This window comes from Imhoffiella purpurea (assembly GCF_000585215.1).
In the GTDB taxonomy this organism is placed as follows: domain Bacteria; phylum Pseudomonadota; class Gammaproteobacteria; order Chromatiales; family Chromatiaceae; genus Imhoffiella; species Imhoffiella purpurea.
In genome coordinates, this window is the sequence record NZ_AONC01000021.1 from 57,672 (window position 1) to 114,813 (window position 57,142).

Consider the following 57,142-nt stretch of genomic DNA (forward strand, 5'->3'; position numbering starts at 1 on the left):
TCGGCCGGCCCTCGCCCTTCAGACGCCGCACCGAGTCGTCGTCGTTGACCGCGACGATGAGGCGGTCACCCAGCCGTCTGGCCTGCTGGAGATAGGCGACGTGCCCCTCGTGCAGGATATCGAAACAGCCGTTGGTCATGACCAGACGCTCGCCGCGCGCCTGTGCTTCGACCGCCGCCGCGACCAGGGCCTCCTGATCGAGAATGGCGTGCCACTCGGCACCCATATAAGCGCGCTCCAACTCTCGCGCCCCAACGGTCGCCGTGCCCAGTTTGCCGACCGCGAGCCCGGCGGCGCAATTGGCCAGTGCGCAGGATTCCTCGATCCCGACTCCGGCCGCCAGTGCTGCGGCCAAGGTCGCGATCACCGTATCGCCCGCGCCGGTCACGTCGAACACCTCGCGCGCCTGGGTCGGCAGATGCAGCGCCTCGACATCGGCGCGCACCAGCAGCATCCCACGCTCGCCGAGCGTCACCAGCATGGCGTCCAGATCCAGTTCGTCGCGCAGATTGTGCACGCGCTCGACCAGAACGGCGTCGTCGCCACAGACACCCACGACCTCCTCTAGTTCCCCCCGGTTCGGCGTCAACAGGGTCGCACCCCGATAACGGACGAAATCGCGCCCCTTTGGATCGACCAGGACCGGCTTGTCCAGCGCGCGCGCCAGCCGGATCAGCGGCTGGGGATCGGCCAGGGTGCCCTTGGCATAGTCGGATAGGAGCAGCAGATCCGCATCCGCCAGCGCCGCCTCGATCATCGATGGCAGGGGATCCTCGCCGAGCGGGGTCAGAGACCGCTCGAAGTCGAGCCGAATCAGCTGCTGATGATGGCTGAGCACCCTCAGCTTGGTGATGGTCGGCAGATCGGCGCGCCTGTGCAGCCGGGCCCGGATCCCCCGCCCGGCGAGCCGTTCGGCGAGGATGTCGGCCGCCTCGTCCGCCCCGGTGACCCCGGCGAGCGAGGTTCTCACGCCAAGCGCCGCCAGGTTGAGCGCCACGTTGGCCGCGCCGCCCGGCCGGTCCTCGACCCGATCCACGTGCACCACGGGCACGGGCGCCTCGGGCGAGATGCGCCGGGTCGCCCCGGTCCAATAGCGGTCGAGCATCAGATCGCCCGCCACCAGCACGCGGGCGCGGGAGAAATCGGGAAAGACAGGGACGGAAATGGCGTTCAAGACCGCAGGATCTCAGCGAAACGATGGAGCCAGTCTAGCTTGAGGCCGAGCATTCTGGCCAGGACGGGCTAATCGCGGGGGAGACTCGCGCGCCATTCGGCCAGCGCCGGCTTGGGCGCGTTCTTGAAGGCGAGCTTCCACCAGTAGCCGATCAGATTGTCGCCGTAGGAGATGGCCTTGCGCGGCAGGACCAGCGGATGATCGAGCCCCGTTGCGGCACCGCGCAGGCAGGTGGTGGCGCTGCGATAGCCAGCCTCGGCGGCCAGCTCTACCGTCTCGCGGTCGAAGCTGCCGAAGGGATAGCAGAGATGCTCGACCGGCTCGCCGAGCACGTCCTCCAGCACCGACCGGCTCTCGGCCAGCTCGCGCACCTTGGTCGCACGGTCGACCTCGGCGAGTTTCACATGGTCGAGCGTATGGGAGCCGACGGTGATGCCGGCCTTGCGCATGGCCCGCAACCGCTCCCCGCTCATCAGGGTCGGGATGGGCCGGCCCGGATCCTTGCCGAACCATTCGGCCGAGCGTCCGAGCCAGCCGCCGATGGCATAGAGCACGGCAGGGAAACCATGACGCTGCAGCACCGGCAATGCATGGTCGGCGAAGTTGTCGTAGGCGTCGTCGAAGGTGAGCACCACCGCCCTGGGCGGCGTGGGACGCTCGCCGCTCAGACAGGCCAGCGCCTCCTCCAGCCCCAGCACCGAGTAGCCGAGCAGGTCAAGGAATCCCATCTGATGCGCGAACTGGCGATGATCGCAGTAATTCGCACGATGCGCCTTCATCGGCGCGAACGCGCCGACCTGGTGATACATCAATATGGAGATGCCCGGCGATTCGCTCATGCCGACCCTTCTCGCAGTGCCGCCAGCAACCCCTGTAGCAGATCCACCGGCGTCGGCGGACAGCCCGGGATCTTCACGTCCACCGGGACGACGTTCTCCACCGCCCCGCAGCTCGCGTAGGAGACGCCGAACTCGCCACCGGTGCAGGCGCATTCTCCGGCCGCGATCACGAACTTGGGAGAGGGCGTCGCGCGCCAAGTCCGGCGTAGCGCGGTCTCCATGTGACGCGAGACCGGTCCTGTCACCAGCAGGGCATCGGCATGACGCGGCGAGGCGACGAAGTGGACGCCGAACCGCTCGACGTCGTGATAGGGGTTGTTGAGCGCATGGATCTCCAGCTCGCAGCCGTTGCAGGAGCCGGCATCCACCTGGCGAATCGCCAGACTGCGCCCGAACCGGGCATCGATGCGCCGGCGCAGCTCGATACCGATGCGCTCGAGCTCGGCGTCCGTGGGATCCGAAACCGGCTCGGTGACGACGCCGGGGGTGAGCGATTGTTTGAGGATGCGGAACATGGTTAGAGGACCGGAAGATTCATGTCAGGGTTTGGCCGATGCGGAATGCCTTGGACCTGTTGACGCCCATGATGCCCACTCCTAGAATCCCTGTACGTTTTTCTGTACAAATTATGGCCCGGAGACTTCAGTGGACGCCATCAGCTATACCGCCGCGCGCGCCAATCTCGCGAAAACCATGGAAAAGGTCTGCGCGGACCACGCACCGGTCATCATCACCCGCAAGAGCGAGACCCCGGTGGTCATGATCTCACTCGAAGACTATCAGGCCATGGAAGAAACCACCTATCTGCTTCGCTCGCCAGCCAATGCCAGACGTTTGCTCGAATCCATTTCGGAGCTCGAAAACGGCAATGGAACCGAGCGAGACCTCATGGAATGAGGCTGACATTCTCCAGCAAGGCATGGGACGATTATCTGCATTGGCAGAAAACCGACAAGAACCTGCTCAGGCGAATCAACGCGCTCATCAAGGAGATTCAGCGTACCCCGTTCGAGGGAATCGGGAAACCCGAGGCATTGAGACACGGCCTGTCAGGCTACTGGTCCCGGCGAATCAACGAGGAGCACCGAATCGTATACAGGGTTGCCGACGACACGCTGTTCATCGCCCAACTCAGATATCATTATTGCGATTGAAGCACCGATCCCGCGAAGGTCAATGTCGTTAAGTGTTTCGAGGTCGTGCGTACCCTGCGCTGGCCTGAAGGTCCGCGTCGCGTGCACTGCGACTCGGCGGTGATCAGCAAGCAAGATCGGGACACGACGCAACCCCAGCGGCAGAAATACCGTTGCAGCGACTGCGGGCGCTGGTTCGACGATCTGACCGGGACCGTCTTCGCAGGTCACCATCAACCACTGCGCACCTGGGTGGTATGCTTGTATTTCATGGGCTTGAATCTATCCAATCGCCAAGTGAGCCACGAACTGGGCCTGCACAAGGATGACGCTCAACGCATGACCGAGCAACTGCGCGCGGGCATCGACAGCCAGCAGGTTCTCCCCGAACTCACCGGCGAGGTCGAGGCCGACGAGGTGTACGTGGTCGCCGGGCACAAGGGGCATCCCAAGGCGGTGAGACAGCAAGGGCGCCAAGGCCGTCGTCGCCGCCTGAAGGGTGCTCGCGACCAGGGCACCCTGGCCAAGGAAAAACCACCGATTCTCGGCCTGATCCAACGGGGCGGCGAGGTTGTGTTTCACATGCTCGAGAATGTCCAGCAGAAGACCATCGAACCGTTGATTCGCACCATCGTGACCAAGGGGACACGCTTCTACGCCGATGAGTACGACATCTACGCCCGCTTGCCCGCCTGGGGCTACGATCACCACAGCGTTTGCCACAGCCGCGGCGAATAGGCCCGAGACGAGGACGGCGACGGTTTCCACGAGATCCACGTCAACACGACCGGTGGCGGGGACCTGAATAGTTACGACGTGCGTTGCGGGCGCCGAGCGGGAACCTCAGGAGACGGACAGGACGGCGCTTCCGCGCCGCGCGGACGGTGCCGCTTGCACCGATTCCGTCATGCGCTGGGACATCTCGCCCCCCATCGCCTTCGCCAGCCAAGGCGGCGGATTGTCGCGCAGCATCTGGCGCACGGCATAGAGCGCGACCGGCGCCGTCATCGTCTTGAGATAGGTGACCGGATAGATCCCCTGGTGGACCAGGGGCGCCATCGCCCGGTTGCCGACCGACCGCGCCAGCAGAAGCTGACAGTCGCCGATCCGTTCGGCACGCCACACGGGCCGGTTGCCGGCCGCCTTCTCGCCGCCGGTACCGCGCACCTCGATCAGCCGGATCTCCTCGCTCGAGACCTGGTAGACGAGATAGCGCAGACAGGTGCCGAAATCGCCGTCCAGCATCAGCCCCTCGTTCGAGGCGACGGCGACCCGGACGGAGCCGGGCAGATCGCCGTCCCGATAGAACTCGACCGTGGAAATCGCGGTATCGAGGATGTCGACGCCCGCGCGGTCGCCGAGAAAGGCGAGCGCCTCCTCCAGGACGCGTCGGCGAACCCTGCCGAGCTCCCCGCGCCTGGCGCTGCGCAGCTGCCGGAGCGTCAGCGCCTTCAGCTTCTGGTCCGTCAGCGGCATCTTGAGGACGTCGATGAGCAGGGGCACGAGCCGCGCGGGCGGGATCTGCAGCGCACGGGCGGCCAGACCGATGCGCAGCGCCAGGGCATGAGAGAGTTTGGCCATGATGTTCTGTCCTCCTCAGTCGGAAATGGGTGGAACGTCGGCGGAAAGGGTTGCGGGACGGCCCGATCAGAAGGGATCGACCCAGCCGTGCTCGAGCCGCCGCTCCGGTTCGAGCGGGTTGTCCGCCACCGGACCGCTCCGGGCGCGCCCCAGTGCCTGCTCGACCCAGGCCACTCCGCCATGATGGATCGCGGCATTGACCCGGTTGAGCAGATCCTCGATGGAGTGACCCTTCTCGACGATGATGGGCTGAACGCCCGCCGCCATCAGACGCTTGACCGACGAGGAGCCGATGGAGACGGCATAGACCGCCGCCACCCCGTAGTGCTGCAGCAGCTCGAGCTTGGCGACCACCTTGTCCTCGGGCGGATTGTCCGAGGGCGGTCCGACCTCGTCCGGGCTGGGGGCATAGGGCTCGGCGCTCTCCCGGGCCTTCTGGGTGAAGAAGGTCGGGCGATTGCGGTAGAGGTACCAGTAGAGCTTGCGGAAGCCCGGGATCTTGCGCAGCCAGTCGCTCAGCTCGCGCTGCCGCATCTCCTCGGGCAGACCGATGAAGCGGTTGGCCCCCTTCATCTCGACCTTGACGAAATCGCCGACGCCGAGGAAATCGGCGCGGTTGCGGGCGATTTCGAACACCAGTAGGCGCTCGGCGGCACCGAAGTGCATATCGACGTGCTCGTTGTCAGTGGAGGCGAAGGCGACACGGATCATGGCTGACGTTCCTCGGGGGCGTGGCTGGAATCGAAGACCTCGAGCGCGCGCGGGGTGCCCTCCCAGAAACGGGAGCGATAGGGCGGGATCATCCGATACTGGGCCGTCAGTCGGTTGTTCAGCTCGAAGAGCGTCTGTCGGCTGCCGCGGTAGCCGACCCATTGGCGCAGGTGCGCCCCGGCCTCGTCATGGATGGGGAAGCCGGCGCGCAGCAGCTGCACGCCCATCCGGGCGGCGATCTCGGTCCCGTGCGAATTGGCGATCAGGAGCTGGGCATCGCCCTCCCCGGCCTGGCGCTCCAGGTCCTCCAGGTCGCCGATGGTGATCCGCTCGAGCGGCAGCCGCTCGAGCAGCGGGGACCTGGTCGTGGTCACGGCCGCGACCGTCTCCATCCCCTGGTCGGCGAGGAGCCGGCTGAGGGCGCCGAGCAGGTCGGGATCGGCGGCGACGGCGACCTTGGCCCCGCCGAGCTGGAACTGGCAGTCGACCATGGCATCCAGCAGCTGGCTGCGCTGGCGCTCCAGAGTCGCCGGCACCTGGGTATTGGCGATGTTGGCGAGCACCTGGGTGAAGGCATCGCAGGCATCGAGCCCCATGAGTCCCTCGAAGCGGTAGTCCGGCACCCCGGTGCGGGCCTTGAGCAGATCCGCCGCGCGGTCGAGCGAGGCACCGATCACCAGGGTCGCGGCGGATTCGCCGAGCCGCGCGATCTGGTGGCGGCCGACGCCACCGTAGGTCAGGGTCGAATAGCCCTGCTCGATCAAATGTCCGTCGAGCGAGTCGCCGATGTCGGGCACCACCACGGCCTGCAGACCGAAGGCGCCGATCCATTCCTTGATGGCCTCGATGTCGCCGGGCGTGAGCATGGCGCTGGCCAGTACCGTGACCTGACGCAGGCTCCGGACCTTGCCGTGCGGTGCATCCGGGACCAGATGGCGGACGATGGCCTCCACGGCGGCGGCGAAGCCGGTCTCCAGACAGCCCAGGGCATCGCTCGCGCTGACCGGCACCACGGCGGTCGCCAGGTACTGCGGACAGGTCTCGCGGAACAGCCTGAGGGTGCGCTGGATGTCGGCGCCCTGGGTCTCGGACAGCCCGGTTGTGATGAGCCCGATCAGCTCCGGGCGGTTGATCTCGCAGATGGTGCGCAGGGCCTCGACCAGGTTGTCGTCGGCCCCCATCACGGTCACCACCTGGTCCATGGCCGTGGTCTGGAGCGGGATGGGCTCGCGGAAATGGCGCATGAAGAAGAGCTTGTTGAAAGAGGTGCAGCCGCGCCCGCCGTGCTCGAGCGGCATGGCGCGGGCGATCCCCAGGAAGGGCAGCGAGGCGCCGACCGGCTGGCTGACCTTGAGCGGATTGACCGAGAGCGGCTTGTTCGATCTGACGATGGCGGGCGCGGCCGGCTTGGGCATGGGAATGGGTCCGGTGGGGCGCTGCGGAGCCTGCCAGCGCGGGATCTCGCGCACCTGACGCCAGACCGGGTTGTGGATGGCGGCGACCAGGTTGCGCGCCAGTTCGAGCATGCCGCGGTAGCCGGCGTAACCGACGCAGCGCACGTGGTCCAGATCCAGGAAGGGCAGCCGAGCCTTGAGGGTCGGGTAGATGTAGCGGTCCCCGGCGATCATGATGTCGGCGCGGCACTCGTGGAAGGCCTCGAGCAGCGCCACCTGGTCGTTGTCCGCGATCATGCGGGCCTCGGGCCCCATGAGCGCGAGGATGCGGGCCTTGTCCTCCTCGGTGGACTTCTCGGTGCCGGTGGCGACCACGGTCATCCCCAGGTCCTGCATGGCCGAGACGATCGACCAGGACTTGTAGCCGCCGGTGAAGACGAAGGCGCGCTTGCCGGCGAGCCGGCGGCGCAGCGGGGCGAGCCGGGCGTGGATGGCGGCCTCCTCGCGGGCGATCAGGGCCTCGGTGCGGGCGCTCAGATCGGAATCGCCGAGCGCCCGGGCGAAGCCGCGCAGGGCGGCCGAGGTCTCCTCGACCCCGTAGAAGCTGCCCTCGAAGAAGGGGATGCCGTTTTCCTCCTGCAGACGCCTGGCGACGGGAAGCATGGCCTTGGAGCAGACCACCATGCTAGCCTCGGCGCGGTGCATGGTCTGGACCTCGCGGAAGCGCGCGTCGCCCGAGAGTGTGCAGAGGATGCGCAGACCCAGCGCGTCGAACAGCGGCGCGACGTTCCAGAATTCCCCGCCGACGTTCCATTCGCCGATGAGATTGACGTCGTGGCGCCGGATGCCGGGGTGCTCGGCGCCGGCCGGGGCCGGATCCGGCTCGCGGGTGCCGATGACGTGCCTGAGAAGCACATCCCCGGCGATGCGGTTGCCCAGGTTCTTGTTGCCGTAGAAGCCGGCGCAGTCGACCGGGATCACCGGCACGCCCCAGCGCGCGCTCGCCGCCTTCGCCACGGCCGGCACGTCGTCGCCGTTCAGGGCCGGGACGCAGGTGGTGTAGACGAAGACGGCGGCCGGGTGGTGGGTCTCGATCGCCTGGCGGATGGCGAAGAAGAGACGCTTCTCGCCGCGTCCCATGATGACGTCCATCTCCGAGAGATCGGTCGTCATGCCGATCCGGTACAGCCCCGCCCCGCTGGAGCGCGAGCCCCGGTTGTCCCAGGACGAGCCCGCGCAGCCGATGGGACCGTGCACCACATGGGCCGCGTCGGCGATCGGCACCAGCGCGTTGCGCGCCCCGTCGAAGGCACAGCCGCCCTGAGTCGCGCCCGGCTTGGCGCGGACGCATCCGGATTTGCTCTTGCGATTGTGCGCGCAGGCCGGCTCGTCTTGCAGGGCCTTCAGCTCGCTGGCATTCATCAGTCGCTCTCCCGATGAGCTGTCATTGTTCGGGAGGTCTAATGCAAAGGGGCTGCCAAATGCGTGGCGCGGAGCTCGTTCGAACGTCACGAAACGGACCTAATTAATTGATTGGAATAAAATATAAGACGTGTGACGACACATGAGGCCAAGCCCGGCACGCGCCTTTTCAATAGGTCTCGATCAGTTCGAAAACGGCAAGCCGTACCTGAGAGAACGGGCGACGGCCATGGCGAACATTTCCGAGCGAATCGCCTCTATCCGCCCCGCTCGAATCAGACCTCGTCTCGGATTGTGCAGATCCGGAAACTCCTGCTTAATATTGGCGATATCGATCTCAACATCGAAGGACCTTTCAATGCCCCTGCAAATCGCCAATCCGGCCCTTGTCGGCAAGGTGGAGCGCCTCGCCAGAGCGACGGGCTTGAACAAGACGGCTGCCGTCGAACGCGCGGTCGATCGCCTGCTTTCCGAACTGGAAGGCCCACCGCAGAATGCGGTCAGCATGAACGCCCTGCTGGCACAGCTCGACCGTATCCCCGATCGAGACGACGCCCTCGATCCCCTGGCGTGGGACGACATGGGACTCCCCAAGTGATCGTCGTCGATACCTCGGCGCTCGTAGCGATCGCCTTCGGGGAGGCCGAGCGGGAGGTCTTTGTCGACATCATCCAGCAAGCGCCGCGGGTGCTGATCAGCACCCCCACCGCCCTGGAGACCAGAATGGTGGTGCACGGACGCAAGGGTGAACGGGCGGTAGCGCTGGTCGAGGATCTGCTGCGCTTGCCGATGTTCGAACTGGTCGCACCCGGCAACACTGAATTGCAGGCCGCATTCGCGGCCTTCGTCACCTACGGCAAGGGTAGCGGACACCCTGCCAGCCTGAACTTCGGGGATGTCTTCAGCTATGCGCTGGCGAAGGTGCGCGGTCTGCCGCTGCTGTTCAAAGGCGAGGATTTTTCGCAGACGGACATCGTCGCCGCCTGGCGACCAACGTCCCGAGGCTGACTGACTGCGCAGACACTGCTCACTGGAAGCGGCGGCCGTCGCCTCCGCCAGCCATGTTCGACGCCGCGCTTCAACGAAGCGAGAGTCAGTCGCCTACCCCTTCGCCCGCCGATACCAATCGGAAATCGACTCTTCGATCGATCCAAACGGATAATCATCCACAGGTTCGATACCGGCCTTTTCGAGCCTCGCCCTCGGCCCCTCCCCCACCCGCGCGACGAAGAGCGCGCAGCAGTCCGCGAGCGCGCGCAGGATGATCTCGCGCTTGTCCTCGTCGCCGTAGCCGCCCTGGCAGTAGTGCTCCACCTCGCGAACGGCCACGAAGCGCACGCCCTCGGGACCGACCGCGTAGACGGAGAAGGAATCGGCATGGCCGAAATGCTGGTCGATCCGACCGTTGCCGGTGGTTGCGACGGCGACGAGGCGCTCGTCGGCGCCGAGCGCGACGGGCTCGGGCTGGGTGACGGAGGAGTGCGGCATCTGTGTCTCCTGGTCGGGATGGGGTTTCAGCGGAAGACCTTGCGGTCCAGATCGTACTTGGCCATGCGCAGACCGAGCACGCGCCGGGTCAGTCCGAGCTGCCTGGCGGCCTCGGTGGTATTGCCGTGGGCCGCCTTGAGGGCATCCACGATCATCTCGTACTCGACCGCGTTGAGCTTGGCGTCCAGCGAGCCGACGTCCGAGTTCTCGGCCACCACGGGCGTCTGCAGCGAGGGCGGCAGGTTGTAGGCGTGGATGACGCCGTCCTCGGCCAGGATGATGGCGCGCTCGATGACGTTCTCCAGCTCGCGCACGTTGCCCGGCCAGTCGTAGCAGAGCAGCATATTGATCGCTGGGGTCGAGATGCGCGTGACCTCGACCCCCATCTCCCTGGAGAACTTGGTCACGAAGTGGTCCGCCAGGGCGATGATGTCGTTGCCCCGGTCGCGCAGCGGCGGAATGGTGATGGGAAAAACGTTCAGCCGGTAGTAGAGATCCTCGCGGAAGGTCCCCTGCTCGACCATCGCGGCCAGGTCGCGATTAGTGGCGGCCAGGATGCGGATGTCGACATGGATCGAGGTGTTGCCGCCCACCCGCTCGAAGGTGCGCTCCTGCAGCACGCGCAGCAGCTTGGCCTGCATGGCGAGCGAGAGTTCGCCCACCTCGTCGATGAAGAGGGTGCCGCCGTCGGCCTCCTCGAAACGTCCCTTGCGCTGCGCGGCGGCGCCGGTAAATGAGCCTTTCTCGTGGCCGAAGAGCTCGCTCTCGATCACGGTCTCCGGCAGGGCGGCGCAGTTGAACTTGATGAAGGGGCCGGCCGCGTTGGGGCTGTGGTAGTGGATGGCGCTCGCCACCAGCTCCTTGCCCACGCCGCTCTCGCCCAGGATGAGCACCGTGGTCTTGGAGCGGGTGACCTTCTTGATCAGGTTGTAGGCCTCCTGCATCGGCTTGGAGCTGCCGATGATGTTGGAGGGCTTGAACTTCTCCTTCAGCTGACCGCGCAGGCGGCGGTTCTCCGCCTCGAGCGCGACGGTCTGGAGGTTCTCGATCAGATAGAGCTCGACCGCCTGGGCCAGGGTGGCCGCCAGAATGGTGAGGATACGCGCGTCCAGATCCAGCAGCCGGCGGTTCCCGTAGACGCGCTCGGCGCTGATGGCCCCCATGATCTTGCGGCCGCGACGAATGGGGACGCAGAGGAACGACAGCCGCGTCTCGGCGATGTCTCCCCGGCTCTCCGTGCGGTTGAGGAATTTCGGCTCGTCGCTGATGCGCGGCACCACCATGGGCTGCCCGGTCTCGACCACCCGCCCGGTGATGCCCTCCCCGAGCAGATAGACCCCGCGCGCATGCTCCTCCTCGCTCAGACCGAAGCTCTCGTGGATGAAGATCTTGCCCGAGTCCTGGTCGTGCAGCGTCACCGCCCCGCGGATGAGCTTCATGTGCCGCTTCATCAGCTGAAGCAGGATGCGCAGCGTGGTCGGAAGATCGCCGGCCTCGGTCACCGCGCGGCTCATGTCGTGGAGCAGGGGCAGCAGCTCCGTGCGGCACTCGCCGAAATCGCACTCGCACAACTGAGGCGTCGTCATCGCAAGAGGCTCGGCATTCGAGAGGGCATCGGCCGAACGCCTCGCCCCGGCCCCCGTGGAGATGCGAAGTGCCTCGTGATCCCCTGCAGCGATCGGTGGGTTGTGAATCGTCATACCAGAATCGTCAACTCGCGTGAAGAGACCGCCGAGCCGGATCCCCAGCGTTCCATGGAAGGGTTCGGCGGCAAGGAGGGGCGGGCGCCAGTCGCAACCCATGCGCATGGATCGGGTGTCCGTCCGTCGCTGTATATGATTGCATATAACGGTGGGGAAGTGGGACATCGGCCGATGTCCGAAGCTGGGCTCCATCCGTACCCCCGCGAACACCGCGAACATCGCGCGGTACGGATGCGAACGCATCGGCGCTCGGCACCGAGCCACCTGGTTCACGCCCTCCGAACCCCTGGGAACACACCGCCCCTTTCGTACCGGAGTGTTCGCCTTTTCGGCCGATGCAGGTCGCGGGCCGAACGCTGGCAAACCCCTTGCTCTGAGGACATGGATAAGAACGCTCGGCCTCGCCGATGCCGCTGGCAGCTCCGCCGCGCGTCCGCCTGATCCATTTGGAGACACCGACATGCTCACCCGCCTGCTCGTCTTGCGCTGCGTCCCCGCGCCGCTCCGGACCTGGACGCTCTCCGCGCGCCTGGCGGGACTCGCGCTGCTGGTCCTGCTGCTCGCGCTCGGCTCGCTCGCCATCGGGCGCTACCCCGTCCCGCTCGCGAGCCTGCTCGGCATCCTGACCTCCCACCTCATTCCGCTCGCACCCCACTGGACGCCCGAGGCCGAGACCGTGGTGACCCAGATCCGGCTGCCGCGCATCCTCGCCGCCATCCTGGTCGGCGCCGCGCTCGCGGTCTCGGGCAGCGCCTACCAGGGACTGTTCCGCAACCCCATGGTCTCGCCCGGCATCCTCGGCGTCTCGGCGGGCGCGAGCCTGGGCGCCGCCCTCGCCATTCTGCTGGGACTCGGCATGCTCGGCATCCAGGCGCTGGCCTTCGGCTTCGGACTGCTCGCGGTCGCCATGACCTGGGCGATCGGCGCGAGTCTCGGCAAGCGCGGCGATCCGGTGCTGGTCACGGTGCTGGCCGGCATCATCATCGGCACCCTCTTCACCGCCTTCGTCTCGCTGGTGAAATTCGTCGCCGATCCCTACAACACCCTGCCGACCATCACCTTCTGGCTGATGGGCAGCCTCGCCTCGGTCGACATGCCGGACCTGGCGCTCGCCGCCCTGCCCATCCTCGGCGGCATGGCGCTGCTCAACGCCCTGGGCTGGACGCTCAACGTGCTCTGCTTCGGCGACGAGGAGGCGCGGGCGCTGGGGCTGGAGACCGGACGGCTGCGCCTGCTGGTCATCCTCGCCGCCACCCTGGTGACGGCCGCGGCGGTCGCCATCAGCGGCATCATCGGACTGGTGGGCCTCATCGTCCCGCATCTGGCGCGCATGCTGGTGGGGCCGGACCACAAACGGCTGATCCCGGTCTCGGCGCTCATGGGCGGCGGTTTCCTGCTGCTGGTCGACGACCTGGCGCGCTCACTGTTCGAGGTCGAGATCCCGCTCGGCATCGTCACCTCCGTCATCGGCGCGCCCTTCTTCCTGCTGCTGCTCAAGCGCAGCCAGCGCGGCTGGTCCTGAGATGGGGAATCCAGACATGCTCGAGATCCGAGACCTGAGCTGCGGCTACGGCCGGCGCACCGTGCTGAGCGGTATCTCCTTCAGCCTGGCGGCGGGCGAGCTGCTCTGTCTGCTGGGCCCGAACGGGGTCGGCAAGACCACCCTCTTCAAGACCCTGCTCGGCCTGCTGCCGGCGCACGGCGGCGAGGTCCGCCTGGACGGACAGCCGATCGGCCGCTGGTCGCGCCGGCGCTTCGCCCGCCGGGTCGGCTACGTCCCACAGGCCCACACCCCGCCCTTCCCCTTCAAGGTCCGGCAGGTCGTCGCCATGGGCCGCACGGCACATCTGGCCGCCTTCGCCGCCCCCGGCCGCGCCGATCTGGACATCGCCGAGGCCGCCCTGGAGACCTTGGGCATCGCCGCCCTGGCCGAGGCCACCTACACCGAGATCAGCGGCGGCGAGCGCCAGCTCGTGCTCATCGCCCGGGCGCTGGCCCAGCAGCCGCGGCTCCTCGTCATGGACGAGCCGACGGCCAATCTCGACTATGGCAACCAGCTGCGGGTGATGGCGCACGTACGGCGCATCGTCGGCACGCAGGGGCTTGGCGTCATCCTCACCACCCACGATCCCAACCAGGCCCTGCTGCACGCCACCCGCGCACTGGTCCTGGAGCGCGACCGACGCTACGGGCTCGGCACGCCCGCCGAGGTCGTCGACGACGGGTATCTGCGCCGCACCTACGGCGTCGAGACCGAGATCATCGACCTCGCCCGTCCGTGCGGAACGCCGCGCCGCATCTGCGTTCCCGCCGAGATCGGTGTTCGGCCATGACGCCTATCCAGGATCCCCGCGATTCGAGCCGATCACGCAGGCGTCGAGCCCCCGAAAATTGGGTATCCGCTTTTTGAATATCTCGGGGCGTTTCTCGGCCCAATCGTTGAGCGTTTCAAAACGTGGAGCCATCCTTGGCCCTCAACGGGATCGCTTCAATAGGTCCACAGCAAACTTTCCCGAGCGGATCACGAGCGGCACCCCATTCCCCGGCTGAACGGTCGCACCGGCGTAGTAGAGGTTCCGCAGCCGCTTGTCCGCGTTGTATTCCCTGAACCCCACGAAGGGATTGTGCAGACCGGAGAGCCCGAAGACGGAGCCGCCGGTATTGTTGAAGCAAGACTCGAAGTCGTCGGGCGCGAGGATCTTCTTCGCGGCCGGACGGATCGTCTCGCCCGTCATCCGCTCGATCTGCCTCAGTGCGTTCTCGAACACCTGTTCCTTGTCGGCCCAGTCATGCTCCTGCGTGCTGGGCAGCACCCCGACGATGAAGAGACTCTCGCATCCCTCGGGGGCACATTCGCCGTCGGTCTTCGAGGCCGTGCACAGATAGAGCGGATACTCGCGAGGAACGCCGCCCGCGTCGATCAGGCGGTGCGCCGCCGGATAGTCCCTGGGGATGAGGAAGGTGTGGTGCGTGAAGGGCAGCCTTCGGTCCACGGCGACGGCGGCGGCGAAATAGGCATGAGCCGCCTTCTTGCGGGACGCCCTTCCGAGAAGGGACTGGATGTGGTTGAAGTCGGCCGTGGCGATGAATGCATCGGCCGCATACCCATCGCCGACGCTCACCACGCGATCGCCCTCGGTCTCGATGCGTTCGACCTCGGTCTGGAAGGCGAACTCCACCCCCATCTCCAGGGCCCCTCTGTACATCCTGTCGGCGATGGCGTAGATGCCGCCCTTGGGATAGTGGATCCCGTCCTGAAGCATGAGGAAGGGGACGAAGGCGGCGATCGCGGGCGATTGGCGTATCGGATGCTCGGTATAGGACGGATAGGTCGACAGCAGGGCGCGCAGGACCTCGTTGCCGAAATGCCTGGCCGCGTATTCCGAGGCGCTCAGACGCGGATCGATGAGGGCGGCGATCCTCAGAAGACGTGGATTCATGATTCCGAGCAGCCCCTTGACGGGCCGCTTGAACAATGACGCCCGCACGTCCGCGATGACCCGCTCCATCTTCCGGGCGATCCTGGAGAAGGTCGCGGCATCCTCCGGGGCCAGGCGTCTCACCATCTCCAGCGCCGCGCCAGGACCCGCGTCCATGGTCCAGCATCGATCCTCGAGCCAGACCGAGAACATCGGCGAGACCGCCTCGAATTCCAGCGGCTCCTGACCCGCGAGGCGCAGCACCTCGTCGATGATCCATGTCTCGATGATCATGGACGGGCCCATGTCGAAGGTGAAACCCGCGTGTCTCCATTGCCACAGCTTCCCGCCGGGCGATGGATTCTTCTCGACGACCTGGACCTCGTATCCCTCGGCCCGGGCATGGATTGCGGCGCTGAGGCCGGCCAGGCCGGCACCGATGACGATGACTTTCATCCAGTCTCCCCAAGAGGTTTGACGCCCGAACGAAAAAGGGCTTCCAGCCGCCGGTTTATGGAAAACAGCGGATCGGCCATTGAAAAAGTCCCGCCGAGACTCAGCCTTCGGGTAAGAGCGCCAGCCGCTCCTTGCGTACCCTGAAACAGCCGGTTTGTAGGTTGGGCCGAGGTACGAGGCCCAACAAGACGTCTGAAGACGGAGGCACAGATGATCGAGACACGCAGAACCAGATCGAGCCGAGCCGGCATATCGCCGAACGGCGAACGCGACGCCGACGGCATGGAGGTCTCGCCCAACCCGGCCTCCCGATTCCTCTGGCGGCATACCGCCCTGCTCGGCCTCTGCTCATTGTTGATCGGCGGCATCATCGGCCTCGCCCCGTCTCTCGCGCAAGAAGGCGGCGGCACGGTGCCGAACAGCCCTACCGGTCTGGACGATGCGCAGCTTTCCACGGCGGCCGACGAGATCGTCGCGCGTACCAACGCGTTCAGACGCGCCAATGACCTGGATCCGCTGCACAGGAACGAGACGCTCGCACGCACGTCCCAGTCGTTCGCCGACTTCATGGCCCGCACCGACCGCTATGGCCATCACGCCGACGGCAGCAGCCCGGCGGCCCGAGCCAAGCGCCATGGCTACGACTACTGCGTCATCGCCGAGAACATCGCCTATGCCTACTCCTCGGCCGGGCTCAGCCGCCCCCAGGTCGTCGACACCTCCATGAAGGGCTGGCGCGAATCCCCTGGGCATCGAGAGAACATGCTCGATCCGGACGTGACCCAGATCGGCGTCGCCGCGGCCCGGAGCGACTCGAGCGAACGCATCTATCTGGTGCAGATGTTCGGACGCCCGAATTCCCAGCGCATCGGCTTCCAGATCGAGAACCTCTCGTCCACCAAGGTCGAATACAGCCTCGGAGACCAGCGCTATCCCTTGCGGCCCGGCCATACCCGGTTGCACAGACGCTGTCGCGATGAGCCATTGCGCATCCACTGGCCCGACCGCGCGGAGGACCGAACCCTCGATCCCGTCGACGACGGGCAATATCGCATCGAAAGCGCCGCATCCGGCGATCTGCAGCTCCTGACCCAATGAGACGATCGGGCACGCCCAAAGGTTCGCACCGAAGAGTCCCGCCCGATCGGGTCGCGCAACGCCGAGGATGCGCCGGAGGACCTTGAACGGAAGTGGCGATCGAAACGCCGACGGTCGGTCGTCCCCGGCCCCTCAGGCACGTGGCTCGCCGTCCCCGGGCAGCTCCAGATAGTCGAGACACTCCGGCGGCAGCGCGTGACGGCACCGGCGCAGGATCCTGGCCTCCTGCTCCGGGGTGAGATGGGTCTTGTGGTCGCCGGTCTCCCCCTTGCGGATGAAGCCTCCGGGACGGAACATCGGGCGACCGTCGGCATCGCGACCGGCGAAACGCTCGCTGTTGGCCTTCATCCAGCCAAACGAGGCGTAATGCGCGGCCCGCTCCAGGACGTCGCGCGTCGAGGACCAGCCGAGGAAGCCGGAGATCCGCGCAATGGAACCCGGGAGATCGGCCTTGAGATCTTCGTAGCGCAGCATCAGGACGTTGTCCCGATCGCGATGCGGCCACCGGACCACGTCAGTGCGTCGGCCGGGAGACTTCCCCGAGCACTTCGCCGCCGAGTTCCAGTCCAGGCGAGCGGATGTCGAGATCGCCGATCGAGACGACGCCGACACAGCGCTCGCATGGACGCCCCAATGACCCGATCGACATGACCGAGCAAAAATGCCAGCAGAGAATGGATACTGATTTCAAAGGCATCGATGTCAGATCGACGCGGGGATTCGGACACAGAGGCTGGATGCCGCGCGCGTTGTCATGACAATGTCTGGCAGATATCATGGCGTCTCCTCAACCGGAGACGCCCATGCCGAATCCTCAAGCCCGAAGCACGAAGCTCGATCTGCGGATCACGCCCGAGGCGAAGGCGCGGCTCGCTGCCGCGGCCAGGGAGCGCCATCAGTCGGTGAGCCAGTTCGTGTTGAGCAGCGCACTGGAGCGTGCCGACGAGACGCTGGCCGATCGGCAGCATTTTGGACTCGACGCCGAGCGCTGGAACGCCTTCATGGCCGCGCTCGAGATGCCGCCCCGCGCCCTACCGCGCCTCGAGCGTCTCTTGCGCGAGCCGACGCCCTTCGATCCGCCCGACCCGGCATGACGGCCGGTTTCCGGATCGAGAAGCTGCGGCGCGACCATCCGCTCGACGGGTTCTCGAGCAGCCACGAGGCACCCGATCGCTTCCTTCTACGCCATGCATTCACCTATCAGCAGGCCAAAGCCTCGCAGACCTATCTCGGTCTGCACGACGACGAGGTGATCGGCTTCTACACCCTGGTGGTGGGTGAGGTGTCATATGAGGATGCCCCGGAGCGACTCACCAAGGGGCTCGCCCGCCACCCCGCTCCCATCATGCTGCTCGCCCGGCTCGCAGTCGCCGCCACCTGGCAGCATCGTGGAATCGGCGCAGGACTGCTCAAAGACGCGATGCGCCGCACGCTCCAGGCCGCCGAGATCGGCGGTATCCGCGCCTTCGCCGTCCATGCCAAAGACGACGAGGCCAGACGTTTCTACGCTCACTTTGGCTTTGCGCCCTCGCCGACCGATCCGCTTCATCTGCTCCTCCTCATCAAAGACCTGCGTCCGCAACTCCCGATGTCGGACCTCTGATTGCGTCCGTGCTCGCGAGGAGCAGAATGCCGTAGGCATGAAGATCTTCGCACGGTCACAGACCGCGTCCGCGGAGCTGTTTCGCCGCCACTGGCTGGCAACATTGACCTGAGACCGCAGAGATGACCGATCCCGAGACGAGCCGTTCGGTCCAACTCGCTTGCTGACCCTGAGGCAGGAATACGCGGAAAGGAGTCAGTCGAGAGTCTGGGATGAGCGGCAAGTCACGACCCTTTGCTGTCGCTGAGCCGACGGCCCCGAGCGACAGCTGAGAATTCGACAACGGACATGGCTCTAGGCGTAGCCGTGAAGGGCGCGAGGAATGGAGGAGGGACGGGATGTTGGGACGGTACGCGGGGCCGAGATACCAGCGCAAGTTGCCGCAAGGTGAAGCAGGATGGCAGCTTGTGGCCGGGTAGAGCTCTCTTGTCCACGAGTGATATCGTTTGCGCTATAGTGCAATCACTCTTGCTCAACCCGGGTACCGAAGACCATGGCATCCTTCACTGTTCGTAACCTGCCCGAAGAAACGCATCGCGCCTTGCGGGCGCGGGCGGCAGCCCATGGCCGCAGCACCGAGGCGGAAATCCGAGCCATCCTCGAACGTGCCGTCAGACCAGATGAGCGGGTCAAGCTCGGTTCTCTGCTGGCTGAAATCGGCCGCGAAGTGGGTGGCGCGGACCTGGAAATCGAACGCGACAGGACGAGGGGCGAGCCGGTGGATCTGGGATGATCCTGATCGATACCAACGTGGTTTCCGAGCCCTTGAAGGCATCAGGCAACCCGGATGTGCGGGCCTGGTTCGATGCACAGGCCATTGAGACGCTTTACCTCTCCACGATCAGCCTCGCGGAACTGCGCTTTGGCATCGCGGTGCTGCCCGATGGGAAGCGCCGGGAGCTGCTCCAGTCCAGTCTCGAAACGCGTGTCCTGCCCCTGTTCACTGGCCGTATCCTGGCCTTCGATGAGCCTGCATCCCAGTCCTATGCGCAACTGCGTGCCCGGGCGCGGGCCGCCGGCATAGCCATCGCGCCAGCCGACGGCTACATCGCGGCGATCGCCGCTAGCCATGGATTCGCGGTGGCGACGCGCGACATCCAACCGTTCGAAGCGGCGGGTGTTGTCGTCATCAACCCCTGGACTTGGCAGGCTCATTGATCCAGCGGTTCGCACCTGCCCGCGGAGCGCAACTCCAGCGTCCGCTGTGCACTTGTGACCTGCCGCTGAAGCAACGCGGCTGGACGGCAGCAAATGGCCGAGTCTTTCCGCTCAGCCGCCGTGGGCGAGTTTCCGCTGATGGGACGAAGCCACTACTGCGGGATTCGGCCCGAATTCCACCCCGCAAGCTCTCACCCATCCGGTACGCATATTGCTGCGCCATGGTCCCAACCCGGGCGTTAACCGCCCCTTTCGGACCAGGAGCCTCCTATGACCGTCGCCTCTGCCAAGGCCTATATCCAACGGATGCGCGAGGACGAGACCTTTCGCCGGACCGTCAACGACTGCGAGGACGAGGCCGCCAATTGGGCGTTTCTGCGCCACAACGGCTACGAGTTCAGCCTGCAGGAGTTCAAGGCGGCACAGGCCGAGATCTACGACGAATACGGCATCACGCCGCTCTGATGCCCATGGCCGCACCCACCGCCAATCAGTTCTTCCATCTGCTGCTCGGCGACATCGCCATGGCGGCGGCGATCTCGACCTACGATCCCGGCTACAGCGTCGCCCAACGGCCCGGGAACTATGCCCCCGGCAGGCTGCGCGACGACTGGCTGGCCCAGGCCGGCGACGGCGCTTTGCGCCAGCGCGTGGTCGGACTCGCGAACGCCGGCATGGGCGCGCTGCAGCGCATGGAGCAGGAGACGCTCACCGCCACCGCGGCCCGCTATGGCATCCCCATCGACGCGGCGGTCGCTCAGGAGGTCGCCGAGCACTTCGAGCGTCGCCGCAACGCCGTGCTCCGCTACAGACGCTGAGGCCCGTTCGCGGCGGAGCATCCTCCGTACCCATGGGTACGGACAGGCGTCGTCCAGGTACCCACGCGTACGCCCGGTTCGCGGGGAGCCGGAAGGATCCTCGACCCATGGGTACGAAACGGCCTCGGCGTACCCGGACGTGCTCATTCACGACGGTATCCCCATTGGTACATGGCTTGCCATGGCTCCTCGCGAAAGGTGTCCCGCAGGGCACCTCACGAGGAGAGTATCCATGCAGTCGTTTCGTCCCTCCCATACCGCCCAGGCCGTGGCCCTGGCACTCTTGAGCCTGACCGGCTCCGCGACGCGATCGGCGCTCGGCGCATCGAGCACGCCCACGCTTCCGGAGGTGCTGGTCATCTCCCAGACGGATCTGGACGAAGGCTCGGCCGAGACCGGCTACCGCACCGTCACGGCCACCGCAGGTCCCCTCGGGCGCATCCCGCTCCAGGACACGCCCTATTCGATCAACGTGACCCCGAGCGCGCTGTTCGAGAACCGCGCCGCCCACACGGTCTCGGACGCGCTCAAGACCAATCCGACCGTGGCCACCCTGATGGAGCCGACCGGCTACTCGACCCTGTCGCGGGTGATGATCCGCGGCTTCACGGCGGCGGATCAGAGCGACATGCGCGACGGTCTGGTCGATCGCAGCTTCACCTATGTGCCGCTCGAGAACGTGGAGCGCATCGAGGTGCTCAACGGTCTCTCGGGTTTCCTCTACGGCTTCTCCTCGCTGGGCGGATCGCTGAACTACGTCGGCAAGCAGCCGACCGAGGAGCTCATGGCCAGCGCGGCGGTCGGCCGATACGGCAGCGGGATCAATTACCTGCATGCCGACGCAGGGGGACCGATCGATGCCGAGGGACGCTGGGGATTCCGGGTGAACGCCTATGGCGAGACCGGCGGCGGCTATATCGAGGGCAACGAGCAGGAGCGCACCCTGGCGTCCGCCGTCCTCTCCTACGCCCTGACGCCGGACACCCTCGTGCGCGCCGACGTCTGGCACCAGGAGCTCTCGATGCAGGGCATCCAGACCTACATCGGCCTGGCGAAAGGGGTCCCGGTGCCGGATGCCTCCGACTTCGACCCCGAGACCCAGTACGGGCAGGACTGGACCTACAACAAGTCCGGCAAGACGCTGGCGGGGCTCTCGGTCGAGTCGGCCCTCACCGATGCGCTCAAGCTGCGCACCGCCTACCGCTACGGCGAGATGTGGCGCGAGTATCAGTTCGTCGGCGCCACGCTCACCGACACCCGGGGCAACTACAGCGAGAAGCTGACCAAGAGCCCGCGCCAGGTCGAGCGCACCCATGCCTACTACGCCCTGATGGACGCCGAGTTCGCGACCGGCGCCATCGATCACAGCCTCACCTTCGGCTTCACCGGGACCAGCTACGTCTACACCCGGGGCAACGACATCAGCCTGACCCTCGGCGACTCCAACATCGACGCCAGGGTCGAGTATGCCGACCCGGAGCTCGTCGCCGGTCCGACCAACGTCTGGTACGCCCAGGACTTCCGCAACTGGGTGATCGGCGACCGCATCGAATTCAGCGACGCCTGGTCGGCCCTGATCGGCGTCACCCGCGCCGGCATCCGGCTGCACCGCTGGGGCGAGGGCTCGGCGCTCTCGCGCTCGGACTACGCGCAGCATCAGGTGACGCCGAGCTATGCGCTCATGTTCAAGCCGATCCCGAGCGTCACCACCTACGCCTCCTATATCGAGGGGGTCACCAATGGCGGCTCGGCCCCCAGCGGCGCCGCCAACGCCTACGAGATCCTGGATCCCAGCGTCGCCGAGCAGTACGAGCTCGGCGCCAAGGCCAGCCTCGGCGGCATGGAGCTGACCGCCGCGCTCTTCCGCATCGATCAGGTCAACGCCTATCTCGATCCGTCCGACAACGTCTACAAGCAGGACGGCCGCGAGGTCCACGAGGGCATCGAGCTGACCGCCACCGGCAAGCTCACCGACCGTCTGACCCTGGTCGGCGGATTCACCCTCATGAACGCCGAGGTCACCAAGGCGGAGAACGACCCCTCGATCGAGGGCAAGACCCCGGTCAACGTTCCGGAGCGCCAGGCCCGGCTCTATCTCGAATACGGCCTGCCCCAGGTCGCCGGACTCACCCTGACCGGCGGGCTCAACTACTCGGGCGAGCGCCCCGTCGACGCGGCCAATACGGACGCGCTCGACGGCGCCACCACCGTCGATCTCGGGCTGCGCTACGAGACCCGCGCCGGCGGTCGCGGCCTCGCCCTCAATCTCAACGTCAGCAATGTCTTCGACACGGACTACTGGAGCTATTACCGTTCCGGCGACGGACTGCTGCTGGGCGCGCCGCGCCTGGTCGCGCTCACCGCCAAGGTCTATCTCTGATGCGCCGATCCGGCATCGCCCTGCTGCTCGCGGGCCTGCTCGCGGGCTGCGGCCCCGAGACGCCGCCGCCAGCCGCCGGTCCGACGCGGCTGGTGGTGGACATGGCGGGCCAAACGGTCGCGGTTCCGCAACGCGTCGAGCGCATCGGCTGTCTCGAGGTGCTCTGCTACGAGAAGCTCTTCCTGCTCGGGGCGGCGGACCGAATCGCCATGATGACCCGCACCGACGCCCCCTGGATGCGCCGGACCAATCCGGCGCTCGGGCGCATCCAGCAGCTCGCCTCGGATCCCGTGATCGAGGAGCTGCTGCGCCGGCGTCTGGACGTGGTCTTCCACACCACCGGCTATCCGGAGGCCGGCAAGATCGCCAGACTGGCCGTCATGGGCATCCCGACCCTGGTCTCCCAGACCATGGGACGCGACCACCCCGAGGACATCGACGCCTTCGTCGCCTCGCGCGACCGCATGCTGAGGCTGTTCGCCACGGTGCTGGGTCCGGACTACGCGGCCCGCGCCGAGGACTGGTGCGACTACCACCACCGCATGGTCGAGATGGTGCGCGCGCGCACCGAGCGGATCCCGCCCGCCGAGCGGGTGCGACTCTTCCACGTCCGCGGACCCGCGGCGACCGACACCCAGGGGCTGGGTTCCAACACCTACTGGTACGGCGAGATCGCCGGCGCCGACATGATCGTCAGGCACAGCCCGCTGATCGGCAAGGGCACGCTCTCGCTCGAGGAGATCCTCAAATGGGATCCCCAGGTCGTCAACGTCGGTCGCTTCTACTCGGCCGACCTGGTGACCCGTGACCCGCGCTGGGTCCGGGTGACGGCGGTGCGCGAGGGACGCGTGCGCGAGCTGCCCGAGGGCGTCTTCTACTGGGACGGCTCGACCGAGGGCGTGCTGCTCATGCTCTATCTCGCCAAGGAGCTCTATCCGGAGCGTTTCGCCGATCTCGACCTGCGCGCCGAGATCCGCGGCTACTACGCCCGGTTCTACCGTTACGCCCTGAGCGACACCGAGCTGGATTTGATGCTCCAGGGCAAGGGACCGGACGGACGGCGTCGAAACCGCATGCGGAACTGAGGATGGCGACCGCCGGAGTACGGCCGGCGGCGGCGCACCCCAGCGGGGGCCGGTTCCGGTCAACCGGGCATTGCATGGGACCCGGCACGCGCGTACCGGCCCGAGCACGACGGCCCTCCCCCGTTCCCCGACGAACGCGTCAAACCTCTCCAATCCCATCGATCGGCCCCCATGCCGGCCATCCAGGTACCTTTCTGGCATTGCGTTCCTCGCCGTACGCCGGTCGGCACTGGCATGGGGCTTGCCATTCAACCAAAGGGCCAGTGTGGCCCGAAGGTCCATTTGGCAGAGGAATCGAGATGATACGGAAGAACCCTGCAGTATTCCTGCTGGCAGCCGCGCACCTGCTGCCCTGCCGGCCGGTCTGGGCGGCGGCCGGGGAGCCGACGCTCCCGATCGTCCTGGTCGAGGACGGGGGCGACGGAGCGGCGGCGGCCGAGCCCGCCTACAGCCGGCTCGCGCTCCCGGAGAGCGTCGAGGCGGTGCAGACGCTCACCCGCGAGGACATCGAGAAGATCCGCCCGCGCGACGTCTACGACCTGATCGAGAACGCCCCGGGCATGAGCATCATGCGCCAGGGGGCGCGGGTCCATAACTTCGCCTTCAGCCGCGGGGACGACGTCGGCATCATTCTCGACGGGGTCTATCTGACCCAGACCGAGGCCCGGCGGGTGCTCGGCGATCTGCAGCCGGAGCTGATCGAGTCGATCCGCTTCGTGCGCGACTCGACCGTGCTGACCATCGCGCCGCTGACCGGCTTCGGCTCGGCCTCGGCCGGGGCGCCCAATCAGGGCTTCATCCTCATAAGCACCCGCCGCTCCGTCCCCGACGGAAGGCACGCGGAGCTGCGTGGCAGCTACGCCACCTACGACACCTGGAAGGTCAGCGGCTTCGCCTCCCAGTCCTGGCTGGACGGACGCGCCCGGATCGGCGCCGGCTACCAGCACACCGCCTCCGAGGGCAAGTCGGACTGGCACAACGGCTACAACGGCAACAGCTTTCTGGTCAACGGCGGCTACCGGGACCAGCGCTTCGAGGCCGCCGCCTCGCTCTACGTCAACCGCGCCTCGCGCGACATCCAGCGGGCCATGGGCACCTACACCGGCAGGACCGGCTACCCCGTCAGCGGCCCGACCCCGAACGGCGTTCTGGACAAGAACGTCTGGGAGTACGATCCCATGGATACCGAGGTCTTCTCGGCCAGCCTGGCCCATCACTGGAACGCGGCCCACACCACCGCCCTCCTCTATGGCTGGACCGAGGCCGAGGGGACCCGCTATCCCTACACCACGCTCTCGGACCGCTCGAGGGTGGCGGGCACCGAGGCCCGGGACTGGGCGCAGGAATGGAACCTCTCGCACACCATCGAATGGGGCGCCAACACCCTCAAGGTCGGCGCCCAGAGCCTGAACTGGTACCAGCTCACGGAGGGTCAGGAGACGGCCCGGCGCGAGAAGCTCTACGGCTACTATGTCACCGACGAATACCGCATCGCCCCGGACTGGACGCTCGATCTGGCGCTGCGGACCGACCGCAAGAAGATCGTCAAGGGCGGAGAGAAGTATCTCTCCAGCGGCAGGGAGGTCCGGCTCGACGACGGCGACTGGAGCGACGATGCCTTCGCGGTGTCGGTGGGCGCGGCCTGGCAGATCGATGCCGTCTTTCGGGTCTCGGCGCGGTACTCCTACAACCGCACCCCGACCCCGGACGTGCTGACCACGATCGACGACGCCTCGCTGGCGGACGAGGTCCGCAGCCGCTACGAGCTGGGCCTGGAGGCCGACGTCAGCCGCGCCTTCAAGGCGACCCTGACCCCCTTCTACTACGACATCCAGGACGCCAAGGTCTCCGCCGGAACCCTGACCGAGGACGCCAACGGCGATCCCATCATCGATCCGAGCACCGGCGAGGAGACCAGCATCACCCTCTACGACGCGGCCAACCGCATCCGCAAGGGCCTGGAGCTGAGTCTCTCGGGCCGGCTCGCCAACGACGCACTCGGCTACGAGCTCGGCTGGACCACCTTCACCGACAATGCCGAAGACGGCGAGCACGGCACCGAATTTCCGGACAACAAGTACAGCGCCCGGCTCAACTGGCGCCAAGGCCCCTGGGACAGCACCCTGAGTCTGCTGAAGGTCGATCCCTATCTGAGCTACGGCTACACCGTGGGCGACTTCACCACGGTCAACCTGAGCGTGGCACGCCGCTTCGACCGGGGCATCACCCTCACAGTCTACGGCCAGAACCTCACCGACGAGCAGTACGGGACCAACAACAAGGGCTATCCGGCCAGGGCCAACTGGGGCGTGCTGCGCGACGTGGGCGCGACCTATGGCGTCGAAGTGGCGGTGGTGTTCTGATGATGAGAAGCCATCCCATCCTCGAGATCGCAACCCTGGCCATGGCCTGTCTCTTCGCCGGCTCCGCCCTCGCCGAGCGCCAGATCACCGACATGGCCGGCCGCCAGGTGACCCTTCCGGATGCGGTCCACAAGGTCTACGCCGTGGGCCACACCATCCCCCTCGTCGGCGCCATGGCCCCCGACCTGCTGGCCAATACCTATCGCCTGCCGGAGGCCGCGCGGCCGCTGCTGGCGCCGGTATTCTTCGAGGGCAAGAGCACGCCCAACGCCGGCATCCGCTTCTCCGACGAGGAGGTGGTCCGCATGGCGCCGGATCTGATCCTGATGGAGGCGGTGCCGGGTGCCCCGGAACGCGCCGATCGGCTGCAGAAACGGATCGGCGCGCCGCTGATCCTGGTCGAGCAGGACATGCTCCGCTACAAGGAGACCTTCTCCTTTCTCGGCGAGGTGCTGCGGCGCCCCGAGCAGGCCCGGGCGATGACCGACTTCGTCGCGCGCTATCTGGATCCCATCCGCGAGGTGGCCCGGACCATCCCGCCGGACCGGCGGGTGCGGGTCTACTACGCCGAGGGGCCGGACGGGCTCTCCACCAACCCGGCCGGCTCCAGCCATACGCAGCTGCTGGACTTCGTCGGCGCGGCCAATGTGGCGCGGGTGACCAATGCGCCGGACGAGGGCATGAGCGCCGTGTCCCTGGAGCAGATCTATCTGTGGCAGCCGGACATGATCCTGGTCTGGACGCCGGCCGCGGACCGGCTCACCACCTGGCGGACCATCGTCGAGGACCCGCTCTGGCAGCGGATCGCGGCCGTCCGCAACGGCAAGGTGGTCCAGATCCCCTGGCTGCCCTTCAGCTGGATGGACCGCCCGCCCGGCACCAACCGCATCCTCGGCGCCTTCTGGCTGGCGGAGCTGCTCTATCCGGACCGGTTCGACATCGATCTGGTGGCGGTGACCCGGGAGTATTTCGCCACCTTCTATCACCGGGAGATCTCGGAGGAGGACGTGAAGGCCCTGCTGGCGCTGGCGCACCCGGCGTCCTGAACCGATCCGGCATGGGCTCTGGTCTATGCTCCTTCCACGGACCCATGTCAAGGAGACGCCCCATGCCGGACCGAGAACCGCTCATCCCGAAGCACGGCGGCTACCGCAGACTCAAGGGGTTCCAGGTGGCGCAACTGGTCCATGACGTGACGCGGCGGTTCTGCGACCGCTACATCGACCGGCGCAGCCGTACCCACGACCAGATGGTCCAGGCGGCGCGCTCCGGGGTGCAGAACATCGCCGAGGGATCGCTGGCGTCGGCGACCTCCAAGAAGATGGAGATCAAGCTGACCCAGGTGGCGCGTGCGAGTCTGGAGGAGCTGCGGCTGGACTATGAGGACTTTCTGCGGCAAGGGGGGCTGGAGCGGTTGGAGCCTGAGGATCCGGTGATGGTGCGGTTCAAGGGGCGGCGGTGTCGGACGTTGGAGGATGTGCAGGGGTGGGTGGTGGAGGAGCGGGAATTCTTCAAGGACGAACAGGGACGGGCACGGACTGGCACAGACTCACGGACGAGCACGGACGGCTGCGCGCCTGCCATGTCCGTGTCCGTCCGTGCGCGTCCCTGTCAGTCCCTGTCCTCCGCCTGCCTGGCCGCCAACGCCGCCCTGTCCCTGATCAACCTGGCCACCTATCTCCTGGACCGCCAGGTGGCGCGTCTGGCGCGGGACTTCGAGACCCAGGGCGGCTTCACCGAGCGGCTCTACCGGGTCAGGAGCTCACGCCGCCGAGGCGGCGGCTAGACGCCCCCTCCTGTGTCGCCGGTCCTGCCGGCCGGATGCGCGCTTGGAGGATGCGCTCCATCCAGTTCCGCATCCGGTCCACGTCGGCATCCACCGCGGGGATGAAGGCATCGGCCCGATAGGCGCGCAGGGCGGCGGGGTCGCGCAGGTCTAGGAAGATCTCGCGCAGGGTCTCGCGCAGTCCCTCGGGCAGCCCCTCGCGGAAGGTCCACATATATTCCGGGATGGGCTGGGATTCGGCGAGCACCCGCACCCGCTCGCCGTCCACGCGGCCCTCGGCGAGCAGACGCCGGAAGATGGGCAGCGACAACCCGCCGGCCGCCACCTGGCGCTCGGAGACGGCCGCCGCGACCGCGTCGTGCGCGCCCAGCGAGCGGCGGACATAGTCGCGGTCCTGCGTCAGTCCGGCCTCGAGCAGCATCAGTCTCGGCACCCAGGTGCCCGAGGTGGAAACCAGATCGCCCATGGCGATCTCGCCGCCCCGCAGCTGATCGAGGGATTCGACCGGGCTGTCCGCCGGCACGATGATGGCCGCCTGAAAGGTCGGGCCGATGCGACCACCATGGGTCGGCCGTGCGAAGGGCTCCAGATCCGCGTCGCGGCTCTGGAGGATGTAGGTTACGGGACCCAGGTAGGCCAGATCCAGCTCGCCTCGGCGCAGGGCCTCGCCCGTGGCGACGTAGTTGTGGCCGACGACCAGCTCGACCGGCCGGCCAAGCCCGCGCTCGAGACAGAGCCGCAGCGGCTCGTTGAGACCTTCGACGACGGCGCGGGACTCGCCCGGCAGGAGTCCGCATTTGATGGGCTTGACGGTCATGAGCGCTCCGATGGCTGAGGCGGCATTCAAAACATCCTATAAACGACGACTTGGGCCGAGTCCAACGCAAAGTACGTTCCATGCCGAGCTGGACGGTCCAGGCGCGGTCCGGCGTGGAGATGGACCGGCTCGGGCGCGCCGGGATGTACGATCGGCCTCCGGTCCCGCCCCGCCGCGAACGCTCCCGATGACGGCGCCTGCCCGCGCTGTGGTCGCTTGGGAACGAATCCCCCCCTTCGTTCCCAGGGGAACGCCGATGAAGCCCCTTTCATCGCTGGCACACAATTCACGGGAATGTCTTTGCACAAAGCAGTCATCCCTGGAGCCCTCATGCGCACGCCCCTGTCCCGCCGAGCCACTGCAGCCCAGGGGAGCCCCGAGGAGAGCTACCGGAGCAAGTCCCAGGAATACGTGCTCGCCATGCGCTGACTGGAGGATGAGCTGTGGCCCGTCCTGAGCCGGGATCCGGCCGCCCCGCTGCCAAGAGACCGGCTCCTGCTCGTCCCCGGCAACCACGACGTCGACCGGGGTGCCGTGGATTTCATGGGCGAGGCCGCACAGGATCGGCTCCGGAGCGGCAAGAACCAGCCGCAGATCGCCAAGGTGCTTGCCGACGACCGCCAGCGCAACCTATTGCTCGACCGCCACGCCGCCTACCTGAGTCGCCGTCTCCAGCACGATGGCGAACTTCTCGCCACTGCTGCGTTCACCCGATCCGCCGCTGGGACGTTACTGGGCGCCTTGGCGCGCCTTCAGAGCGCGTGAGCGCCAGCTGTAAAGGGTGTCCTTGGGAATCTGCGTCTCGCGGGCCAGATCGCGCACCGGCACGCTCTGCGGCGGCGGCATCTTGGCAATCAGCTCGGGATCCTCGACCAGCGTGCGCGTGGCACCCGGATGATCCTTCTGACCACCGGCTTTCTTGCCGCTGCGCTGGCAGCGCGATTTGGGTGCGGGCTTCTTGAACGGCGGATCCGACGAGGGAGGGCGGCTTGCTGGAGTTGTGACTGTCCTTGGCCAAGCGGGCTTCCAACTCCTGGATCCGTTCCACCAACCGGGCGATGACCTGCGCCTGATCGGCATTCTCCGCCCGCACAGGAAAACTCCCACTTCGCCGGTCGCGAGGCTTCGGCCTCGTGGCCGGCGCCATGTGGCTCCGTTTCGGTTCTCCATGATTCCAGTGAAGCCCCATGCGTCATGTGAAGGAGCGTTTCGTCTCCATCGCCTGGGTGTACCGAATGGATCGATCGCAATCGAATCGTTCGGGGACGAACGTGGTTCGTTCGCGTCATTGCCGTCGAATCGCGTCTGGACTCGGGATGCGGCCGGCAGAGCCACAATCGAATTACGCCGTTCAATCGCCGAGAGGATCTAAGGTATTGAAATAAATAGCCTCCTCGAATGCAAGTCGAGCAGGGGTCATGGAACAGGCGCCGAGCGCTATCACCTGGCATATATAGTGCTCAATGAAGGTCAGCCTAGATTGCACTAGGTGAGTCTTTCATCCGACTTCGCCATCATACGAAGTCACTGCCCGAGGAACCCGCCATGCCAATGGTCTTGCTTGAATGCGATAAAGACATTCCCGAGCGGCAACGCCATATCTTCCTGAAGACGCCGGAAGACGATGTGCGCGAATGTCTGCCGATCGCCAATGTGCCCACCATCCCCGGATCGCTCTCCGAGCGCGGCTGCGCCTTCTGCGGCGCCAAGCTGGTGATCGGCGGTGTCCTCAAGGACACCATTCAGATGATCCACGGCCCGGTCGGCTGTGCCTACGACACCTGGCACACCAAGCGCTATCCCTCCGACAACGGCCATTTTCCGCTGAAGTACGTCTGGTCCACCGATATGAAGGAGCAGCATATCGTCTTCGGCGGCGAGAAGCGTCTGGAACAGAGCATCCACGAGGCCTTCGATGAGATGCCCGACGTCAAGCGCATGATCGTCTATACGACCTGCCCGACCGCGCTCATCGGCGACGACGTCAAGGCCGTGGTCAAGAAGGTGATGAAGGAGCGCCCGGACGTCGACATCTTCACCGTCGAATGCCCCGGATTTTCCGGCGTCTCCCAATCCAAGGGACATCACGTCCTCAATATCGGCTGGATCAATGAGAAGGTGGGTACGGCGGAGAAGGAGATCACCAGCGAATACACCATCAACTTCATCGGCGACTACAACATCCAGGGCGATACCTTTCTATTGCAGAAGTATTGGGACCGTCTCGGCATTCAGGTGATCTCACACTTCACCGGAAACGGAACCTATGACGACCTGCGCTGCATGCACCAGGCCAAGCTCAACGTGGTCAATTGCGCGCGCTCGGCCGGCTATATCGCCAACGAATTGAAGAAGCGCCATGGCATTCCGCGTCTCGACATCGACACCTGGGGCTTCAATTACATGGCCGAGGGCATCCGCAAGGTCTGCGCCTTCTTCGGCATCGAGGAGCGGGGCGAGGAGCTGATCGCGGACGAATACGCCAAATGGAAGCCCCAGCTCGACTGGTACAAGGAGCGCCTGCTCGGCAAGAAGATGGCGATCTGGACCGGCGGCCCGCGTCTCTGGCACTGGACCAAGTCGGTCGAGGACGACATGGGCATCGAGGTCGTGGCCATGTCTTCCAAGTTCGGTCACGAGGAGGACTTCGAGAAGGTGGTCGCCCGCGGGCGCGAGGGGACCTACTACATCGACGACGCCAACGAGCTGGAGTTCTTCGAAATCATCGATCTGGTCAAGCCGGACGTCATCTTCACCGGCCCGCGCGTGGGCGAGCTCGTGAAGAAGCTGCACATCCCCTACATCAACGGCCACGCCTACCACAACGGCCCCTACATGGGCTTCGAGGGCTTCGTCAACATGGCGCGCGACATCTACAACGCCACCCACAACCCGCTCGCCTATCTGGCCGGGCAGGACATCCGCGATCCGACCCCGCTGGTCATGCCAGAGCGGCTGCGGGAGGTGGCCTGATGAATAACGTGCTGGACGATCAACTCGACGAGCTCTACGGCTACATCGAAGAGCGCTGTCTGTGGCAGTTCTTCTCCCGCTCCTGGGACCGTCAGGAGAACATCGACGGGGTCCTGGACCAGGCCGCGCGCCTGCTGAACGGCAAGGGTCCGGCGCGCGAGACGCCGATGGACAACCTCTTCTATGCCGACGCCAAGATCCTGGTGGCCGATTTGCGCGAGCGCTTCCCCTGGCTGGAGGACGCGGGCGAGGAGGAGATCCGGCAGCTGTGCGACGGGCTCAAGGGCCGGCTGGTCGACGTCGTCATCACCCGCTCGAAGAACCGCGAGCTCAACCATCACCTCTATTGACCACCCTTCGATCGACGCCATGCCCGCCGCTCGGGTGCGCGCGGGGGCGTCGGGAGCTACTCATGTCCATGTGTGAAATCGCGACCGCCAAGGTCCCGGAAATCAAGGTCGCCCCCAAGGAACGGGGCGGCATCATCAACCCCATGTACGACTGCCAGCCCACGGGCGGCCAGTACGCCGGCATCGGCATCAAGGACAGCATCCCGCTGGTCCACGGCGGACAGGGCTGCAGCATGTTCGTGCGCCTGCTGTTCGCCCAGCACTTCAAGGAGAACTTCGACATCGCCTCCACCTCGCTGCACGAGGACTCGGCGGTGTTCGGCGGACACAAGCGCATCGAGGAAGGCGTGATGGTGCTGGCCAAGCGCTATCCCGACCTGCGCGTCATCCCCATCATCACCACCTGCTCGACCGAGGTCATCGGCGACGACGTCGAGGGCACCATCAAGAAATGCTATCAGGCCCTCGCCGACGAACTGCCGGGCCGCGAATTGCACCTGATCCCGATCCATGCGCCGAGCTTCAAGGGCAGCCACGTCACCGGCTACGACGAGGCCATGAAGGCGATCGTCAAGACCATGGCCAAAAAGGGCGAGCCCACCGGCAAGCTCAACGTCTTCACCGGCTGGATCAATCCCGGCGATCTCAAGGAGCTCAAGCACTACTTCGCCGAGATGGGCGTGGCGGCCAACTTCCTCATGGACATCGAGGACTTCGACTCGCCCATGCTGCCCAACAAGGCGATCGAGACCCATGGCCGCACCACGGTCGAGGATCTGCAGAACACGGCCAACGCCGCCGCCTCGCTGGCGCTCGGCCGATACGAGGGTGCCAGCGCGGCCGAGCTCCTGAAGAAGGAGCACGAAGTACCGTCCCACGTGATGAACGCACCCTACGGCATCGGCAACACCGACGCCATGCTGCGCAGGCTGAGCGAGATCACCGGCAAGGAGATCCCCGAGTCGCTGGTGCGCGAGCGCGGCATCGCCCTCGACGCCCTGGCCGACCTGGCGCATATGTTCTTCGCCAACAAGAAGGTGGCCATCTACGGCCATCCCGACTTGGTGCTGGGGCTCGCCCAGTTCTGCATGGAGGTGGAGCTGGAGCCTGCGCTGCTGCTGCTCGGCGACGACAAGGGCGGCAGGTACAAGAAGGATCCCCGGATCGCCGAGCTCAAGAAGCACGTCCACTGGGACATGGAGATCATCCACAACGCCGATCTCTGGGAGCTGGAGAAGCGGGTGAAGGAAGGGGTCGAGTACGACCTCATCCTGGGGCACTCGAAGGGGCGCTACATCGCCATCGACGCCGGCATTCCCATGGTTCGGGTCGGCTTCCCGACCTTCGATCGGGCCGGACTCTACCGCAAGCCGACCATCGGCTACCGCGGCGCCATCGAGCTGGCCGAGAACATCGCCAACACCCTGTTCGCGCACATGGAATATACGCACGACCGGGAGTGGATCCTCAACACCTGGTAAGCGCAGCAGGCGTCGGCCGGCACCATCGCGCGCCGGCCGGCGGCCCGAGGGGTTCAGACGAGATTCTGGGTTCACACGAGGAAACCGACATGACCGAGACCGGACACATCCGCGTCGCCATCGCGACCAACGACCTTCTGCAGGCGAACGCCCATTTCGCCGCCGCCAAGCAGCTCGTCATCTATGACGTGAGCGAGACCAGTCACGCCTTCCTGGACTGCATCCAGTTCAAGCGCCGGGCCGATGGGGCGGCCCGAGGTCCGGGGGGCGGGCGGGGCTGCGCCGCCATGGGCGATCCCAGCGAAGGGGTCGGCAGCGACATCATGCAGGAGCGCATCGCCGCCCTGGAGGGCTGCGCCATGCTCTTCTGCAAGGGGCTGAGCGATCTGCACGCCGTGGACGTCTACAATCGCGACGTCTATCCGGTGAAGATGGAGACCGCCCGGGAGATCCCCGAGGTCATTCAGCACGTCCAGCGCATGATCTCCCGGCCGCCGCTGTGGATGCGCCGCGCGCTGGGGACCGAACCCGCGCCCGAATGTGCGATGGCTTGCTGATTCGCGCAGGCGCCGAAGCAAACAAGGCGCCCTGCTCCCAACGACGCCAGATATAACCGGATCGGACCCTATGCATGCACAACGACGCGATTGCGTCCCTGCTCCTTGGCTTGGTACAGGGCCGCGTCGGCCTGGCCGAGCAGATCCGCAGGTTGGTGGGTGGAATCTGGCACCAGGGTCGCGACGCCAATGCTGACGGTCACATGCTCGGCCACTGTCGAGTCGCGGTGTTCGATGGCCAGCGCGGCGACCGCCGTGCGTAGCTGTTCGGCCAGCTCGAGCGCTTGTGCGGCGTCGTCCTGCACGATCACGAAGAACTCTTCACCGCCATAGCGGGCGACGATATCCGCGCTGCGACGCGCGTGCTCGCTCAGTAGGGTCGCGACCGCTTGCAGACAGCGATCGCCCATGGGGTGTCCATAGCAGTCGTTGTATTGCTTGAAGAAGTCGACATCGATCATCAGCGCCGCAAGCGGCTCGCCATGGCGCCGGGCGCGCCCCCACTCGCGTGCCAGTGCCTGATCGAGATAGCGGCGGTTGAACAACTGGGTGAGCGAGTCGCGCATCGCCAGACGTTCCATCTCGGCATGGGCCTGCTCCAGCGCCTGCGTGCGTTCGGCCACCCGCTGCTCAAGAGTCTGGGTGAGTTGATGTAGCGCGCGCGTGCGCTCGACCAGGCTGACATGAACGTGGACGCGCGCGATCAGCTCCCCGCGCGAGAAGGGCTTGGGCAGATAGTCGTTGCCGCCGACACTGAAGCCTTCGAGCAGATCGCGCTCCTGATTGCGCGCGGTCAGGAACAGGATCGGCAACTCGCTCGCCGAAAAGCGCTGACGCAGCCGCCGACAGACCTCAAAGCCGTTGATGCGTGGCATCATGACGTCAAGCAGCACCGCGCGGGTCTCGTCCGCATCGGCCTGGTTCATCCAGGCCAATGCCTTTTCGCCATCGGTGGCGGTCCGAACGCGAAAGCCCTGAATGCCGAGCTGGTTGGTCAGCACCCGCAGGTTGATGGGATCGTCATCCACGACCAGCACCAACTGGTTGTCGCCGCGCCATGCGTCCATCAGGGACGGCGCGGTTTCGGTACCTTCGGTCTCCTCGATCCGAGTGGAGCCGACGGCCAGGGCGCTGTCGACCGCTTGGGTTTCCTTGCCAGGCGGGGTGTTCTGGTCCGCCACTGGGTTCGCTGCGGAATCCGCCACCGGCAAGGTGAACTGAAAACAGGCACCGGCACCGGCCTGGGATTCGAGCCGAATGGTTCCGCCCAGTGCCTTGACCAGCGAGCGGGTCACCGCCAGGCCGAGGCCGGTGCCACCATGCGCGCGACCGGCACCGCTGTCGAGCTGCTCGAAGGAGGCGAAGATCGCCTCGTGTTGCGATGGCGGAATACCGGGGCCAGTGTCGCAAACGCGCACGGCGATCAGTCCATCGTCATCGACGCCGGCACACAGCTGCACCCAGCCCCGATCGGTGAACTTGATGGCATTGCCAACCAGGTTATAGAGGATCTGCTGGAGCCGATTTTCATCGGCCCATGCCGGCGGTAGCCCCGGCGGCACCCTGTTGATCAGCTCAAGTCCTTTGGGCTCGGCCAGATTGGCCACCAGTTGCAGCACCAGATCGCAAACCGAGCGCAGGTCGACCGCAGTCAGATTCAGCACCAGCTCGCGGTGGCGCAGGCGGGAGAAATCCAGAATGTCGTTGACCAGGGTCGCCAGGCGTTGACCGGAGGCGACGATCAGACGCAGATTGTCGTCCAACGCCGGGGTGAGCGGACCGGCGGCACCACCGCGCAGGCTTTCGGCGAGACCGATAATGCCGTGCAGGGGCGTGCGCAGTTCATGCGAGGTATTGGCCAGAAAGTCGTCTTTCAGCCGGTCGGCCTTGCGCAGGCTATCGATGGCCAACTGCTTGCTGGTCAGTGCCTCTTGCTGAGCGCGGTCCTTTTCCTGCTGCGAGGTTTCGAGGTTGTCGGCCATGTGGTTGAACACGGATGCCAACTGGGCCAGTTCGTCGCGACCGCGTACCGGCACCCGCGCGCGCAGATCGCCGGCACCGATAGCTGCGGCGCCACGCTCAAGCCGCTGCACCGGCAGCAACACCAGCAGATGCAGGACCACGAGCAACAGCACCGACGACAGGAGCAGGGTCACCATCGCGATCACCGCGACGTTTTTCCCCAGGGCTGCACTGGCGGTTTCGAGTTCGTCCTCTGGCAAGAGCGCAATCTGCGACAGGTTGTCGGTGAGTTTCCGCGCGCGTATCAGCGTTCGCTGGTCCTTGTGCTCGGCTTGCCGCACGCTGTGCTTCGCGGCGGCGCCCTGGATCGCATCGCGCAACTCGGCTTCGAGCCGCGCCCCTGCGGGCGCTGACTCATCGGCAAACAATCGCCGCGCCTGGGCATCGACGAACAGAATCCGCCCGGCGCGACCAAAGTGGCCGTTTTTCGCCTGTCGGCGCAGATGCTCGGGCGAAATGACCAACAGCAGATATCCGCGCAAGGACGGCTTCGCGATGCTGTTGTCTTCAAACGTGGGATCGACGAACGCGAGCTTGTGCCCGACCAACAACAGGGGGTCGCCCTTCTCATTGCGCACATAGCGCGCCAGCGCGGCCTCGTCGCTCGCTTTCAGTTCGGCGAGATAGGCGTCCAGGCCATGCAGCGCAGCGGCATCGGCATGTTCATCGGACAGGTAACGCGCAAGCTCCTTGCCGTCCGGGTCGATCAGGCGAATATCGCCATAGTCGCCGTAGGCCTCGTGATAACTCGCAAACAGATTCAGCAGCGGCAGCAACAGAAAATTGACGCGCTCGCTCTCGGGTGCGAACAGATAGCGCTTGAGCAAACTGGAGCCGGCGAAGAGCTTGGCATTGGCCAACGCCGAGCGCCGATGGGTCTCTTCGCTCAGCGCCACTTGCTCGAGCAAGGTATCCATCTCGCGCAGCAGCGTGGTCTGGGCATTGGTACGCAAACGGTCGTAGGCCAGCCAGCCAAGCCCCAGCAAGGGGCCGATGACCAATGGCAACAGGAACACCAGCAGCTTGGCACGCAGGGACATGAGTTTCATGAGAGCGGAGGTGGCGCGGCTAGTTGATCAGCTGCGCCCAGATGCCGATCATCTGCCGCTGGATCTCCGCCGGGAGCGGCTTCTGAACCTCGCTACGCTCAAGCACCTCGGGTGGCGGGTAGATGACGGGATTGTTCAGAAAGTCCTCCGGCAGCAGGGTCTTGGCCGTCAGGTTGGTGGTCGCGAACCGAAGGCTCTTCGCGCAGGCCGCCGCATGGGCGGGCGTATGCAGCCAGTTGATGAAGGCGTTGGCCAGTTCGGGTTCGCGCGCCTTGGCCCCGATGACGAGGTAGTCGATCATGAGTTCCCCGCCCTCTTCGGGAACCCTGTAGCGAATCGCCGGGTTGCGCTCCATCAATAGCAGCGCATCGCCATTCCAGGTCTGGCCGATCCAGGTCTCGCCGGAGACGATGCCCGAGTTGGCATCGGTCTTGAAGTAGCCGTAATTCTGCACGAACGGCTTCTGGGCGCGCAGTAGCCGGGCGGCCTCCTCGATTTCGGCCGGTTCGGTGGAGTTGAAGGAGTATCCCAGCGTTTTCAGCGCCATGCCGAAGGCAACACGGTATTGGTTGAGCACCATCAGGTGGCCCTTCCAGGCTTCTTGAGGCGCGTAGTACTGACGCCAGCGATGCAGAGGCTCGTCGATCAGGTCCGAGCGCCATACCAGTCCGGTCGTGCCCCAGAGATAGGGCGCCGCATAGTCATCCGCGCCCTCGAAGCCGTCGATCCAGCGCCGGTCGACATGGACGAGATTGGGGATCGCGGCCTTGTCGAGCGGTTGCAGCCAGCCATGCTGGATGTAGGGCGGCAGATCGGCGGCGGTCACCATCAGCACGTCGAAGCCCTTGCCCTTGTTGCGCATCAGGGTTTCGTCACGCTCATCGGCGGACTGAAAATACCGTTGCATCACGCGCGCGTGGTATGTGCGTTCGAACGCCTTGACGACATCCTGATCCACATAGGCCGTCCAGTTGTAGAACACCAGTTCGCGCGGCGGCGCCTTCTCCTCGACCGGGTCTGGACTGCCCCGATCCTCGGCTTGGTCCGGCTGCGCCAGGCCGTTCGAGGCCGGCCAGAGCATCGTCAGGAGGCCGAGCAGACAGAGTTCTGGCCAGCTCGCCAGAGCGCCCCCCGACCCTCGGGACAGCTTGAGCCAGGATAGACCGACTCGGATTGATGCTGGATTCACAACACTCCTCCAGGGCGCGACATCGCTTCGGCGATGAAGAATTCATCCGAAAAGGTTCGCGAAGACATGCAGCGTTTTGACGTGCTGGATCGGATGTGTAATGGGTCTAATCTTGGTAAGGTTTGCGCTGTTATTCTAGCGTCCAGTCGCCGCTTGCGCGCTCACTCCGATCAAGGATCCCCCGCTCGATGAACGCACCTCAAAGCCAGACCCTCGCCGCACGCTGCTTCATGGACCCCGGAATGCGACTCCAGGGTCTGACGGACGTGTTGGGTTAGCGCGGCGATGGCGTCTCCCTGGACGGTCGAGCAGGTCATCGGCATGGCGCCGGACGCCGCGTCCGTCGGCGCGGGCCGCAAGCTGGCGAGCGCCGCCAAGTGGCAGCAGCTCGGCCAGACGGATCGGCTGGTCTGGGGCGAGATCAAGGGTAGCGGCAGCACGCCTTACCAGACCTGCATCGACACCGCCGGACCGGCCTTCAAGTGCTCCTGCCCGAGCCGCAAGTTCCCCTGCAAGCACGGTCTGGGTCTCGCCTTGGTCCATGCTGCGTCCGCCTCGGCCTTCGCCACGGATGCCCCTCCCGAGTGGGTCGCCGAATGGCTCGCGAAGCGTGAGGCGCGCTCGGAGCGCGAGACACGGCGCCAGACCAAGACGGCCGAGCCGCTCGACCCGGCTACCGAACAGCGCCGCGCCGCCGCGCAAGAGAAGCGCCGCGAGCAGCGCGAGGAGAAGATGCAGGCGGGTGTCGAGGAGCTGCAGCGCTGGCTCGCCGATACCCTGCGCCAGGGCCTGGCTCGCGCCATGGAGCAGCATCAGCCCTGGGATCACATGGCGGCACGTCTGGTCGATGCGCAGATCCCAGGCTTGGCGCGCTGGCTCCGCCGCTGCCAGGAGGCGCGCTATGGCTCCGAGCAGTGGCAGGGCACCGCCCTGCAGGCATTGTCGCGTCTCCAGTTGATTCTAGACGCCTATCAGCGCCGTGAGACGCTGCCGGAGCCGGTCCGGGCGGATCTGTACGAGTTGCTTGGCGTCACCCAAGGCAAGGAGACGATCCTGGCCCAGCCTGGCGTCGCCGATACCTGGCGGGTCATGGGCAAGTGGACCGGCGACGCGGATCGTCTCCAGGTCCAGCGCACCTGGCTGCGCGGCGAGCGGACCCAACGCTGGGCGCTGCTGCTGGATTTCGCGGTCGCCAACGCCGTGCTGCCCATCACCCCGGAGGAGGGCGCGGGCATCGAGGGCGAGCTGGCCTTCTATCCGGCGACCTGGCCCGTTCGCGCGCTCCTGAAGACGCAGCAGGGGATCGAACCGGCGCAGCCGAACGCCTTGATGGCCGCATGCGACGGGCTCGACGGACTCTACCGCACCTATGCCGAGCGTCTGGCCGCGACCCCCTGGCTGGAGCGGATTCCGGTCGCTCTGCGCGACCTGACCCCAGTCAAGGTGGACGACCACTGGCTCCTGATCGACACGGAGCATCGACAGATCCCGCTCGCGCCCCACTTCCCCTTGCGCTGGGAACTGCTGGCCATGGGCGGCGGCGAGCCGGTGCAGCTGTTCGGTGAGTGGGATGGAGACGCCTTCTTTCCGCTGACCATTGCGGACAGTGCGCGTCTTCAGGGCTTTCACGCACTGCACATGGAGCTTTCGTGATGGAGCTCTGGAACGACCTCACGCGCACCGCGCTGCTCGGCACGGAGCGCGGCACCCGAACCTGGGACGCGCCCGATGCACTCGGGACACTCTTGTCCAGGCTGCAAGCCCAAGAGACGGACGCCCCGGTCCAGTTGCTGCGCTGCTCGGCGGTCGTGGGCAATTTTGCGCAAGCCGGCCGGTTGCCGGCTCGGCTCGCATCGGCTCCACCATTGCCGGCCGAGCCGGACCCTCGACCCGCCCTCGGCAGCACCCGGCATCTGCGCCTTCTGCTCCAGGACGATCGGCTCAAGTCGCTGTTTCCCGAATGGCTGGCGCTGCTCGCCGAGCACGGGCTGCGTGCCCCGGAGGCCAGCATTCCGACGCTCCTGGGCCTGGCCTCGCGGAGTCCCGACCTGCGGTGGGCCATCATGGCCGTCATCGGCTCGAAGGGCCTGTGGCTGGCGGGACAGAGCCCGGAGTGGGAGCCACTGCTGAGCGTCGCGGATCGCGGGCGGCTCGACGCGACGCTGTGGGAGACCGGGACACCGGAGCAGCGACTGGCCTATCTGGCCCAGACGCGCCGCGAGGATCCCGCACAGGCCGTCGAGCTGCTGGCCGCCGTCTGGTCGCAAGAAGGAGCCCGTGAGCGACGCAAGCTGCTGGGTGTCTTGAGCGACGCACCAGGATCGGCGGATGTAGCCTTCCTGGAGTCCGCCCTCGCGGATCGCAGCAAGGACGTGCGCGGCGATGCGGCTGGACTCCTGGCCCGGATCCCCGGCTCGACGGTGCGGACGCGGGCGGTGGAGCTGCTGGATGGCTGGCTCGGGTTCGAGTCCAGGGCCGGACTGATGGGGATGCTCAAGGGCCGCAAGGGTCAGCTGAGCGTCACCCTGCCCGAGGACTGGGACAGCGCCTGGACCACGATCGGTATCCACGAGAAACCACCCAAGGGGGTGGGACGGAAGGCCTGGTGGCTGGAGCAGCTGCTGGGGCTGGTCGATCCCGACCATTGGGTCGAACGCTGGCAGCTCTCAGCCCCCGAGATCCTCCGCATGATCGAGGGGCACGAGTGGCAGGACACGCTGCTGGCCGGCTGGCGGCGCGCCACCCGGCATTTCAGCAATGGCGCATGGGCGCGTGCGCTGATCGCGGGAACGGTCGACTCCGACTCCGAAGCCGCGCTCTGGGCGATCCTGACTCCCTCGGAGCAGGAGGACGCGCTGACCCAGTCCCTCGCCATGCCGAGCAAGGGCGAGCCGTTCAAGCGGGCCTTCGATCGTCTCGGCCATCTCGGGCACCGTTGGAGCCCGTCCTTTTCGTCGGTCGTGCTCCAGGCCTGTCTCACGCTGTTCCGCGATCAGACGCCGGACGCCAACTATGCCCGCTACGCCATCCTCCGTCAGGTTGCGGCGCATCTCGATCCGGGCGGATATCCGGTCATGGAGCAGGGCCTTGGGCCGTACCTTCAGACGTCCTCCCCGTGGCAGAAGATCGCCACCGAGATGCTGGATACCCTGAGGTTTCGCAACGACATGATCCAAGCCATCGAATCCGCGCGCACCGGATCCGTTCGCATCGAATCAGACCAACGAGGTACGCCTTGAGCACCCAAAGCCCCAACGAAGCCATTCTGCGCCAGCATGCCGAGCAGGAGTTCGCCCACGAGATCGAGGCGCTCAAGGCGGTCGACGAGCACCCCAGACCGCCCAACTGGACGCTCTCGCCCTGGGCCGTGCGCACCTATCTCATGGGCGGCACGCTGAGCAATGGGGTCGAAATCAGCCCCAAATACATCGGTCAGGCCCGGCTGATGGAGATCGCCATCTCCACGCTGGCGACCGATCGCGCCCTCTTGCTCTATGGGCTCCCGGGGACCGCCAAGTCCTGGGTCTCCGAGCACCTGGCTGCGGCGATCTCGGGCGACTCCACCCTGGTGGTTCAGGGCACGGCGGGGATCGGCGAGGAGGCGCTGCGCTACGGCTGGAACTATGCGCGGCTGATCGCGGACGGTCCCTCGCGCGCCGCGCTGGTGCCGAGTCCGGTCATGCACGCCCTCGAGCACGGCGCCCTGGTCCGGGTCGAGGAGCTGACCCGCGTCCCGGCGGACGTGCAGGACAGCCTCATCACCATCCTGTCCGAGAAGACTCTCCCCGTGCCGGAGCTCAATACCGAGGTCCAGGCGCGCAAGGGCTTCAACGTCATCGCCACCGCCAACAACCGCGACAAGGGCGTCAACGAGCTGTCGAGCGCCTTGAAGCGCCGCTTCAATACCGTGGTGCTGCCAGTGCCGGAGACGCTGGAAGAAGAGACCGAGATCGTCCAGCAGCGCGTCGAGCGGCTCGGGCGGGCGCTCGAACTGCCGGCCGAGAAGCCCGCGCTGCAGGAGATCCGGCGCATCGTCAGCGTCTTCCGCGAGCTGCGCCAAGGCATGACCGCCGACGGCAAGACCAAGCTCAAAACGCCCTCCGGCACCCTGAGCACGGCCGAGGCGATCTCGGTCGTCAACAGCGGCATGGCGTTGGCCGCGCACTTCGGCGACGGCCAGATGCGCGCGGGCGACGTGGCCTCCGGGCTGCTCGGCGCGATCGTCAAGGATCCGGTGCAGGACAAGGTCGTCTGGCAGGAGTACCTGGAGACCGTCGTCAAGGAACGCTCGGACTGGAAGGACCTCTATCGGGCCTGTCGCGAGATGCTATGAGCACCCATGTCTTCGGCGTCCGGCACCATGGTCCGGGTTCCGCGCGCAGTCTGCTCGATGCCCTTGAGACCCTGACGCCCGACATCGTCCTGGTCGAAGGTCCGCCGGAAGGCGATGCGCTGGTCGCCCTGGCCGGTCACGCCCAGATGCGCCCGCCGGTCGCCATGCTGATCTATGCGCCGGACGACCCGAGCGACGCCTCTTATTATCCCTTCGCCCGCTTCTCGCCCGAGTGGCAGGCGATCCACTATGCCCTGGGGCGCGACATCCCGATCCGCTTCATGGATCTGCCGCTCGCCAATCGCATTGCGCTTCGGCGAGGGGAACGTGAGGAGGCTGCCTCGCCGGACGGGGCACCCTCGGAGGATGACGGGGCCGAGCCGACTGCGGAGCCCTGGCGCGGCGATCCACTCGCGCTGATCGCGCAGGCCGCCGGCTACGAGGACAGCGAGCGCTGGTGGGAACACATGGTCGAGGAGCGTCGCGACACCCAGTCGCTCTTCGACGGCATCCGCACCGCCATGACCGCGCTGCGCGAGCAGGTCGAAGGTGAGCTTGCGCAGGATCCGCCGATCCTGGAGCGCTATCGCGAGGCCGCCATGCGCAAGATCCTGCGCGCGGCCGAGAAGGAGGGCTTTGCGCGCATCGCCGTCGTCTGCGGCGCCTGGCACGTTCCGGCGCTGGAGAAACGCCCCAAACAGAGCGAGGACAACCAGCTCCTCAAGGGCCTGCCCAAGGTCAAGACGACCGCGACCTGGGTTCCCTGGACCTACGGGCGTCTGAGCTACCACAGCGGTTACGGTGCCGGGGTCGCGTCGCCCGGCTGGTATGACCACCTCTGGTCCCGGTCCGGCGACGTCGCCACCCCCTGGCTGATCAAGGTCGCCCAGGCGTTTCGGGCCGAGGGGCTCGACATCTCCAGCGCCCATATCATCGAGTCCGTGCGTCTCGCCGAGACGCTGGCGGCCATGCGTGCTCGCCCCCTGCCCTCACTCGCCGAACTCAACGACGCGACCCAGACCGTCATGCTCTTCGGTGAATCGGCGCCGATGCAACTCATCCAGGCGCGTCTCATCGTCGGCGAGCGGTTGGGACAGGTGCCCGAGTCGACGCCCGCGACGCCGCTGCAGGAGGACCTGCGCGCCCAGCAGCGGCGTCTGCGGCTCAAGCCGAGCGCGAGCGATCAGTCAATGGTGTTCGATCTGCGCAAGCCGAACGATCTGGCCCGCAGCCATCTCCTGCATCGGCTGACGCTCCTCGATGTCCCCTGGGGCCGCAACGGCGGACGCGAGGCCGGCAAGGGCACCTTCAAGGAGTCCTGGCGGATCAAGTGGGAGCCGGACTTCGAGGTGGCGCTGATCGAGGCCGGTCGCTGGGGCAACGGCATCGAACAGGCGGCAACGGCGGCGGTCGTTCAGGAGGCGCGTCGGCGCGAGGACATCGGCCAGCTGGCGGCCTTGGCGCGGCAGGCGCTGCTCGCCGATCTGGGCGAGGCCATCGAGCCCGTGATCGAACAGCTCCAGGCCCGAGCGGCACTCGCCGCAGACGTGCTGGTGCTGATGCAGGCCGTCCCTGAGCTGGCCCGGCTGGCCCGCTACGGGGATGTCCGCAAGACGGCGGTCGAGCGCGTCGACACGCTTCTCGAAGGACTCTTGGCGCGCATCTTCATCGGCCTTCCCAATGCCTGCAGCGGCATCAACGAGGAGGCGGCGGAGACCCTGTTCGGCCACATCCAGGGCGTCCACGAGGGGCTTCAGCTCCTGGACGACACGCGGCTCCAAGCCCAATGGCAGCGCACCCTGAGCCAGCTTGCCGACACCCAGAGCCTGCAGGGCATCATTCGCGGGCGCTGCTGCCGGCTGCTGCTCGATACCGGCGCAATGGACGAGGAGGGCGCCGCGCGCCAGCTCGGCCTGGCCTTGTCGAGGGGCAATGCGCCCGGCCAGTCCGCCGCCTGGCTGGATGGCTTTCTGCGTGACAGCGGTCAGCTCCTGATCCACGACCACGCGCTCTGGCAGCTCGTCGACCAATGGGTGTGCCAGCTTGCGGAGGAGACCTTCATGCAGGTCATCCCGCTGCTGCGGCGGACCTTTTCGAGCTTCGAGGCGGCCGAGCGGCGTCAGATGGGCGAGCGCGTCAAACGCGGACCCATGGCGCTCGGTTCGACGCACGATCATCCCGGGGAGTTCGACCGCGCGCGGGCGGAGGCGACGCTGCCGCTCGTGTCTCGGCTCTTCGGTCTGGAGGACGGCGAATGAGTCAAGACGCACGCGAGCGGCGCTGGCGCCTGATCCTGGGCGGCGAGCCATCCGACGGCATCGGGCTGGCCCTGCACGGCGAGGATGTCCGCATCGATCAGTGCCTCGACGCCGTCTACGGTCAGGCGGGGCGACGCGGTAGCCTGGCGGGCTCCTCGCCGAACGTGGCCCGCTGGCTGGGCGACATCCGTCAGTATTTCCCGTCCTCGATCGTGCAGGTCATGCAGAAGGACGCCATCGAGCGGCTCGGGCTGGAGCAACTTCTGCTGGAGCCCGAGGTGCTGGAGGCGGTCGAGGCCGATGTCCATCTGGTCGCGACCCTCGTCACCCTCAAGCACGTCGTTCCCGCCCGCACCAAGGACACCGCGCGTCAGGTCGTCCGCCGCGTGGTCGAGGACCTGATGCGCCGGCTCGACCAGCCCATGCGCCAGGCCGTGACCGGCGCGCTCAACCGCGCCGTCCGCAACCGTCGCCCCAGGCTCAAGGAGATCGACTGGCACCGCACCATCAAGGCCAATCTCAAGCACTACCAGCCGGCGCAACGCACCATCGTCCCGGAGCTGCGCATCGGCTTCGGGCGCAAGCGCTCTTCACTGCGGGACGTCGTGCTCTGTGTCGATCAGAGCGGCTCCATGGCGACCTCGGTCGTCTATTCCAGCATCTTCGCGGCCGTCATGGCCTCGCTGCCGGCCTTGAGCACCCGACTGGTGGTGTTCGACACCGCCGTCGTCGACATGAGCGACGCCCTTCAGGACGACCCCGTCGACCTGCTCTTCGGCGTGCAGCTCGGCGGCGGGACCGACATCAACCGGGCGCTCGCCTACAGCCAGGGCCTCATTCGACGCCCAAGCGACACCGTCTTCGTCCTCATCAGCGACCTCTACGAAGGCGGCGACCAGACCGAGATGCTCAAGCGCGCCGCCAGCATCAAGGCATCGGGCGCCGAATTCATCACCCTGCTGGCCCTGAGCGACGAGGGGGCACCCTTCTACGACCACCAGATTGCCGGCCAATACGCCGCCATGGGAATCCCGACCTTCGCCTGTACCCCGGATCAGTTCCCGGCACTGATGGCCGCCGCGATTGGGCACGAGGATGTCAACGCCTGGGCTGCGCGGGAGCAGATTGTGACTACGCGGGGGTGAATCGGTCCATCTCGAACATGGTCGAGGTCCTGATCCGGGACCATTGCGCACGCAATGGCATCGCGATTCAGACCCCGAGCCAACCGGGGCCGTCCGAAGACAAGGCGCCCCGCTCCTAACGACACCAGAACATTCCCCCATGGCGATCAAGAAGTCCGATCTCTACTCCTCCCTCTGGGCCTCCTGCGACGAACTTCGCGGCGGCATGGACGCCAGTCAGTACAAGGACTACGTCCTCTTCATGCTGTTCATCAAGTACATCAGCGACAAGTACGCCGACTCCGACGATCTCTTCCCACCGGTGGTCATTCCCAAAGGGGCGAGCTTCAAGGACATGGTCGCGCTCAAGGGCAAGCCCGACATCGGCGACCGGATCAACAAACAGATCGTCGCGCCCCTCGTGAACGGCAACGAACGGCTGGCGAAGAGCGACTTCCCGGACTTCAACGATCCCAACAAGCTCGGCGAAGGCCAGGCGATGGTCGAGCGCCTCTCGAACCTCATCGGCATCTTCCAGAAGCCCGAGCTGAACTTCGCCAAGAACCGCGCCGAGCACGACGACATCCTGGGCGACGCCTACGAGTACCTGATGCGCTATTTCGCGCAGGACTCGGGCAAGAGCAAGGGTCAGTTCTACACACCGTCCGAGGTCAGCCGGATCATCGCCAAGGTGATCGGCATCTCGCCCGAGAATGCCCGGGCGTCCACGACCGCCTACGACCCCACCTGCGGCTCGGGGTCGCTGCTGCTGAAGGTCGCCGCCGAGGCGGGCGAGAGGCGCATCACGCTCGAAGGACAGGAACGGGACGTCACCACGGCCGGTCTGGCCCGCATGAACATGATCCTGCACGACTTCCCGACCGCGACCATCCGCTCGGGCAACACCCTGACCTCGCCCAAGTTCATGAACCGGGAGCACCTTCGCACCTACGATTACGTGGTCGCCAATCCGCCCTTCTCCGACAAGACCTGGAGTACCGGCCTCACGCCCTCGGACGATCCCTGGCAGCGCTTCGCCTGGGGCGAACCGCCTGCCAAGCAGGGCGACTACGCCTATCTGCTGCACATCGTCCGCTCGATGAAGGGCACCGCGAAGGGTGCCTGCATCCTGCCCCACGGCGTGCTCTTCCGGGGCAACGCCGAGGCGGTCATCCGCGAGAAGCTGGTGCGCTCGGGCATCCTCAAGGGCATCATCGGGCTGCCGGCGAACCTCTTCTACGGTACCGGCATCCCCGCCTGCATCCTGGTGTTGGACAAGGAGAACGCCGCCGGTCGCAAGGGCATTTTCATGATCGATGCCGCCAAGGGCTTCATGAAGGACGGCAACAAGAACCGGCTGCGCGAGCAGGACATCCATCGCATCGTCGACACCTTCCGCAAACAGACCGACGTGCCGCGCTATGCCCGTCTGGTGCCCTTCGACGAGATCGCCGATCCCAGGAACGGCTTCAACCTCAACCTGCCGCGCTACATCGACGCCTCCGAGCCCGAGGACATCCAGGACATCGACGCCCACCTCAACGGCGGCATCCCCGAGCGCGACCTGGAGGCCCTGGCCGACTACTGGGAGGTCCTGCCCGGCGTGCGCGCCGCCCTGTTCGAACCGTTGCGGCCGGGCTACGTCCGGCTCAAGATGCCGGTGACCGAGGTCAAGGCCGCCATCTTCGACCATGCCGAGTTCGCCGGCTTCAGGGCACAGGTGACGGAGCGCTTCGAGCATTGGCGCCAGTCCAGCACGCCGAAGCTCACCGCCTTCGACCGGGACGGTCAGCCCAAGGCGCTGATCGAGACCCTCTCCGAGACATTGCTCGCCGACTTCAAGGCGCTCCCGCTGCTCGACCCCTACGACATCTATCAGCACCTGATGGACTTCTGGGCCGAGACCATGCAGGACGACTGCTACCTGATCGGCGCCGAGGGCTGGACGAAGGGCGCGCAGCCGCGCGAGATCGTGCGGATCAAGAACAGGGACAACAAGCTCGTCTGGCCCGAGCCGCACGACTACCTGGTCGGCAAGCGGCGCTTCAAGTCCGACCTCATCCCCGCCGCGCTCCTGGTCGAACGCTACTTCACCACGGAGCGGGACGCCATCGAGGCACTGGACACCCAGCTCGCCACCCTGGAGCAGCAGCTCGACGAGCGGCGCGAGGAGCAAGGCGGCGAGGACGGACCGCTCGCCGAGGTCGTCGAGGGCGAGGGTGACAGGCAGAAGATCACCGCCAAGGCGGTGAAGGCACGGCTGAGGGAGATCGGCAAGAATGCGCTCTACGCCGAGGAGCGCGAGGCGCTCCAAGCCTATGCCGAGCTGCTGGACCAACAGACGCGGGCCAAGTCCGAACGCAAAACGGCCCAGGAGGCGCTGGACGCCAAGATCGACGCCAAGTATCCCAAGCTCGGCGAGGACGAGATCAAGACCCTGGTCGTCGACGACAAATGGATGGCGCATCTGTCCGACGCCGTGCGCGGCGAGCTGGACCGCGTGTCGCAGAATCTCACTGGGCGGGTCCGGCAGCTGGCCGAGCGCTATGAGAAGCCGCTGCCGCAACTGACCGAGGAGGTGGACCGCCTCGCCGCGCGGGTGGCCGAGCATCTATTGCGCATGGGCATGACCTGGCATTGATGGCGATATCGGATACCATGTACGGAGATCCACCGTATGGAGAACATCATGTCCGAAGCCCTGGAGCGCGTCGATATCCGTCTACCCTCCGATGCCAAGCGGTTGCTGATGCAGGCCGCCGAGGTCAGCGGTAACACCCTGACCGCGCTGGTCCTCAATGCGGCCCTGGACAAGGCCCGCGACATTCTGCAAACCCACCAGCACTTCGTCCTCGGTGACGAGGAATGGCGCGACTTCGTCGCGACGCTCGAGAATCCGCCCGAGCCCACCGAGGCTCTGCGTGAGGCTTGGCGCGATGCGGCCCCATGAGGATCGAGCCGTTCGATCCAGCCCTGCATGAGCGCCGCGAGTTCCGTTGCGGCCATCCGGCGCTTGACGACTATCTGAGGCGATACGCGAGCCAAGGGCAGCGCCATCACCTGGTCCGTATCTATGTGGCGCTGGACGACGCCGATCGCGTGCTCGGTCACTACAGCCTATCCGCCGCCTCGCTGAGCCATGCGGAGCTGCCCGAGGCCGACGCCCGGCGTTTGCCCCGCTACCCGGTCCCAGCGGTACTGATCGGTCGTCTGGCCAGCGATACTGGGGCGCGCCAATCCGGTCTGCGCATCGGCTCGCGGCTGCTGGTCCACGCCCTCAGGCAAGCCCTGCGCGCCGCCGAGACCATCGGCGTGCAATGCGTCATCGTCGACAGCAAGCCGGACAGCGCCGATTTCTATCGGCGCTTCGGATTCGTGCCGCTGCAACGGGAGGGTCTGAAGCTCTATCTGCCGATCGCGACGATCAAGAAACTGGACGCTCGAGATGACCTTGATGGGCAATGACGGAATGTGCGCATGACGACGAGCCTGATTGGATCCGGTATGCCGGATCGCCTGTCCTGGGGCCTCAGGTGGCGCACCCGGCCGCTGGCCAAGCGCTATGAAAGGCCGCTGCCGCATCTGAAGACGATGGGGCGCGCATGGAACTGATCGACGGCGAGGGCTACCGGCAACTGGTCGAGGACATTTCCGACGCCTATGCGCAAGGCCAAGCGCGTGCGGCGCAGACCGTCAACACCCAGCTGATCGAGACCTACTGGCAGGTCGGACGGCATATCGTCGAATACGAGCAGGCGGGCAATCTCCGCGCCGAGTACGGCAAGGCGCTCATCGGCAACCTGGCCGCCGATCTCGGACGACGCCACGGCAGGGGCTTCAGCCGCAGCAACCTGATCCGAATCCGCCAGTTCTACCTGGCGTACCCAAAAGGTGCGACGCTGTCGCACCAATTGACCTGGTCCCACATCGTCGAGATCCTGAAGATTGACGATCCACTGGAGCGCAGCTTCTACGCACAGCAGACCGTGCGCGAGGGCTGGTCGGTTCGAGAGCTCATCCGTCAGAAGGATAGCGCCCTGTTCCTGCGCCTGGCCGCCAGCAAGGACAAGGCGGGCATCCGGCAGCTGGCGAGCCAGGGCCAGATCGTCCAGCAGCCCGCCGACCTGTTGCGTAGGCTGAAGATCACCTTGCGGGAAGCGGCGCAAGAAGGGGTGGCGGAATGAAGGCGGGGTACAAGCAGAGCGAAGTTGGGGTGATTCCGGACGATTGGGGCGTTGTACGTTTAGATGAGCTTGTGGCTTATGGCCCCAGGAACGGGTATTCAGGACGAAGCGGAAAAGATGCACGGGGCACATTAACGCTGAGCCTTGCTGCAACAACGTCTGGTGCCTTGATACTCAACGATGAAACGGTGAAGCGATTAGCTGAAACGATAGACGTTGATTCCAAGCTGTTCCTTGAGCCTGGTGATGTGCTCGTTCAACGCTCGAATACGGCGGACCTTGTGGGGACGACCGCGATTTTTGACGGCCCACCAGGCATATATGTATACCCCGATCTCATGATGAGGATGCGATTTCGGGATGAAGCGACCGCGCACTGGTTTTGGCGATATGCAAATAGCACCAGCGGCAGAAAATTCTTTTCTAGCATTGCCGCCGGATCGTCGGGAAGCATGCCGAAAATCAGCGGCGAAAAGCTGCGTCAGATGCCTGTGCCTCTACCGCCCCTCTCAGAGCAGCGAGCCATCGCTATCGCCCTGAGCGATGTGGATGCCCTGCTGAACGGACTGGACCGGCTCATCGCCAAGAAGCGCGATCTCAAACAGGCAGTCATGCAGCAGCTCCTCACCGGACGAACTCGGCTGCCTGGATTCCAGGAAAATTGGGAATTAAGAAAACTAGGAGAGATCGCTCACATCACGACGGGCTGCCGGAATAACGAAGATAAAGTTGAGGATGGAGAGTATCCCTTTTTTGTTCGTTCAGAGCATGTCGAGCGGATCAATACCTATTCGCACGACCGCGAAGCAATCCTCGTCCCTGGCGAGGGACGCATTGGTGAAATATTTCACTACATCAAAGGAAAGTTTGATGTGCATCAGCGTGTTTATGCGATCACCCAGTTTCATCAAGACATCTCAGCAAGATTTGTTCATCTCTATATGAGTATGAATTTCGGTGCTTGGGCTATGCAGAACACTGTGAAGGCAACTGTCGATTCTCTACGATTGCCGACATTTCAATCCTTTGAAATATCGGTGCCGCCTACGAAGGACGAACAAACCGCCATCGCCGAAGTCCTCTCCGACATGGACGCCGAGATCGCCGCGCTCGAAGCCCGCCGCGACAAGACCCGCGCGCTCAAGCAGGGCATGATGCAGGAGCTGCTGACCGGACGGACACGGCTGATATGATCCAAATATCGAGCGAAGATCAGCAGATTCTGGACGTGCTGCGGCACGCCGTTGCCGAGACGCTGGAGCGCAAGCGGCGCCTCGGGCAATACGCGGTCGTCTGGCGTGACGGCAAACCGATCATGCTCGGTGGCGAGAGCGATGCATCCAATCCGTCGCCGTCCGCAGAGCCGCCAAAGGATTCCAATAGGGCATGATGCGCTCCTGTTCGATGAGCCTGACGGATTCAACGGACCTCGACTCGCAAGGAGAGAGACATGCCCGCGCAGCCGCGCCTCGAAAGGATTACCCAAGACCGTGTCGTCGCCCTCTTCACCGACAGGACGCGTTCCGACTGTCTCGGCTACGACGACCTCGGCGACTGGCACCAGCGCGAGCACAACCGCCCCATCGAGACCGACTACCTTCAAGCGAACCTCGCGAAGCGCGGCTACTCGCCAGCCCACATCTCCGCCGCCCTTCGGAAGCTCGAAACGGCCGCCGACGCCACCGGGATCACGCTCTATCAGGCCAATCTCCGCACCTACCGACTCTTGCGCTATGGCGTCGACGTCCAGATCGCGGTCGGACAAACGCACGATAAGGTCCACCTGATCGACTGGGAGCATCCCGAACGGAACGACTTTGCGCTCGCCGAGGAGGTGACGCTCAAGGGCGGCTTCGAGCGGCGGCCCGACATCGTGCTCTACATCAACGGCATCGCCGTGGCGGTGATCGAGCTGAAGCGCAGCTCGGTGGACCTGGTCGACGGGATACGCCAGCTGATCACCAACCAGGACGCGATTTTCAACCTGGGCTTCTTCAGCACGGTGCAGCTGGTGCTCGCGGGAAACGACTCGCAGGGGCTGCGCTACGGCACCACGGGCACGCCGGAACAGTTCTTCGTCGAGTGGAAGGACGAGACGCACAGCGAAGCCAGGGGGGCAGGCACCGATGGTCATCTGCTCGACCGGCCGCTCGCACACCTGTTCGACAAGACCCGGCTGCTCGATCTGATCCGTCACTTCGTCATCTTCGACGCCGGACGCAAGAAGGTCCCGCGCCAGCACCAGTTCCAGGGCGTCAAGGCGGCCCAGGCGCGCATCGCCAAACGCGAGGGCGGCGTCATCTGGCACACCCAGGGCAGCGGCAAGAGCATCCTCATGGTGCTGATCGCCAAGTGGCTGCTGGAGCACGACCCCGAGGCGCGCATCCTCATCGTCACCGACCGCGACGAACTGGATAAACAGATCGAAGGGGTCATGCGCAATGCCGGCGTCATCGGCGAAGAGACCCCCTCGCCCCGGATCGTCACCCGTGCCGAGCTGGTCGAGACGCTCGGCGCGACCACGCCAAGACTGCTCTGCGCCCTGATCCACAAGTTCGATTCGACCGACCTCGAGGGACCACCGCCGCCGGTCCACGGCCGCTTCCATGTCTTCGTCGACGAGTGCCACCGCACCCAGGGCGGGAACATGAACCAACAGATGAAGCGCTGGCTGGAAGGGGCGCTCTTCATCGGCTTCACCGGGACGCCACTGCTTCGCAAGGACAGGAAGATGACGCGAGACGTCTTCGGCACCTATATCCATACCTACAAGTTCCATCAGGCCGTCGCCGACAAGGTGGTGCTCGATCTCAAGTACGAGGCCCGCGACGTCCCGCAACGGCTGACCTCGCAAGCTGCCGTCGATCAATGGTTCGAGCGGAAGACCAAGAACCTCAACAGGTTCCAGAAGGCCATCCTCCGCAAGCGCTGGGCGACCATGGAAGAACTGATGAGCGCCGAGGAGCGCAAGGCGCGGATCGCCGCGAGCATCATCCACGACTTCGGGGTCGTGCCCCGACTGAGCAGCGACCGGGGGACCGCCATCCTGGTCGCGGCCTCGATCTACGACGCCTGTCATTACTACCGCATCTTCCAGACGAAGCCCTTCGGTCAGTTCTGCGGAATCGTCACCTCGTTCGAGCCGAACGCCAACGCCGTCTCCAAGGAACCGGCGCACAGCGACGAGCGCTACAAGTACGACACCTACACCAAGCACGTCCTCCAGCCGAGGCAGACGACCAAGCAGTACGAGGACGAGACCAAGCGCCGCTTCATCGAGGAGCCGACGAGCATGAAGCTGCTGATCGTCGTCAGCAAGCTCCTGACCGGGTTCGACGCCCCGAGCTGCACCTATATCTATCTCGATAACGCGCTGCGCGACCACAACCTCTTCCAGGCGATCTGCCGCACCAACCGCCTCGACGGCGACGACAAGGACTATGGTCACATCGTCGACTTCAAGCAGCTCTTCGGCGACGTGCAGCAGGCCATCGCGGTCTACAGCTCCGACGCGCTGGACATCGACCAGGGCAACGGCGGGGAGAACAACGTCCACCTCAAGAACTGGCTCCAAGAAGGCAGGAAGCAGCTCGATGCCGCCCGCGAGGCGCTGACCTATCTCTGCGAGCCCGTCGCTCAACCCCGTGAGGTAGAGCAGTACCTTCATTACTTCTGTGGCGATGCGGCCAACCCCGAGGCCCTCGATGAGACCGAGGCGCTCCGGATCTCCTTCTACAAGGCGGTCGCGACCTTCGCCCGCGCCTTCGCCGATCTGGCTCAGGATCTGAGCGAGGCGGGCTATTCCGATGCCGAGACCGCCGAGCTGAAGGCGGCTGTCGAGTCCTACGTCGACATTCGCGCGGCGATCAAGCAGCACTCCGGCGAGGAGCTGGACATCAAGTCCTACGAGGCGGACATGCGCCACCTCATCAATACCTACATCCAGGCCGATCCCGCGGCCGATCTGGGTGCATTGGACCAGATCCCGCTAACCGAGCTGATCATCGAGACCGGCATCCACGACGCCATCGCCCGCAAGCTCAACGCCAAGGGCAAGCTGTCCAGGAACGCCGTCGCCGAGGGGATCGTCAACAACATTCGCAAGACCATCGTCCGCGATCAGCTCACCGATCCCCAGTTCTACGCCCAGATGTCCAAGCTGCTCGACGACCTGATCGCCCAGAGCCGCAAGGACGCCGCCGCCTATGAGGAATTCCTGCACAAGGCCGAGGCGCTGGTGAAGCAGCTTGCCGCCAAGCAGCCTCAGGCGGGCATTCCCGCCGCGCTGCATGGAAACCAAGCCGCCGTCGCGCTCTACAACAACCTCGGATCGATTCCGGCGACCCAATTTCGGTATCCGAGCAGTGACGAGGACAAGGCCGCCTTGGCGTTGCGCCTGGATTCGGCGGTCCGCGACAACGCACCGGCGGGGTGGAAGGGCGACGAGGTCCGCGAGCGTCAGGTGATGAACGCGGTCTATCCGGTTCTGGATCGCGACAAGGACGCCACCCTGGCCCTCTTCGAGATCATCAAGAACCAACCGGGGTACGAGTGACCGAATCGATCCAGCTCGGCGATGTCCTCATCGCCGTGACCCGCAAGGACGTCAAGCACGTCCATCTGTCCGTCCATCCGCCCGAAGGCCGGGTGACGCTCGTCGCGCCAAACGAGACGCGACTCGAAGTCGCCCGTGCCTACGCGATCACGAAACTGGGGTGGATCCGCGCACAGCAAACGGAATTGCGGAATCAGGCACGGGAGACGCCCCGAGAATTCGTCGAGCGCGAAAGCCATCACCTCTGGGGCCGCCGACACCTGCTCAGGGTCGTCGAGCGCGACGCCAGGCCGTCCGTCTGCGTCGATCACAAACGCATCACCCTGACCGTCCGTCCAGGGAGCGACCAGACGAGGCGCGCGGAGATCGTCCACGACTGGCACAGGTCGCTTCTGCACGAGGCGGTGCCGCCACTCATTCGCAAGTGGGAGCCGCGACTCGGGGTCAGCGTGACCCGGTACTTCCTTCAGCGCATGAAGACCAAGTGGGGAAGCTGCAATCCCCGAGCGGGACATATCCGTCTGAACACGGATCTGGTGAAGAAACCGAAGGACCTACTGGAATACGTCGTCGTGCACGAAATGGTGCACCTGTTGGAGCCGACACATAACGACCGCTTCGTGACGATCCTGGGCGAGCATTACCCGAGCTGGCGCGAGGCCCGTGCCGAACTCAACGAGCTGCCCTTGAGTGCGGAACGGTGGAAGGAATGACGGGGTGAGCTCGGATCATTAGGTGACCAGGGCTCGGAGCGAGAGGGCGCCTGGACAGGCAGGTCGGGCGATCGTTGATTCACACCAATCCCCACCCGTTCGCTCAAGAACCGGGACTCGATCCTCGCTGTTTCAGCCTGATAATTTGACCGGATCGCCTACCATCATGAGATAGTCGTAACCTCCCGGTCCGCAGCGGCGTTCGAGCTGCTTCAGGATACGTCGCTGAATCGCGGGTGTATCGTTCGGACCATTGACGTAGAACGGCTTGCCATTCTTTCCGAACAGGAAGCTCGCCGGGCACGCATGCCCCTCGATGTCACCGAAAATCAACCGCGCGATCCGGTAGTCCGCATGTGGCTCGAAACCGAGATCCTTGGCATAGACGAGCGCCTCTTCGACCAATTTGCGGGCACAACTCGGGTGCTGACGCTCCATGGATTCCGCGGGATTCGAATGGATCCTGGCCAGGATCTCCGGATATTCGGACGCCTCGCAGATCTTGTACAAAGCGTTCTTGACGCCCAGACAAAAAACATCCACAAGGATCCCTGCGATCGCATACCGACCATCCGGCAGGTGCCGAGACAACCAGACCGTACCAATTCCCTGCTCGAAGAGATTCGATGGGACGAGCACGTCGGCGATCGGCGCCTGACCCACTCTCGCCCATTCGCGGGCTACGGACAAGGCACCGGCCATGCCACCAGACTTTCCCTTCGTCTGCTGACGCTTCTTGTCGCGTTTCGCGCGCTTCTTTTGCAGGGCTTTTTGGTCGAGCGCCATGGGAGTCCTCATATAGGGATGAGATTTGGAGAGATAACGCCGACCTTCGAAGCACAGCCGTCGTCCAGCGTCCCAAGATACAGGCTCGGCCTTAACCTCGAGTGAAGCAAGTCTAGCGTCACACCATCGGAGACGATTCCGAAAGCCAGGGACCAAAATCCCCGGAAATGCACCAGAGCCAGGGACTCGCGGGCATAAAAAATCCCCGTGTCCGCGAGAACACGAGGATTTTCTTCACTTTTTTGGCTCCCTGGGACGGGCTCGAACCGCCGACCTAGTGATTAACAGTTGCTCGCTGACACGACTGAAACACCAGGGGAACACGTGAGGAGCCTTCATAATCATAGCCTTACGAGCATCGAAAGTGACAGCGACAATTGCTTACACAAGCATTCTTGAAGCCCGAGTGTCCCATGAGTGTCCCACGGGATAGCTAATCTTCAGGCATCTCACGCCCGGTAAGATACCACGGCAGCCAGCGGCAGGAACACGGCAGGGTTCCACTGGGAACGGAGCGGCAGGCATAGCCCCAGAGGCACCGAGCGTCTGTCCCGAAGATGGTCGCAGCTCTGGGGAGTGCCGATCCGGTTGGACGGACTCTGGACGCTGAGGGTAGGGGCAGGGGTGGAGGGTATGGCGGCTCATTGAAGCCAGCGGGCCATGCTGTAGGGGCAGCGGGGGGGAATACCGAAACCGCGCCAAAGGGGAACCCATTCAGATTTTTGCGGCAAAACAGTCGGGCTCTTTACGTGTTCGATAGCCATCCCTGGCACCTCCAAAGGGAGCACGACATCCCCAAAGGGAGCAAAGAGTGCAGACTATTTTGAGTGCTCCCTTTGCATCCTTTGGTGCTCCCTTTGGCCCTCAGGTCACCGAGTGTTGCACTCAGGGTTCACGGTTTGTCCATCAGCAGGCAAGAACCACATCCATTGCCCTTGGTAACCCTCCTTCCGCTTCTCGACCTTGAGCCGACTGGCAGCTCGCTTCACCCGGTCCCAGGAGTATCCGGCCCCGTCGGCATCCGCCTTCATCTGCTTGGCTGTCACTGGACCAGGGCTTTGAAGGTCACGTAAGGTGAACATCCTGGCCCCAGCTGTCTTCGGGCTCGCCCGCTGTCGACTCGTTCGTCTGCACGGTGGC

Annotated in this window: 52 protein-coding genes, 1 tRNA gene and 1 pseudogene (1 of these 54 running past the window's edge); 38 read left to right on the plus strand and 16 right to left on the minus strand. The window is 65.5% G+C overall.

What is annotated here, in order from left to right:
• The 3 genes from hldE to D779_RS07140 form a co-directional block, all read right to left on the minus strand.
• A protein-coding gene (gene hldE, locus D779_RS07130) for a bifunctional D-glycero-beta-D-manno-heptose-7-phosphate kinase/D-glycero-beta-D-manno-heptose 1-phosphate adenylyltransferase HldE (protein ID WP_043751817.1) crosses the window boundary here: on the minus strand, window positions 1-1,165 show its 5' portion. Its footprint begins 257 nt before the window's first position; the window shows 1,165 of its 1,422 coding nt (coding positions 1-1,165); the start codon lies at window positions 1,163-1,165; the stop codon falls past the left edge of the window.
• Between the two features lie 77 nt (window positions 1,166-1,242).
• Window positions 1,243-2,013 carry a polysaccharide deacetylase family protein gene (locus D779_RS07135; RefSeq protein WP_043751691.1) on the minus strand — a complete coding sequence of 257 codons (771 nt, stop codon included), beginning with the start codon at window positions 2,011-2,013 and terminating at the stop codon, window positions 1,243-1,245.
• Window positions 2,010-2,528: an NADH-quinone oxidoreductase subunit B family protein gene (locus D779_RS07140; protein ID WP_043751693.1), complete on the minus strand. Its 519-nt coding sequence runs from the start codon at window positions 2,526-2,528 to the stop codon at window positions 2,010-2,012. Before D779_RS07140 ends, D779_RS07135 begins: the two co-directional genes overlap by 4 nt.
• A gap of 130 nt (window positions 2,529-2,658) precedes the next feature.
• Between D779_RS07140 and D779_RS07145 the strand changes: the two genes are divergently transcribed.
• The 3 genes and pseudogenes from D779_RS07145 to D779_RS07155 all read left to right on the plus strand — a co-directional run.
• Window positions 2,659-2,910: a type II toxin-antitoxin system Phd/YefM family antitoxin gene (locus D779_RS07145; protein WP_043751696.1), complete on the plus strand. Its 252-nt coding sequence runs from the start codon at window positions 2,659-2,661 to the stop codon at window positions 2,908-2,910.
• A complete protein-coding gene (locus D779_RS07150) occupies window positions 2,907-3,167 on the plus strand; it encodes a Txe/YoeB family addiction module toxin (RefSeq protein WP_043751699.1) in 261 nt (86 codons plus the stop codon). Before D779_RS07145 ends, D779_RS07150 begins: the two co-directional genes overlap by 4 nt.
• Before the next feature lie 45 nt (window positions 3,168-3,212).
• A pseudogene (locus D779_RS07155) lies at window positions 3,213-3,881 on the plus strand (IS1595 family transposase); the annotation flags it as partial.
• A 108-nt stretch (window positions 3,882-3,989) separates the two neighbouring features.
• Here the strand turns inward: D779_RS07155 and D779_RS07160 are convergent.
• From D779_RS07160 to nifE, 3 genes are all read right to left on the minus strand, one after another.
• Window positions 3,990-4,727 (minus strand): NifB/NifX family molybdenum-iron cluster-binding protein, encoded by a 738-nt coding sequence (locus tag D779_RS07160; protein WP_052347917.1) that lies wholly within the window; start codon window positions 4,725-4,727, stop codon window positions 3,990-3,992.
• Window positions 4,728-4,793: 66 nt separating this feature from the next.
• The gene (locus D779_RS07165) at window positions 4,794-5,438 is read right to left on the minus strand and encodes a NifB/NifX family molybdenum-iron cluster-binding protein (RefSeq protein WP_052347918.1); all 645 of its coding nucleotides are present in this window, start codon (window positions 5,436-5,438) and stop codon (window positions 4,794-4,796) included.
• Window positions 5,435-8,254 carry a nitrogenase iron-molybdenum cofactor biosynthesis protein NifE gene (gene nifE / locus D779_RS23210; RefSeq protein ID WP_081763381.1) on the minus strand — a complete coding sequence of 940 codons (2,820 nt, stop codon included), beginning with the start codon at window positions 8,252-8,254 and terminating at the stop codon, window positions 5,435-5,437. The genes D779_RS07165 and nifE overlap by 4 nt, the downstream gene beginning before the upstream one ends.
• Before the next feature lie 358 nt (window positions 8,255-8,612).
• Here nifE and D779_RS07175 point away from each other — a divergent pair, with 358 nt between their 5' ends.
• Window positions 8,613-8,852: a type II toxin-antitoxin system VapB family antitoxin gene (locus D779_RS07175; protein ID WP_043751702.1), complete on the plus strand. Its 240-nt coding sequence runs from the start codon at window positions 8,613-8,615 to the stop codon at window positions 8,850-8,852.
• On the plus strand, window positions 8,849-9,262 hold the full coding sequence (locus tag D779_RS07180; protein WP_043751707.1) for a type II toxin-antitoxin system VapC family toxin: 414 nt from the start codon (window positions 8,849-8,851) through the stop codon (window positions 9,260-9,262). Before D779_RS07175 ends, D779_RS07180 begins: the two co-directional genes overlap by 4 nt.
• A 93-nt stretch (window positions 9,263-9,355) precedes the next feature.
• On the opposite strand, the gene D779_RS07185 is transcribed toward D779_RS07180, so the two are convergent.
• Together D779_RS07185 and D779_RS07190 are read right to left on the minus strand one after the other, a co-directional pair.
• A complete protein-coding gene (locus tag D779_RS07185; RefSeq protein WP_043751709.1) occupies window positions 9,356-9,742 on the minus strand; it encodes a NifB/NifX family molybdenum-iron cluster-binding protein in 387 nt (128 codons plus the stop codon).
• Window positions 9,743-9,768: 26 nt separating this feature from the next.
• On the minus strand, window positions 9,769-11,442 hold the full coding sequence (locus D779_RS07190; protein WP_081763389.1) for a sigma-54 interaction domain-containing protein: 1,674 nt from the start codon (window positions 11,440-11,442) through the stop codon (window positions 9,769-9,771).
• Between the two features lie 463 nt (window positions 11,443-11,905).
• Between D779_RS07190 and D779_RS07195 the strand changes: the two genes are divergently transcribed.
• A complete protein-coding gene (locus D779_RS07195) occupies window positions 11,906-12,967 on the plus strand; it encodes a FecCD family ABC transporter permease (RefSeq protein ID WP_052347919.1) in 1,062 nt (353 codons plus the stop codon).
• A 16-nt stretch (window positions 12,968-12,983) separates the two neighbouring features.
• Complete coding sequence (locus D779_RS07200; RefSeq protein ID WP_043751715.1) at window positions 12,984-13,778, plus strand: ABC transporter ATP-binding protein; 795 nt, start codon at window positions 12,984-12,986, stop codon at window positions 13,776-13,778.
• 141 nt (window positions 13,779-13,919) lie between these two features.
• Here the strand turns inward: D779_RS07200 and D779_RS07205 are convergent, their stop codons facing one another.
• The gene (locus D779_RS07205) at window positions 13,920-15,320 is read right to left on the minus strand and encodes a phytoene desaturase family protein (protein WP_043751718.1); all 1,401 of its coding nucleotides are present in this window, start codon (window positions 15,318-15,320) and stop codon (window positions 13,920-13,922) included.
• A 210-nt stretch (window positions 15,321-15,530) separates the two neighbouring features.
• Here D779_RS07205 and D779_RS07210 point away from each other — a divergent pair, with 210 nt between their 5' ends.
• Entirely contained in the window at window positions 15,531-16,418 is an 888-nt protein-coding gene (locus D779_RS07210) for a CAP domain-containing protein (protein ID WP_052347920.1), read from the plus strand.
• A gap of 132 nt (window positions 16,419-16,550) precedes the next feature.
• Here the strand turns inward: D779_RS07210 and D779_RS07215 are convergent, their stop codons facing one another.
• The gene (locus tag D779_RS07215) at window positions 16,551-17,030 is read right to left on the minus strand and encodes a sulfotransferase domain-containing protein (protein ID WP_332307746.1); all 480 of its coding nucleotides are present in this window, start codon (window positions 17,028-17,030) and stop codon (window positions 16,551-16,553) included.
• 191 nt (window positions 17,031-17,221) lie between these two features.
• Between D779_RS07215 and D779_RS07220 the strand changes: the two genes are divergently transcribed.
• The 11 genes from D779_RS07220 to D779_RS07270 all read left to right on the plus strand — a co-directional run bounded on the left by D779_RS07220 (window position 17,222) and on the right by D779_RS07270 (window position 27,611).
• A complete protein-coding gene (locus D779_RS07220; protein ID WP_043751724.1) occupies window positions 17,222-17,512 on the plus strand; it encodes a type II toxin-antitoxin system TacA family antitoxin in 291 nt (96 codons plus the stop codon).
• Window positions 17,509-18,021: a GNAT family N-acetyltransferase gene (locus D779_RS07225; RefSeq protein WP_043751726.1), complete on the plus strand. Its 513-nt coding sequence runs from the start codon at window positions 17,509-17,511 to the stop codon at window positions 18,019-18,021. Before D779_RS07220 ends, D779_RS07225 begins: the two co-directional genes overlap by 4 nt.
• Before the next feature lie 493 nt (window positions 18,022-18,514).
• The gene (locus D779_RS07230) at window positions 18,515-18,754 is read left to right on the plus strand and encodes a FitA-like ribbon-helix-helix domain-containing protein (protein WP_043751729.1); all 240 of its coding nucleotides are present in this window, start codon (window positions 18,515-18,517) and stop codon (window positions 18,752-18,754) included.
• A complete protein-coding gene (locus D779_RS07235; protein ID WP_043751733.1) occupies window positions 18,751-19,179 on the plus strand; it encodes a type II toxin-antitoxin system VapC family toxin in 429 nt (142 codons plus the stop codon). Before D779_RS07230 ends, D779_RS07235 begins: the two co-directional genes overlap by 4 nt.
• Before the next feature lie 270 nt (window positions 19,180-19,449).
• Complete coding sequence (locus D779_RS07240; protein WP_043751736.1) at window positions 19,450-19,644, plus strand: Nif11-like leader peptide family natural product precursor; 195 nt, start codon at window positions 19,450-19,452, stop codon at window positions 19,642-19,644.
• Between the two features lie 5 nt (window positions 19,645-19,649).
• Window positions 19,650-19,997 (plus strand): hypothetical protein, encoded by a 348-nt coding sequence (locus D779_RS07245; RefSeq protein WP_157726340.1) that lies wholly within the window; start codon window positions 19,650-19,652, stop codon window positions 19,995-19,997.
• 232 nt (window positions 19,998-20,229) lie between these two features.
• Window positions 20,230-22,377, plus strand: a complete 2,148-nt coding sequence (locus D779_RS07250; RefSeq protein WP_081763383.1) for a TonB-dependent receptor — start codon at window positions 20,230-20,232, stop codon at window positions 22,375-22,377.
• A complete protein-coding gene (locus D779_RS07255; protein WP_081763384.1) occupies window positions 22,377-23,462 on the plus strand; it encodes an ABC transporter substrate-binding protein in 1,086 nt (361 codons plus the stop codon). Before D779_RS07250 ends, D779_RS07255 begins: the two co-directional genes overlap by 1 nt.
• A gap of 299 nt (window positions 23,463-23,761) precedes the next feature.
• Window positions 23,762-25,825: a TonB-dependent receptor gene (locus D779_RS07260; RefSeq protein WP_052347922.1), complete on the plus strand. Its 2,064-nt coding sequence runs from the start codon at window positions 23,762-23,764 to the stop codon at window positions 25,823-25,825.
• Window positions 25,825-26,871, plus strand: coding sequence for an ABC transporter substrate-binding protein (locus D779_RS07265; RefSeq protein WP_052347923.1), 1,047 nt, complete (start codon window positions 25,825-25,827; stop codon window positions 26,869-26,871). Before D779_RS07260 ends, D779_RS07265 begins: the two co-directional genes overlap by 1 nt.
• A gap of 62 nt (window positions 26,872-26,933) precedes the next feature.
• Window positions 26,934-27,611 carry a four helix bundle suffix domain-containing protein gene (locus D779_RS07270; RefSeq protein ID WP_043751741.1) on the plus strand — a complete coding sequence of 226 codons (678 nt, stop codon included), beginning with the start codon at window positions 26,934-26,936 and terminating at the stop codon, window positions 27,609-27,611.
• Here the strand turns inward: D779_RS07270 and phnD are convergent.
• A complete protein-coding gene (phnD, locus tag D779_RS07275) occupies window positions 27,580-28,428 on the minus strand; it encodes a phosphate/phosphite/phosphonate ABC transporter substrate-binding protein (protein WP_052347924.1) in 849 nt (282 codons plus the stop codon). The two genes, D779_RS07270 and phnD, sit on opposite strands and share 32 nt — an antisense overlap.
• A gap of 534 nt (window positions 28,429-28,962) precedes the next feature.
• Between phnD and D779_RS07280 the strand changes: the two genes are divergently transcribed.
• The gene (locus D779_RS07280; RefSeq protein WP_043751743.1) at window positions 28,963-29,193 is read left to right on the plus strand and encodes a hypothetical protein; all 231 of its coding nucleotides are present in this window, start codon (window positions 28,963-28,965) and stop codon (window positions 29,191-29,193) included.
• Here the strand turns inward: D779_RS07280 and D779_RS23270 are convergent.
• Window positions 29,135-29,617 (minus strand): DUF6444 domain-containing protein, encoded by a 483-nt coding sequence (locus D779_RS23270; RefSeq protein WP_408606001.1) that lies wholly within the window; start codon window positions 29,615-29,617, stop codon window positions 29,135-29,137. The genes D779_RS07280 and D779_RS23270 overlap by 59 nt on opposite strands.
• A 356-nt stretch (window positions 29,618-29,973) precedes the next feature.
• On the opposite strand from D779_RS23270, the gene vnfD reads away from it, so the two are divergent.
• The 4 genes from vnfD (at window position 29,974) to D779_RS07300 (ending at window position 33,789) form a co-directional block, all read left to right on the plus strand.
• Window positions 29,974-31,401 carry a nitrogenase vanadium-iron protein, alpha chain gene (gene vnfD, locus D779_RS07285; protein ID WP_052347925.1) on the plus strand — a complete coding sequence of 476 codons (1,428 nt, stop codon included), beginning with the start codon at window positions 29,974-29,976 and terminating at the stop codon, window positions 31,399-31,401.
• Window positions 31,401-31,751: a V-containing nitrogenase subunit delta gene (vnfG, locus tag D779_RS07290; protein WP_043751746.1), complete on the plus strand. Its 351-nt coding sequence runs from the start codon at window positions 31,401-31,403 to the stop codon at window positions 31,749-31,751. Before vnfD ends, vnfG begins: the two co-directional genes overlap by 1 nt.
• A gap of 68 nt (window positions 31,752-31,819) precedes the next feature.
• Window positions 31,820-33,232 carry a nitrogenase component 1 gene (locus tag D779_RS07295; protein ID WP_043751852.1) on the plus strand — a complete coding sequence of 471 codons (1,413 nt, stop codon included), beginning with the start codon at window positions 31,820-31,822 and terminating at the stop codon, window positions 33,230-33,232.
• Window positions 33,233-33,321: 89 nt separating this feature from the next.
• A complete protein-coding gene (locus D779_RS07300) occupies window positions 33,322-33,789 on the plus strand; it encodes a NifB/NifX family molybdenum-iron cluster-binding protein (RefSeq protein WP_043751749.1) in 468 nt (155 codons plus the stop codon).
• A gap of 68 nt (window positions 33,790-33,857) precedes the next feature.
• Here the strand turns inward: D779_RS07300 and D779_RS07305 are convergent, their stop codons facing one another.
• Together D779_RS07305 and D779_RS07310 are read right to left on the minus strand one after the other, a co-directional pair.
• Window positions 33,858-36,851: a diguanylate cyclase gene (locus D779_RS07305; RefSeq protein WP_232424104.1), complete on the minus strand. Its 2,994-nt coding sequence runs from the start codon at window positions 36,849-36,851 to the stop codon at window positions 33,858-33,860.
• Window positions 36,852-36,879: 28 nt separating this feature from the next.
• Entirely contained in the window at window positions 36,880-38,049 is a 1,170-nt protein-coding gene (locus tag D779_RS07310) for a polyamine ABC transporter substrate-binding protein (protein ID WP_043751754.1), read from the minus strand.
• 285 nt (window positions 38,050-38,334) lie between these two features.
• Between D779_RS07310 and D779_RS07315 the strand changes: the two genes are divergently transcribed.
• The 14 genes from D779_RS07315 to D779_RS07375 all read left to right on the plus strand — a co-directional run bounded on the left by D779_RS07315 (window position 38,335) and on the right by D779_RS07375 (window position 55,216).
• On the plus strand, window positions 38,335-39,702 hold the full coding sequence (locus D779_RS07315; RefSeq protein ID WP_043751757.1) for a coiled-coil domain-containing protein: 1,368 nt from the start codon (window positions 38,335-38,337) through the stop codon (window positions 39,700-39,702).
• Window positions 39,702-41,288, plus strand: a complete 1,587-nt coding sequence (locus D779_RS07320; protein WP_043751760.1) for a DUF5691 domain-containing protein — start codon at window positions 39,702-39,704, stop codon at window positions 41,286-41,288. The genes D779_RS07315 and D779_RS07320 overlap by 1 nt, the downstream gene beginning before the upstream one ends.
• Window positions 41,285-42,382, plus strand: a complete 1,098-nt coding sequence (locus D779_RS07325) for an ATP-binding protein (RefSeq protein ID WP_043751763.1) — start codon at window positions 41,285-41,287, stop codon at window positions 42,380-42,382. Before D779_RS07320 ends, D779_RS07325 begins: the two co-directional genes overlap by 4 nt.
• Window positions 42,379-44,640, plus strand: coding sequence for a DUF5682 family protein (locus D779_RS07330; protein WP_043751766.1), 2,262 nt, complete (start codon window positions 42,379-42,381; stop codon window positions 44,638-44,640). Before D779_RS07325 ends, D779_RS07330 begins: the two co-directional genes overlap by 4 nt.
• Window positions 44,637-45,785 carry a VWA domain-containing protein gene (locus D779_RS07335; protein WP_043751769.1) on the plus strand — a complete coding sequence of 383 codons (1,149 nt, stop codon included), beginning with the start codon at window positions 44,637-44,639 and terminating at the stop codon, window positions 45,783-45,785. Before D779_RS07330 ends, D779_RS07335 begins: the two co-directional genes overlap by 4 nt.
• A gap of 139 nt (window positions 45,786-45,924) precedes the next feature.
• On the plus strand, window positions 45,925-48,405 hold the full coding sequence (locus D779_RS07340) for an HsdM family class I SAM-dependent methyltransferase (RefSeq protein ID WP_043751772.1): 2,481 nt from the start codon (window positions 45,925-45,927) through the stop codon (window positions 48,403-48,405).
• Between the two features lie 48 nt (window positions 48,406-48,453).
• Window positions 48,454-48,714 (plus strand): type II toxin-antitoxin system TacA family antitoxin, encoded by a 261-nt coding sequence (locus D779_RS07345; RefSeq protein WP_043751856.1) that lies wholly within the window; start codon window positions 48,454-48,456, stop codon window positions 48,712-48,714.
• Window positions 48,711-49,229: a GNAT family N-acetyltransferase gene (locus D779_RS07350; RefSeq protein ID WP_043751775.1), complete on the plus strand. Its 519-nt coding sequence runs from the start codon at window positions 48,711-48,713 to the stop codon at window positions 49,227-49,229. Before D779_RS07345 ends, D779_RS07350 begins: the two co-directional genes overlap by 4 nt.
• A 12-nt stretch (window positions 49,230-49,241) precedes the next feature.
• The gene (locus D779_RS23110) at window positions 49,242-49,376 is read left to right on the plus strand and encodes a hypothetical protein (protein ID WP_269747371.1); all 135 of its coding nucleotides are present in this window, start codon (window positions 49,242-49,244) and stop codon (window positions 49,374-49,376) included.
• A complete protein-coding gene (locus tag D779_RS07355; RefSeq protein WP_232424105.1) occupies window positions 49,367-49,948 on the plus strand; it encodes a DUF1016 N-terminal domain-containing protein in 582 nt (193 codons plus the stop codon). The genes D779_RS23110 and D779_RS07355 overlap by 10 nt, the downstream gene beginning before the upstream one ends.
• Window positions 49,945-51,141: a restriction endonuclease subunit S gene (locus D779_RS07360; RefSeq protein WP_081763386.1), complete on the plus strand. Its 1,197-nt coding sequence runs from the start codon at window positions 49,945-49,947 to the stop codon at window positions 51,139-51,141. Before D779_RS07355 ends, D779_RS07360 begins: the two co-directional genes overlap by 4 nt.
• Complete coding sequence (locus D779_RS07365) at window positions 51,138-51,338, plus strand: hypothetical protein (protein WP_043751778.1); 201 nt, start codon at window positions 51,138-51,140, stop codon at window positions 51,336-51,338. The genes D779_RS07360 and D779_RS07365 overlap by 4 nt, the downstream gene beginning before the upstream one ends.
• A gap of 60 nt (window positions 51,339-51,398) precedes the next feature.
• Window positions 51,399-54,503: a type I restriction endonuclease subunit R gene (locus tag D779_RS07370; RefSeq protein WP_043751781.1), complete on the plus strand. Its 3,105-nt coding sequence runs from the start codon at window positions 51,399-51,401 to the stop codon at window positions 54,501-54,503.
• On the plus strand, window positions 54,500-55,216 hold the full coding sequence (locus D779_RS07375) for a M48 family metallopeptidase (protein ID WP_043751784.1): 717 nt from the start codon (window positions 54,500-54,502) through the stop codon (window positions 55,214-55,216). The genes D779_RS07370 and D779_RS07375 overlap by 4 nt, the downstream gene beginning before the upstream one ends.
• Window positions 55,217-55,348: 132 nt before the next feature.
• On the opposite strand, the gene D779_RS07380 is transcribed toward D779_RS07375, so the two are convergent.
• Complete coding sequence (locus D779_RS07380) at window positions 55,349-56,002, minus strand: hypothetical protein (RefSeq protein ID WP_043751864.1); 654 nt, start codon at window positions 56,000-56,002, stop codon at window positions 55,349-55,351.
• 243 nt (window positions 56,003-56,245) lie between these two features.
• A tRNA-Asn gene (locus tag D779_RS07385) sits at window positions 56,246-56,321 on the minus strand.
• Between the last annotated feature and the right edge of the window lie 821 nt (window positions 56,322-57,142).

Coding starts and splice junctions, on each gene's coding strand:
- D779_RS07260 (WP_052347922.1), top strand. CDS start 23,762: ATGATACGGAAGAACCCTGCAGTATTCCTGCTGGCAGCCGCGCACCTG.
- nifE (WP_081763381.1), bottom strand. CDS start 8,254: ATGAATGCCAGCGAGCTGAAGGCCCTGCAAGACGAGCCGGCCTGCGCG.
- D779_RS23110 (WP_269747371.1), top strand. CDS start 49,242: ATGACGACGAGCCTGATTGGATCCGGTATGCCGGATCGCCTGTCCTGG.
- phnD (WP_052347924.1), bottom strand. CDS start 28,428: ATGACCGTCAAGCCCATCAAATGCGGACTCCTGCCGGGCGAGTCCCGC.
- D779_RS07160 (WP_052347917.1), bottom strand. CDS start 4,727: ATGGCCAAACTCTCTCATGCCCTGGCGCTGCGCATCGGTCTGGCCGCC.
- D779_RS07370 (WP_043751781.1), top strand. CDS start 51,399: ATGCCCGCGCAGCCGCGCCTCGAAAGGATTACCCAAGACCGTGTCGTC.
- D779_RS07360 (WP_081763386.1), top strand. CDS start 49,945: ATGAAGGCGGGGTACAAGCAGAGCGAAGTTGGGGTGATTCCGGACGAT.
- D779_RS07220 (WP_043751724.1), top strand. CDS start 17,222: ATGCCGAATCCTCAAGCCCGAAGCACGAAGCTCGATCTGCGGATCACG.
- D779_RS07320 (WP_043751760.1), top strand. CDS start 39,702: ATGGAGCTCTGGAACGACCTCACGCGCACCGCGCTGCTCGGCACGGAG.
- D779_RS07200 (WP_043751715.1), top strand. CDS start 12,984: ATGCTCGAGATCCGAGACCTGAGCTGCGGCTACGGCCGGCGCACCGTG.
- vnfG (WP_043751746.1), top strand. CDS start 31,401: ATGAATAACGTGCTGGACGATCAACTCGACGAGCTCTACGGCTACATC.
- D779_RS07300 (WP_043751749.1), top strand. CDS start 33,322: ATGACCGAGACCGGACACATCCGCGTCGCCATCGCGACCAACGACCTT.
- D779_RS07165 (WP_052347918.1), bottom strand. CDS start 5,438: ATGATCCGTGTCGCCTTCGCCTCCACTGACAACGAGCACGTCGATATG.
- D779_RS07330 (WP_043751766.1), top strand. CDS start 42,379: ATGAGCACCCATGTCTTCGGCGTCCGGCACCATGGTCCGGGTTCCGCG.
- D779_RS07245 (WP_157726340.1), top strand. CDS start 19,650: ATGGCCGCACCCACCGCCAATCAGTTCTTCCATCTGCTGCTCGGCGAC.
- D779_RS07340 (WP_043751772.1), top strand. CDS start 45,925: ATGGCGATCAAGAAGTCCGATCTCTACTCCTCCCTCTGGGCCTCCTGC.
- D779_RS07365 (WP_043751778.1), top strand. CDS start 51,138: ATGATCCAAATATCGAGCGAAGATCAGCAGATTCTGGACGTGCTGCGG.
- D779_RS07380 (WP_043751864.1), bottom strand. CDS start 56,002: ATGGCGCTCGACCAAAAAGCCCTGCAAAAGAAGCGCGCGAAACGCGAC.
- D779_RS07315 (WP_043751757.1), top strand. CDS start 38,335: ATGGCGTCTCCCTGGACGGTCGAGCAGGTCATCGGCATGGCGCCGGAC.
- vnfD (WP_052347925.1), top strand. CDS start 29,974: ATGCCAATGGTCTTGCTTGAATGCGATAAAGACATTCCCGAGCGGCAA.
- D779_RS07205 (WP_043751718.1), bottom strand. CDS start 15,320: ATGAAAGTCATCGTCATCGGTGCCGGCCTGGCCGGCCTCAGCGCCGCA.
- D779_RS07135 (WP_043751691.1), bottom strand. CDS start 2,013: ATGAGCGAATCGCCGGGCATCTCCATATTGATGTATCACCAGGTCGGC.
- D779_RS07190 (WP_081763389.1), bottom strand. CDS start 11,442: ATGACGATTCACAACCCACCGATCGCTGCAGGGGATCACGAGGCACTT.
- D779_RS07240 (WP_043751736.1), top strand. CDS start 19,450: ATGACCGTCGCCTCTGCCAAGGCCTATATCCAACGGATGCGCGAGGAC.
- D779_RS07185 (WP_043751709.1), bottom strand. CDS start 9,742: ATGCCGCACTCCTCCGTCACCCAGCCCGAGCCCGTCGCGCTCGGCGCC.
- D779_RS23270 (WP_408606001.1), bottom strand. CDS start 29,617: ATGGGGCTTCACTGGAATCATGGAGAACCGAAACGGAGCCACATGGCG.
- D779_RS07270 (WP_043751741.1), top strand. CDS start 26,934: ATGCCGGACCGAGAACCGCTCATCCCGAAGCACGGCGGCTACCGCAGA.
- D779_RS07255 (WP_081763384.1), top strand. CDS start 22,377: ATGCGCCGATCCGGCATCGCCCTGCTGCTCGCGGGCCTGCTCGCGGGC.
- D779_RS07250 (WP_081763383.1), top strand. CDS start 20,230: ATGCAGTCGTTTCGTCCCTCCCATACCGCCCAGGCCGTGGCCCTGGCA.
- D779_RS07350 (WP_043751775.1), top strand. CDS start 48,711: ATGAGGATCGAGCCGTTCGATCCAGCCCTGCATGAGCGCCGCGAGTTC.
- D779_RS07305 (WP_232424104.1), bottom strand. CDS start 36,851: ATGTCCCTGCGTGCCAAGCTGCTGGTGTTCCTGTTGCCATTGGTCATC.
- D779_RS07225 (WP_043751726.1), top strand. CDS start 17,509: ATGACGGCCGGTTTCCGGATCGAGAAGCTGCGGCGCGACCATCCGCTC.
- D779_RS07345 (WP_043751856.1), top strand. CDS start 48,454: ATGTCCGAAGCCCTGGAGCGCGTCGATATCCGTCTACCCTCCGATGCC.
- D779_RS07210 (WP_052347920.1), top strand. CDS start 15,531: ATGATCGAGACACGCAGAACCAGATCGAGCCGAGCCGGCATATCGCCG.
- D779_RS07265 (WP_052347923.1), top strand. CDS start 25,825: ATGATGAGAAGCCATCCCATCCTCGAGATCGCAACCCTGGCCATGGCC.
- D779_RS07235 (WP_043751733.1), top strand. CDS start 18,751: ATGATCCTGATCGATACCAACGTGGTTTCCGAGCCCTTGAAGGCATCA.
- D779_RS07230 (WP_043751729.1), top strand. CDS start 18,515: ATGGCATCCTTCACTGTTCGTAACCTGCCCGAAGAAACGCATCGCGCC.
- D779_RS07150 (WP_043751699.1), top strand. CDS start 2,907: ATGAGGCTGACATTCTCCAGCAAGGCATGGGACGATTATCTGCATTGG.
- D779_RS07335 (WP_043751769.1), top strand. CDS start 44,637: ATGAGTCAAGACGCACGCGAGCGGCGCTGGCGCCTGATCCTGGGCGGC.
- D779_RS07295 (WP_043751852.1), top strand. CDS start 31,820: ATGTGTGAAATCGCGACCGCCAAGGTCCCGGAAATCAAGGTCGCCCCC.
- D779_RS07355 (WP_232424105.1), top strand. CDS start 49,367: ATGGAACTGATCGACGGCGAGGGCTACCGGCAACTGGTCGAGGACATT.
- D779_RS07195 (WP_052347919.1), top strand. CDS start 11,906: ATGCTCACCCGCCTGCTCGTCTTGCGCTGCGTCCCCGCGCCGCTCCGG.
- D779_RS07140 (WP_043751693.1), bottom strand. CDS start 2,528: ATGTTCCGCATCCTCAAACAATCGCTCACCCCCGGCGTCGTCACCGAG.
- D779_RS07175 (WP_043751702.1), top strand. CDS start 8,613: ATGCCCCTGCAAATCGCCAATCCGGCCCTTGTCGGCAAGGTGGAGCGC.